Here is a 57,671-nt window from a genome sequence, read left to right as displayed (position 1 = left end):
CAAACAAGGTGCAGCAGACCTGGAAAAAAAAGTTACTGAATAAGCTGCTTACCCTTACCCCTGAAGGCCGCAAATGCGGCCTTTTTCATTTATCCCCTCCAGTCAGTCACAGAGAACCGAATAAATTCTCTCCTTCGGGCGTTTACGCACTGCCTGAATAACGGAGTGTTTTTTATGACCCGGTTTACTTCCCTGTTGCTTGCGCTGTTCCTTAGCTCACCCTTGTATGCGATACCCCACTCCAGCGATATCGATCGGGATAACACAGCCATCGTACTTTCATGGCACGCCTTCGGAGGACTCCTTTCCCGGGCGTGGCTGAACAATGTCACAGGGAACGTGACCCTCGATCCCGATAACGAGTTTAACGATCATGTTCGCGTGACGATCCCCGTTTCGACGCTGATCGCCTCCAACAGTCTGCTCACCTGGCAACTCAAGAGCGATATGTTCTTTGACGCTCAGCACTACCCAACTATCACCTTTATCAGTAGCAGAGTCGTCCCACTGGATAGCCACCGCTTTCGGATATTTGGTGTGCTGGATGTGAGGGATATCCGCCAGCCAGTGATTCTGGAAGCAGAACAGAGAGAACAGAACGGGTCATTAATCCTTCACGCAACCACCTCGATATCCCGCTCTGCCTTTAACATGACCCGTTTTGCGGTGGTGGTTGACGACCGTATTACGATCAATATTGATATTCAGGCCCATCAGCATTAAGCCCTATACCATCCCCTTTTGTAATCCTTGCGCCATTTCCTGCAACTGCTGCGCCGGGTTACGGCCTATAAGGACGAACTGATAGCCCCGATGATTCCACCAGGCAATGTTCATATTGTGCCGTTTCTCTTGTTGAACGGGTGTCGACTCGCCCTTCCCTCTGGCGGAAATACACAGCGCCATCGGGCCATAATCCGTGTGCAGCCAGGCAATCTGGGCGATAGAGGTACTCTCGTAGCGCAGAATGCGTACCATTTTTAACTCAGCCCCCTGTAGCATCAGTTGCTGTTCGTTCAACTGCAGGCCAACATCCTGCGCTGTTCGGGTTAATCCTTTCTGGATGACAGAAGGAGCACTGTCGGCATCCACCAGCGTTTCCGCACTGTAAAGCGACATGTACTGCGCCTCCAGATCGCGGATATGTTCACTTTCGTCAAACTCAGCAGCACCAGGATGGAGCAGATACCCAAGCCCCGAGCCTATCACCAGACAACTGAGTGAGGCGGCAATCAGTGACCGACGCGTGACACCCACACGTGGCACAGGGTGTTCAGCCAGATGCGCATTCAATGTCTCCTGCATACGTGCAAGCGGCGCATCCTCCAGTAAGGATGCAAAGGCCTGTTTATAATTCTGATGGCTTTCCATCAGTTCTGCAGTGCGTCCGGAAAGTTGCTCGTCATTGCGCAGAGCCTGCTCAAACTGACGCGCATCGGCATCCTCCATTTCACCATCAAGCCACGTCACAATGGCATCATCATGGTAAGGGGGCGTAAAACGTATGGATTTCAAGAGCGTCTCTCCTTTGTCTGAAGGGGGACATCAAACGCTTTTGCCAGCGTAGCGCGTGCAGTGGCTAATCGACTCATAATGGTTCCAACAGGAACCGATAAGGTCTCCGCCGCCTCCTGATAGGTGAACCCTTCGACATAAACTAAAAAAACCGTATTACGCTGCGCTTCCGGCAATACATTCACCCGTTGCATAATTTTCCGGTAACGCAGGCTGTCATCATCACTGTCTCGCGTATCCGGGGCGACCAGATCCTCGCTTTCGACAAAACCTTGCCCCAGACGCACACGTTGCGCCCGTAAGTCAGATATCCATATTGAGTGGAGAATCGAAAACAGCCATCTGTCGATACGCGTTCCAGGCGTAAACTGCGCGCTCTTTTCGAGCGCGCGAACACAGGTAGACTGAACCAACTCTTCGGCAATATCACGATTGCGCGACAGCACCAGACCGTAGCGCCAAAGGCGCGTCAGGTGGGCGGCAAGCTGCTGGCGAATGTCACTGGTGGTGATTTTCAGTTCCTCCGGGAATGGCTCAGGATTCAGGGTGTCCATTAATCGCGGCCTGTAAATCGCGATACTCTTCGCAACCCTGACCGCAAATACTGGCAATCACCTTCAACTGCTCTTTTGCAAGGTCAGGACGACCTTTTACCATCCATGCCTCTCCCAGGTATTCGCGAGCTTTGGCATACCGGGGCGCAATGGCAAGCGAACGTTGGTAGTAACCAATACCCTCATCCGTTCGTCCAAGTTTACGAGTGGCGTAACCCCGATAGTTCCAGGCTTCGGCCGTATTCCCGTTTTTTAGCGTATCCAGCAGATTCAGTGCAGCCTGGTACTCCCCCTTTTTCGCCAGGTGGTAAGCGTAGTGGGTTTTATCTTGATCGCTAAGACTGCTGGTTTTGTCAGGCACGCATTTCCTGGTCACACTGTCATACACCTGCCCGGATGGGCAGTCTGGCGTTTTACTCTCAGTACTATTATCGCCCATAGCCAGCGACGGTGGGATCTGCAGGCAAAATAGCAGTACCGGGATTGTCAGGTAGCGAGCGGTCGTTGGGGTGTTCATGTTCAGCTCCAGGGTAAGTGCACATTAGGTGTACCTGTGGTTAACGCACATCCCTCTCCTTTTATTCATTGCCCAGGCCATTTTTTTTGCTTTTCTACTGAAAATGGACTGCCGTAATATTTAAAAGCAATCTATCAGATCGAAATAATAATCAACTGGCAATTAGCCCATCTAGCAGATAATAATTATTGCGCCAGAAAAAATCTTTAAAATAAAAATAAAAACATAATATATCATGTTCCAGAGTTCATTTAACAAGGCTTAAACAATTATTAAGCGGCCATTAAATTAAACCCTATAAAAACTGAAGAAGCATCACAAAATTATCTCACCCACCCCATTCAATATCAATTCAACGACCTCCAACCCCTTGCAAACTCTGACCGCAGGCATTTCGACACGATTCAGCGTGAACCACTACTCAGACACCAATCTTTTATTAAGAACAACTTAATATTTATTCACCGCGACTAAATTTGCGCATTCCTTTATTTATAGCTATATCATTTTCAGAGGCAAAAAATAGTAACTCCATAATTTAAAGGGTCTTACATACAGCAAAAGAACCGGATAAATTCAACCTACAAGAAATAATGTATTTCAGACTGACGTAGCCACTCTTCGTACTGGCGGGCATCGCTCACGCCAAAGAAATCAACGGTAGACGACTATCAGGCATAGCGATTCAACCGGGGGGGCGGGTCACTTTATTACAACTCTGCTGGGAGTCATAACCATATGAGCCAAATCTCTGTCATCTCCAAATTGACTGGCGTGGAAACCACCACGGAAAGTACCCAGATAACCCTGGATCATTCCTCTATTGTTAAACTTCACCTGGAACGCTCAGATATCGAGCACTTCACCCGCAGCAATAACGATCTTGTGATCACCCTGCACTCCGGCGAAACCATTACCATCAAGAACTTCTATCTCGCCGACGGAGAGGGGCTTAGCCAGTTAGTACTTGAAGAGAGCAACGGCGCACTATGGTGGGTTGAAGAGCCCGCAACAGCCCTGCACTACGAATCCATTGAATCAACAGACATGCTACTGGCTGCAGCCGCAACCGGAGCTGACTCCACAACCGGTGGTGCGATTTGGCCATGGGTGCTTGGCGGAATTGCCGCCGCAGGTGGCGTCGCCCTTGCAGCTGGCGGAGGAGGAGGAGGTGGTGGTGGCGGTAGTGGTGGTGGAAGCGATCCCAGCAATCCTGGTCAGCCTTCAACGCCAGATACCACTGCGCCTGCGGCCCCTGTTATTTCCGGAGCGGCAGATAATATCGGTACGATTCAAGGCTCGCTCACCAGTGGGCAAAGCACAGATGATACTCGCCCGACCTTAACCGGCACGGCAGAAGCCAGCTCGACAGTGACGATCTATGATAACGGCGCGATTATCGGCACAGTAGTGGCAGGTAGCGACGGGAAATGGAGCTTCACACCGTCGACCGATTTAAGCGAAGGCACGCACAGTATTACGACCCGAGCCACCGATGCTGCGGGCAACACGGGAGCAACCTCTCCCCCGTTTACGCTGGTGGTGGATACCACACCACCCGCAACACCAACCGTGTTAAATGCTAACGACCACACAGGCTCTTCCGTCGCGCAAATCCTGACGGGGAACTACACGCATGCCAGTAAGCCCGAATTTAACGGGAAAGGCGATCCCGGTGACACCATCACCCTCTATGACAAAGGGGTAAAAATAGGTGAAACCATCGTCGATGCCAACGGTAACTGGAGTTTTACCCCCAAAACCCCCCTCTCTGAAGGGGCGCATTCCCTGACCGTCAGTGAAACAGATCCCGCCGGCAACAGTAGCGGCATGTCCAAACCGCTTAACTTTGTTATCGATACCCAGCCGCCAGCCCAGCCCGTTGCTCAGATCAACGGCACTGGGGATCAGATTACCGGTACAGCCGAAGCGGGAAGCACAATCACCATTAAAAATGCCACAGGAACCGTGATCGGAACCACCACTGTGGATAACACCGGGCACTTTACCGTCACGCTCTCACCTGCCCTTTCAAACGGCGAAAAACTCACTGTTACGGCGGTTGATGAGGCCGGAAACAGCAGCACGCCTGCCAGCCTCACCGCTCCGGATACCACCGCCCCGGCGATGCCGACTAACGTCGTGGTGAATCATGATGGCGACCACGTCACGGGTAAAGCCGAGCCAGGCAGTGATATCAAGATTACAGATGAGAAAGGAGTGCAGATCGGCACAGGCCAGGCGGACAGCAACGGTAATTTCGATGTTCAGATTTCACCGTCACAAAATAATGGCCAGGTCCTGAATGTCACGGCCACCGATGCCGCAACTAATACCAGCCAGCCTGCCCACGCCACAGCGCCCGACACCACCGCGCCGGATGCCCCAACCAATATGGTTGTCTCCGCTGATGGGTTAACCCTGACCGGCAAAGCAGAAGCAGGTAGCACTATTACGGTAAACAACGGGACAAAAAACGTGGGAACGGTGGTAACGGATGATAAGGGGAATTTCACCGTCACACTCAATCCGCCGCAGCGTAATGGCGAGACGCTTTCCGCCACCGCCACCGATCAGGCCGGTAATACCGGGCTACCGGGGACGGCGGCAGCACCTGACACAACCCCCGCGCAAACGCCTGAAATTCTTGGCGTTACCGATAATGTCGCTGACTTTACGGGAAGCGTCTCCAACGGCGGGCTGACTAACGACAACCACCCCACGATTTACGGTAAAGGTGAGGCAGGAACTACGCTCAACCTCTACAGCAATGGTGATTTTATGGGTTCTGCGACCATTCAAAATGACGGCTCGTGGACGTTCCCGGCCACGGTGACGCTCCATGAGGGCGGTAATGTCCTGACAGCACAGGCGGTCGATCCCCATGGGCTGCCCAGCGGGACATCCACCTCCTGGACGGTCAATGTTGATACCGGTAAACCCGATGCACCGACACTGAAGGATGTTATTGACGATACGCCTGCCAATACCGGAGTGATCATCAGCGGCCAGTTGACCAACGATAATACCCCAACCTTCAATGGTACTGGCGAACCAGGGGCCATCATCAACGTGACAGAAGCCGGTAAAGTCATCGGAACTGCACAAATTGATGAGAATGGCGTATGGACCTAGACACCAGGCGCTACGCTGCCAGATGGCGCACACAGCCTGACTTTTGTCGCCGTGGATGCCGCTGGCAACCACAGTGATCCTTCTGCAGTATTTGTACTCAACCTCTCAACCGTTGCGCCGGGCGTACCAACGATCGATGCCGTGACAGATGATGTTGGCAGCATCAAAGGCCCCGTAACCCGCGGCAAGCCAACGGATGACACCCAGCCACTGCTGGAAGGCACAACCACATCGGGCAACACCATTGCCATTTACGATAACGGTAAATTCCTGGGAAATGCCACGGTGAACAGCAGTGGGCACTGGAGTTTTACGCCAACGGTTCCCCTCAGCAACGGAACTCACAGCATCACAGCGGTTGCAATTAACGAAGCGGGCAACACGTCCACTTCCAGCCCATTTGTTGTGGAGGTGGATACTCTGGCCCCGAGTGCGCCCTCCACGCCGGTGGTCACCGTTAACCCGGATGGCATAGACGTTATCTTGCAACCGGGTCAGCCAACGCGCGACACCACGCCAACACTGAGTGGTTCGGGGTCAGTTGGCGATATTATCACCATCTATAACGGCAACAGCGTACTCGGAACCGCCAAAGTCGATGAGAACGGTCATTGGGCGTGGACACCCGATCCAGCGCTTCCCAACGGAACCTACAACATCAGTCTGACCGCAACAGACACAGACGGAGCAGGCAACGAAAGCCCCGCCTCCCATGCTGCGACGATTATTATTGATACCGATGCCCCGCTCGCACCCGCCGCGCCTGTGGTCACGGACAATGTGGATGCGTTCACAGGCCATATCAGTCATAACGGCACGACAAACGACGGGCGTCCTGTATTGGGTGGAACAGGGGAACCAAACTCCATTATCACTGTTTATGACACCTACAATGCGGTAAAAATCTCACTGGGAACGGCCACCGTCGACTCCACAGGACACTGGAGTTTCCAGCCTTCTACGTCACTGGGCCAGGGCAATCACACCTTTAGCACGACCGAAAAGGATGAGGCGGGCAACATCAGTAGCGAAGGGGCAACCATCACTGTCACGGTGGATACCATTGCTCCTAATTCGCCGTCGAACCTGCTCATCAACGCACAAGGCACAATACTTTCTGGTACAGCCGAAGCGGGCTCTACAGTGGAAGTACGGGATGCCACGAACAAAGTTATTGGGACAGGCACTGCTGACGTGAACAATCACTTCACGATCACGCTCTCCTCGCCACAGGGTTCAGGAAATGCGCTGACCATCACGGCTGAAGACAAGGCCGGGAATACCAGTGATGCCGCCAACTGGACGGTGATCGGGACCGTTAAGCCACCGGTTATTGACGCCATCATCGATGATGTCGGCACAATTCAGGGGAACATTAAAGGCGGGATCTCGGACGATACCCTGCCCACGATCAGCGGGACAGCCGAAGCCGGTAGTACGGTCAGGCTTTATCAGGATGGCTCTCTGGTGGCGACCATTGTCTTGAGTCCAGGACAAACCACCTGGAGCTACCAGCTCACGAACCCGCTGACTGAAACCGCACACAGTTTTACCGCCACCGCCACGATAGGAGCCAATACCAGTTCGTTCTCCGAGCTGGCAAATGTCATCATTAATCTCTCGACCGCAGGCACGCCCGTGATCAGCGCCGTGACCGATGACGTACCGCCGTATACTGGAGCGCTGACAAGCGGCCAAACCACCAACGATAAAACACCCACCCTGAGCGGAACGTCTGGTGCAAACGACACCATCTCGATCTACGATGGGCTGACGAAGATTGGCGAGACTACCGCCGGGCCGGATGGGAAATGGAGCTATACCACTGACCCGCTATCTGAGGGCAGCCATAGTCTGACCATCACCGTGAAAGATTCCGGTAACAACGTCAGTGTGCCTTCTGAAGCTTTCGTGGTAATTGTCGATACCACCCCACCGCTTCAGCCAACCATTGATACCGTTACCGATGATGTGCCGCTGATTTTGGGCAACGTCGCTAAAAATGATGCCACCAATGACACCACCCCGACCTTGTCCGGTACGGCCGAAGCGGGAAGTACGGTGTCGATCCGTGATAATGGCGTAGAAATTGGGACCGTTGTTGCGGGAGTTGGCGGAACATGGATCTTCACCCCGACAAAAGGCCTGGCTGACGGTACGCATACTTTCACCGTGGTCGCTACCGATGCCATTGGCAATCAGAGCGTCATCTCAGACGGGTATACCGTTACCATTGCCACAACCCCTCCCGCTCAGCCAACGCTGGACACTCTTCTGGATGATGCGCCATCCGGACTGGGGAATCTGACAAACGGTCAGTTGACCAACGACAACACGCCAACCCTCAACGGGACAGGGACCAGCGGCAATATTATCCACATTATGGATAACGGTACGGAAATTGGCACAGTAACGGTTCTCAATGGCAAATGGAGCTTTACGCCAACCCTGCCGCTGGGCGACGGTGTTCATAATCTGCGTGTTTTCGCCAGTGATGCTGCGGGCAACACCTCTACCACAACACCGGCTTTTGCGATTACGGTTGATGCAACACCGCCAACGAATCCCGTCGTCACAAGCGTAGTCGATGATATCGGGCCGGTGACCGGGCAAATTGCACCGGGAGGGACAACGAACGATAACCGACCGACACTCAGCGGTACGGGGGAAATCGGTTCTACCATCCACATTCAGGAAGGCGGGGTCGATATTGGCACTGCCGTGGTGGGCGCAAATGGGACCTGGACGTTCACGCCAGGTACAAACATGGGCGAAGGACTCCATACTCTGGTGATTGTCGCCACCGATCAGGCAGGAAACACCAGCCCTGGCAGTGCTAACGTCATCTTTACCGTTGATACCCTCGCACCATCGGCTCCTGTTGTGCTGACGGTGAGTGACGATGTAGGCAGTAAACAATTACCCCTCGTCAGTGGGCAATCCACAGATGACACCACGCCCACGTTTACCGGCTCAGCAGAACCAGGGGCGGTGATCACCATTTACGATAACGGTATCCTGCTGACCCAAATCACCGCCGATGGCGCAGGCGTCTGGATCTATACCCCTCCGGCCCTGAGCGAAGGCAGCCACGGATTTACCTTTACCGCCACAGATGCAGCGGGCAACGTTGGCCCGGCATCTGGCGCATTTACCGTTATCGTTGATACGACCAAACCCTCTGTGCCGTTTATTACTCAGGCCATTGACGATGTTGGAACGGTTCAGGGCGTACTCGGAAGTGGACAAGTCACCGACGATATCAATCCACTGCTGAAAGGCACGAGTGAACCCCTGGCTACCGTGAGCATTTATGATGGCTCAACGCTTCTGGGTACGACCCTCTCTGACGCCAATGGTAACTGGTCCTTCCAGGTGATCTCCAGCCTGAGCGAGTCAACCCACAACTTCACGGTTAGGGCGACCGATGCGGCCGGAAACCTCAGCGATTCATCCGCATCGTTTACGCTGACAGTTGATTTAACCCCGCCCGCACCGCCGGTCATCACCTCTGTGGTTGACGATGTTGCGCCGGGCATCGGCAGCCTGACAAATGGCCAGGCAACAAACGATAACCTGCCAACGTTATCTGGTACGGCGGCAATCGGTTCGCTGGTTCGCATCTATGACGGTACAACGCTTATCGGCAGCGTCGTCGCCACCAACGGAACCTGGAGTTTTACCCCCACAGTGGCACTGGCTGACGGCCCACACGCACTAAAAGCCACCGCCAGTGACGCGGCGGGCAATCCAAGTACCGACTCCAACGTGTTTAACATCATTGTGGATGCCACTGCCCCTAACGCCCCGATCATCACCCGTATTCTTGATGATGTGGGGTCCGTCACCGGGCCGATTTCCAGCTCAATTCCGACCAATGACAACACACCAGAGCTCCACGGCACAGCAGAAGCCAATGCCGTCGTGCGCATTTATGATGGCGCACTGCAAATTGGCCAGGTCACGGCAGATATCAACGGTAACTGGACATTCACCACCGCCACACTGCCTGACGGACAACACAACTTCAGCGTGACCGCCAGTGACGCGCTGGGCAATACCAGCACTTCCTCAGCAATTAGCTCTATTGTGGTCGATACACTTGGGCCGCTCGCACCGACGGGGCTTCTGGTGACTAACGTAGGGACACGCGTGACGGGCCTGGCGGAAGCGGGCAGCACGGTGACGATCACCTCCAGTGGTGGCACTGTACTTGGTACAGCAACCGCCGACGGTAATGGCAACTTTACCGTTACGCTCAATCCTCCGCAGACTAACGGTGAGATCCTGCTCGCGTTTGCTACCGACAAAGCCGGTAACCTGGGGATTTCAGCCAACGTCATCGCCCCCTATACCACGCTGCCGAACGCGCCAGTCATTGCCAGCGTGACCGATGATCAAGGTTCAGTGAAAGGGACGCTGACCAATGGACAGAGCACCGACGATACGACACCGACGCTGACAGGTACGGCTCAGCCAGGTTCAACCATCACGCTGTACAATAACGGTTTGCCAATGGGCACAGCCGTTGCCGACATCAACGGCAACTGGACCTTTACCACGCCAACGCTTGGTGAAGGGACACACGCCTTTACCGCGACGGCCACCAACGGTACGGGCACAGGCCCGATCTCAGGAGCAATCGCTGTTGTCGTGGATCTGACAGCACCGAATACGCCAACGGGGGTATTCAATGCAGATGGCAGTGTATTGACTGGCCAGGCTGAAGCAGGCAGCACCGTCAGCATTCGCATGCCTGATGGTACGATCTACACCACAACGGCTAACGGCAGTGGAACCTATACCTTCACTTTTGCGAATAAACAGACTGAAGGCGAAACACTGACCCTTACCGCGACCGATGCCGCCGGGAACACCTCACAACAGGGACAGGCACTTGCACCGACACTGCCGCTCTCAGCAGCGAACAATGTCGATGAACTGAATTTCACAACCACAGCAACCGTCACCAATGCGCAGTACAGCGATTACGGATTCTTGCTGGTCGGTGCGGTCGGAAACGTCCTGTCACTTCTGGGGAACAACAGTGCGCAGGTGACCTTCAATATAGATCCGGGCGCTTCCGCCAATATCACCATCAATGCCTACGGTACTGGTGCCGTTCTCAGCTTGCTTAATACCATGCAGATTGTGGTCCAGCACTGGGATGCGACCAACAACGTCTGGACGACCGTGGTGGATAGCGGGAATGGCAGTGCCCTCAATCTACTAACCCTCGGCGCAAGCGGTGTTTCTCTGAACATGAGTGGTCTGCAGGAAGGACAGTATCGGGTCCTGACATACAACACCAGCCTGCTGGCAACGGGGTCCTATAGCAGCCTGGATGTGGACGTCACGCAAACCAGTGCGGGCACTATAGTCGGAACCAACCATAGTGTTTCGGGTAACGTGATAAGCGATGTCGATGCGAATGCAGGCAGTGACAATGCGCCACTCGGCACGCTGGTGACTCAGGTCACCAACGCTCTGGGGCAAGTCACTGTGGTCAACGCGACCGGGACGACCATTATTCATGGGTTATACGGTGATTTAACCATCAATGCCAACGGGACTTACTCCTACGTACTCACTACCACCAACGCCCAGGCCTACGGACGCACCGAGAACTTCACCTACACCATCGGCCACAACGGCGTAACGGCCAGTGCGCAGTTGGTTATCTCCCTTGGCAGCAGCGCCCTCTCCACTGCCAATGCGACAGCCGTAGATGACACGGCGACATTTGCCTTCGATACCAGCGTCCATGCCATCGATAACGGAACCTCCTCACAGGGTGGATTTACCGTGGTCGGCGTCGGTCTGGGGAGTGTCCTGAGTCTCGATGTGTTGAGTAACCTCAGTAACCCGATTATTTATAACGTTGACCAGGGCACAACGCGCACCATGACCTTGCAGGCAAATGTGGGGGGCGTCGCCATTGGTTCGGTATTTGACCTGTACATCTACAAGTTCAACGCCACAACCCAGACCTATCAGCAGTATCGCTACGAAAAAAGCTGGCTGACCGCCCCGCTGTTGGGTGGTGTATCGTCAAAACTGACCGTGGATCTTCCTCCGGGCGAATACCTGTTCCTGCTGAACACCGCCTCAGGGATCACCGCCCTGACCGGATACACCCTGAACGTACTGGAAGACCACGTCTATACCGTATCCAGTACGACCGGTAGCACAACCGGTAACGTGATGGCCGATGACATCATCCCGACAGGCGTGACAGCAACGGTAACGGACGTTAACGGCGTGCATGTTAACGCGACGGGCGTCACCACTATCCAGGGGTTGTACGGTAGCCTGACGATCGATGCTCAGGGGAATTATACCTACACTCTGCGTAGCGGCGTCGGGGCGGATAAAATCAGTACGCCGGACACCTTTGTCTATACGATCACCGACTCGAACGGTCACAAAGACAGCGCATCGCTCAACATCACTCCGACACCCCACGCGCTGGATGCAATCAACGATGTCAGTAAACAGGTGGTGTTCGATACCACACAACATATTGCAGCCTGGAGTGATACCACGGTGGGCACAACGACCTGGACAACCGCGCTGTTTAAATCCACCAGCGGAACCGGTAGCGGAACCTTTGTCGTCGACCCGAACACCGCGCTGCACAACATCGTGTTGCATTTTGATATCTCATCCCTGCTGCCGCTTGGCGGGTTGGGGGTTAGCTGGTCTATCACGCTGCTGGGTGCATCAAGCCCGCTGCTGACCGGTTCATTTACCGGCGGCTCCACCTCAATAAACTTAACGGGCCTGGATCTGGATTCAGGAACCTACACCCTCTCCTTTACCGGTACAGCTGGTGCGCTAAGTGTCGGCGGCATAACCATCACGCCATCGGTCACAGGCACGTCAGTGTTCCTCTCGAACTACGAAACGACCGGGGGTCATTCCGTACTGGGGAATATCTACGACGGGAGTGATTCTCAGGGCGCCCTGGATCAACTGGCGTCGGTGAATACCCGCCTGAGTATCACGGGTTTTGACGGCCATGTGAGTACGCTTGATCCCTTTACCTCCAGCAACACCACAGCCACGGTGGTGGGTCATTACGGCATACTTACTATTGGAGTCGACGGCAGCTATACCTACACGCTGAACAGTGGCGTTTCACTTGCGAGCATGAACAGTAAGGAGATCTTTAATTACACCCTGACCGCGGCGAATGGTCAGTCTGACAGCGCCACATTAACCATCAATTTGTCGCCACAAATGACCAGCACCAATCACAATGACATCGTGACGGGGAGCGCCTATGGCGACACGCTGATATATCACGTTCTCGATACCACCGTTGGTGCAGGAACCGGAGGGAATGGTTCTGGCGATCACTGGACCAATTTCTCAGTCTCTCAGGGGGATAAGATCGATATCTCTGACCTGCTGGTGGGCTGGAACGGTCAAGCCTCTACGCTTGGCAACTACCTGCATGTCACCACCAGTGGCAATAACACCGTGATTTCCATCGACCGTGACGGCGCAGGAAGTGCCTATTCCAATACCACCCTTGTCACTCTGGATAACGTTCAGACCACCTACGACGAACTCGTCAACCAGCATCACAACATCATTACCTGATAGCACACACAAAATGACCCGGGCGCATGCCGCCCGGGCAAAAACACAAGAAAGCGGCACGTTTTATTAGGGATATGACATGAGAAAAAGAATGCCTCGCTGGTGGCTCTCGTGCTACCTGATCTCTGTACCCGCACTCGCCACCAATACGGCGGCCGTCATTAATGCCGAACAATTAAGCGCAGAACAGGAATTGCCTTCCCTCGAAGGGCGCGTTGCCTTGCCCGTCAGCAAAACAGCGCCGGGTGTGCTGATGCTGAATGATGCCGTGACGCGCGCAGTGAACTGGCATCCGGCAATCGGTGAAGCGGTAGGTAAACTTTATGAACAATCTGAACAGGTAGATGTCGCCAAATCCAAATATTATCCGCAAGTTAACGCAGGCATGGATAACGGCTATACCCATGACGGCAGTGATGCCGGTTTCACGCCTTCCGTCGTGTTATCTGTCTCACAAATGCTGTACGACTTCGGCAAAGTGGCAAGCCAGGTGCGCGCCGAAAACGCTGGCGTCGCGCAACAACAGGCGAATGTGCTGGTCAGCATTGATACCATTGCGCACGATACCGCTACCGCGATGGTGCAGGTTCAAACCTGGCAACAGATGGTTGATACAGCGCACGAGCAACTCGATGCCCTCTCCTCCATCGGCAAGCTGGCGCGCCAGCGTAACGATGAAGGGGCCAGCTCCCTCTCCGACGTCGTCCAAACCGATGCGCGTATCGAAGGTGCGCGCGCCCAACTGATGCAGTATCAGGCCAATCTTGATAGCACACGGGCCACACTGATGAGCAACCTCGGCTGGAAGACACTCAATACTGTCAGCAATGATTTTCCGGACAACATGAAACGTAGCTGTGACGTCGCCGAACCGGACGATCGGCTCGTACCGGCGGTCCTGTCCGCATGGGCACAGGCCAATGTGGCACAGGCCAATCTGGATTACGCCAACGCGCAGATGACACCGACCGTCTCACTCGAACCCGAAGTGCGCCATTATCTGAAGGACAACTACCCTGGACATGATTCGCTGGATCGCACCCAGTACTCAGCCTGGGTAAAGGTGCAAATGCCCATCTACCAGGGGGGCGGACTGACGGCGCGTCGTAACGCTGCCGGACATGCCGTTGAGGCCGCCCAGTCCACCATCCAGCGTACGCGGCTCGAGGTGCGGCAAAAACTGCTGGAATCCCGCAGCCAGGTGATGAGCTTACTGAGCACCTTGCAGATCCAGTCCCGGCAGGAAGCGCTCAGCATCCGTACCCGCGAACTCTATCAGCAACAATATCTGGATCTCGGCTCACGTCCACTTCTCGACGTCCTGAACGCCGAACAGGAAGTCTATCAGGCGCGATTCACGCAACAGCAAACCGTCGGGCAGATCCACCAGCTTCAGCTCAACTGTCTGTATAACACCGGCCGCATACGTCACGCATTCAGTCTTGATAATCGCACCATTCAATCGGTGGAGATCCAGCCATGAAGCAAACCGACATTCCACATGATGATCGCATTGCGGATCAGGCGCTGGAGCAGTGGGCACTGGCGTTTGGTTACGTTGCCGGGCGCTATCGCGTCGCCTGTTCTCCCGGAGCGCTGGCCGCAAGCGCCCCCTGGTTAAAAGGCAAGCCGATGATCCCGGCCCTCACCCAGTTAGCCCGTGAGGCAGGACTCTCTTTTCAGTTACTGAGCGCCACACAAGCGTCAATCAACAGCTGGCGCTTGCCCGTGGTGGTCGAGCTTAACGAAGGCAAAATTGGTGTTATCGAACATTTTGATGGTGAAGATACACTGGAGGTCTGTTTCGTTGACAGCACACCACAAACCAACCGTCTCTCCCTGACCGCGCTTTTGCCTGCCATTCGTCATGTTGCCGCCCTGCGTCCGCTCGCGGCGTTAAAAGACAGCCGTGTCGATGCCTACATTTCAAAATATCGTCCGGACTGGCTTTACCGGCTGGTCATGCGCGACCTGCGCCCCTACACCTGGGTCATGCTCGCCGCCCTTTTCATCAACGTGTTGTCGCTGGCGGGCATTGTCTTTTCCATGCAGGTTTATGACCGGGTGATCCCCGCGCAGTCCTATCCCACGCTCTATGTGCTGACAATCGGCGTACTGATCGCCACGCTGTTTGGTTTTGTCCTGCGACTGGCTCGCGGCCACATTATGGATTTACTGGGGAAGCGTGCCGATCTTCGTGTCTCGGATCGGGTGTTCGGCCACGCACTGCGGCTGCGAAACAGCGCTGTCCCACGTTCAACAGGCAGCTTTATTTCGCAATTGCGCGAACTGGAGCAGATCCGCGAAATGGTCACCTCATCAACCATTTCCACCATCGTCGACTTACCGTTTTTTTTGTTGTTTGTGCTGGTACTGGCGATCATTGCGCCGCAACTGGCATGGATTGCTCCGGTTGCAGCTGTGCTCATGGTCTTGCCCGGTTTGCTGTTGCAGAAAAAGCTGGCGGCGCTGGCTAAGCAATCGGCCCATGAATCCACCCTGCGTAATGCCGTGCTGGTAGAGAGCGTGCAGGGCCTGGAAGATATCAAGCTGATGCAAGCGGAAAACCGCTTTTTGCAACAGTGGAACAGCTACATTCAGATCACGGCGGAATCTGGCCTGCGTACCCGAGAGCTCAGCCAGGGGCTGATCAACTGGGGGATGACCGTTCAAAGTCTGGTATACGCCGGGGTGATCGTCGTCGGCGCACCAATGGTTATTGAAGGCACGCTAACCACCGGTTCGGTCGTCGCCGCCTCCATGCTGGCTTCGCGCATGATCGCCCCCATGGCCACGTTGTGTGGCGTGCTGGCCCGCTGGCAGCAGGTGAAAGCAGCGAAAGAGGGTCTGGACAGCATCATGCAGCTTCCGACAGAAAACCAGCGAGAAGAGACGCCCATACGCCAGGACGTACTGCGCGGGCACTACCTTTTTGACCAGGCGCAGTTCCGTTATCACCCGGAAGATCCGCGCATGGCGCTGCGTATTAACCGTCTGGAGATCCAGCCGGGAGAAAGCGTTGCGATCCTGGGGCGTAATGGCGCAGGTAAATCCACGCTTCTTCAGGCGATGGCGGGTGGCATGGAGCTGGCAAGCGGTGAACTGCGGCTCGATAACCTGAGTCTGCCGCATCTGGATGTCGCAGACCTGCGGCGCAACGTCGGTTTTATGACCCAGAACGCGCGGCTGTTCTACGGCACATTGCGCGAGAACATCACCCTGGGTTTGCCCCGGGCCACTGATGAAGAGATCTTCACCGTACTGGAGATGTGCGGTGCGGCAAGCTTTGTGCAGAAACTGCCGAAAGGGCTGGACTATCCCATTATGGAAAATGGCGTGGGGTTATCTGGTGGCCAGCGACAATCCATTTTGCTGGCGCGAATGCTTCTGCGCGATCCCAATATCGTCCTGCTTGACGAACCCACAGCGTCACTGGATGAACACACGGAACGCGAATTTATCCAACGGCTCAGCCAGTGGCTTGGCAAGCGCACGCTCGTTGTGGCAACCCATCGCGTACCAGTACTCGAACTGGTGGAGCGCGTGGTCGTGCTTAAAGAAGGCATGCTGGTGATGGATGCGCCAAAAGCGCAGGCGCTCAACAACAGCCGCATGCACCAGCAGGCAAACGGGCGGGAGTGGAAAAATGAAAACCAGTCAGCGTGACACTGCCATCATGGACGACCTGGATAATTCACTGGATTCAGAAAGCGGCTACACCGGTGCGCGCAGCATCGTCATCTGGACATTGCTGCTGTTTATTGTCACGGGCGTCTGGGCGTGGCATGGCATTCTGGATGAAGTCTCCACTGGAACAGGCAAAGTGATCCCAAGCTCGCGGGAGCAAGTTCTGCAATCGCTCGATGGCGGGATCCTTGCAGAACTTAGCGTACACGAAGGTGATCAGGTTCAGGCGGGACAGGTGCTGGCCCGGCTCGATCCGACACGTTCGGAATCTAATGTGGGTGAAAGCGCCGCGCGTTACCGCGCATCGCTGGCCTCCAGCGTCCGCCTGACGGCGGAAGTTAACGATCGTCCTCTGCTCTTCCCGGATACCCTGAAAGCCTGGCCGGACCTTCTCGCAACGGAAACGCATCTCTACAAATCCCGCCGCGCACAACTCGAAGACACTCAGCGAGAGCTGAATTCTGCCCTGGGGTTAGCCAACAAAGAGCTGGCCATCACCGAGCGACTGGTAAAAACGGGCGCAGCCAGTCACGTTGAAGTGCTCCGGCTGCAACGTCAAAAAAGCGATCTGGAGCTGAAGCTCACCGACGTGCGATCCCAGTACTATGTGCAGGCGCGCGAGGCGCTTTCGAAGGCCAACGCCGAAGTCGATATGCTCTCAGCCATTCTTAAAGGACGCGAAGATTCCGTCACCCGTCTGACCGTCCGTTCCCCCGTGCGCGGAATTGTGAAAAACATCAAAGTGACCACCATCGGCGGAGTGATCCCGCCCAATGGTGAACTGATGGAGATTGTACCGGTGGACGACCACCTGCTGATTGAAACCCGCCTGTCGCCACGCGATATCGCCTTTATTCATCCGGGGCAAAATGCGCTGGTGAAAATCACCGCCTACGACTATGCGATTTACGGTGGATTGCACGGCGTGGTCGAGACGATTTCGCCAGACACTATTCAGGACGAAGCGAAACCAGAAGTGTTCTATTACCGGGTCTTTATTCGCACCAGCCAGGATTACCTGATGAATAAAGCCGGGAGACACTTTTCGATAGTACCGGGGATGATTGCGACGGTGGATATCAAAACCGGCGAGAAAACCGTGCTCGACTATATGATTAAACCATTTAACCGAGCGAAAGAGGCGCTGAGGGAGCGATGATGCTCTGGGTAATGCTTATTCGTAAATTGACCGCCGACATAGCCGCTAAACTGGCGAACGTGTTTAATACCATGGGTGAGTGTTGGCTTACAAAACGTCAATATCCGGGGCTTGTGGGTACAGCATAAAGACCGTCACAAAGGTTCGGGCGACGCGAAAGCCTGGCAAAACCGGTGTGGCATAATCACAGTCCATGACTTTACGAAATGCGACCTTTTTTCAGGGAGAAACCATGCGTCAACGAACGATTGTCTGTCCAGTTATCCAGAATAACGGGGCTTATCTGCTGTGCAAAATGGCCGATGACCGTGGCGTATTTCCCGGCCAGTGGGCCCTGTCGGGTGGTGGAATGGAGCCAGGTGAAACGATGGAGCAGGCGCTACGTCGTGAAATCCGTGAAGAGTTGGGTGAGGCGCTGGTGATTACTGACGTGAAACCCTGGGCGTTTCGCGATGACATTCGGGTGAAAACCTATGCCGATGGCAGCACAGAAGAAATTTATATGATCTACCTGATCTTCGACTGCATCAGCGCCAACCGGGAGATAACCTTCAACGAAGAGTTTCAGGAGATCGCATGGGTTAAGCCAGAGGCACTGCAAACGCTGGATCTCAACGAGGCAACACGGATAACGCTCGCCCAGAAAGGGTTACTGTAATTCAGACTAAAAAGCCGGGGCAAACTCACTCCGGCTCTGTTTCCACGGCTTATTTCGGTTCAACAGACTGCCAAATCTCAATATCCCAGTTTCCGTCCCGACCATCGCACAGATATTTTTCAAAGCAGACACCGCGCGACAAGACATACTCACTCTCTTCAACCGCGGCGTAAAGATCGTTCCAGGCTTTGGCATAAGCTCCGTCGCTGACAACCGCATGCCAGACAGCGTATAAACCTGCGGGCACAGTCTCCTGGCGTAATGTCGTTCCGTCTGTGGATAACACCGTTTGCGGGTCCATCGTCAGGGCCACATCCGCGCGCAGGGCATCAGCGTCGGTTTCTGCTGGATCGTCCCAGTAAAAGACCAGCGCCTCGTCATAAGAGAGGTTTTGCCCTTTCGCCCATGACAGAATATCGCTGAACCCTTTCGGAACCGTTTCATTCCACGGTCCACCCACCCGCAGGCAAACAACCTGTCGGGGCTGTGCATCTTCAAACCGTAAGCTCATAAAGTCCCCTTCGCTACTCTTTTATTGTCCAGGCTCATCACATCCGGAGCCATTCCGCCGCCAGAGTCGGCATGACACAATAGAAGCAGCGCGGACTGACGAACTTTGTTCTTTATCATTATCGTCGCTTTTTCTTCCCTACCATTTTCAGCAGGAGAATCGTGTTACGTTACCCCTCCTGCTGAGGCAGGCCTGTAAGATACGCCCCCACGTAGCGAACAAATTTCCCCATAAATACGCCCGCAAATAGACCGCCGGAGACAATCGCAAATGCGCTCATAGCAGGTTGCAGCAACGTCTCCGGGGAGAGGGAATTCATCACGCCGAGGACATATTTCACCAGAAACGCCAGCATCATAAACGGCAGTGCCGAATAATCCGCCTGTCGGTAAATACTGCGGGGTTGCGGGGCGCGAACCACCCTTGCATGCTTAATCATCACATAGCCTAATACCGCGCCAGCCAGTATTCCCGCTATCCATAACGCGCTATTCGTGACGTTCAGTTGGCGATACATCAGCAGATCATAAATATCCCAGATAAGAAATATCGCCGGAATAATCGCGAGTTTCTCCAGCGCAACCGTGGCGGGCTTGCGGGCTTTTATGCCACGAGAAATCAGAAAGACGAATAATACCCACACCCAGACGGGCGTGTGAGTAAGGATGCCGATAATAAGCTCGAACATGACGTTCACCTTGGCGGTGTGAAGAGGAAAGTCGATTCGATAAGTATTACGCGCATTACGGCCCTATAGCCATAATGCGCAATACGGTTTAGAGCGAAATTTTCAGACGCCTTACCGCTTCTTTCAGTTCTTCATCCGTTGGTGTCACAAACGACATCCGTAGCGTCGTGTGATCCGGCTCATTACAGTAGAAGAACTCTCCAGGAACAAATACCACACCATTGCTCAGCGTTTTCTCCAGCCAGCGAGTGGTGTTAATGCCGTTGTTCATTTTAGCCCACAGGAACATCCCACCCTTAGGCTTATGGAACGACATCACCTCGCCCAGTTCCGCTTCCAGCTCATTAGCGAACGTCTGGTATTTCTGGCGATATGCTTCGCGAATCATCTTAATTTGCCCTGCCAGACGACCGGTTTTCAGGTACTCATATGTCATCAGCTGCGACAAGGTACTGGTGTGTAAATCGGTCGTTTGCTTCAGGTTGACCACTGCCCTTTTCAGCCATTCCGGCACAACCAGCCAGCCGACACGTGTGCCTGGCGCCAGTATTTTGGAAAAGGTTGAGGTATAAACCACATTATCTTCATTACCGATGGCTTTCGCATGGGCGAGTAAAGGGCGGAATACTTCATCGGTATAATTAATTTCGCTGTAGGGGTCGTCTTCAATAATAACGAAGTCATACCTTTTTGATAATTCCACCAGTTGTTTACGACGGATCTCTGAAAGCGTTACGCCACCTGGGTTACCAAATGTCGGGACAATATAAACAGCCTTGATGGTTTTATTCGCCACCAGTCTTTCAAGCTCGTCGACCTTCATCCCATCGCCATCAGTACCGACAGAGACAATATTCGCCTGCGCCAGCCCAAATACCTGCAATGCAGCAAGATACGTTGGCCGTTCGACAACAACGGTATCGCCCGGATTAATGAGTGCGCGAGCCAGCACATCCAGAGATTGTTGAGAACCGGACGTAACAACCACATCATCGGCATGGCAGGTTATTCCACGATCGGCACAAATCTGTTGAATGGCCTCCCGAAGTCCAGGATATCCCTCGGTCAGACCATACTGAAATGCCTCGCCAAAATGCTGAGATAAGACCGCATCTGCGGCTATTTTAAGGCCTTCATGATCGAAAAGCGCCGGGTTTGGTATTCCACCACCCAGCGAAATCACTCCCGCCATTTTACTGTGTTTTAATAATTCACGGATGGCGGATGATTGCAGGCCCTGCGCACTGCTGGCGAGTTTACTCACAGACATTCTCTTGTAACCTTATTTTTTATGGTGTGCCCATCTTTAGTAGCACATGTCTGCAAGTTTGATAATCACTTTTGTCGCCATGACAGGCGACGCCAGGGTTGGCTTTTCTGCGATGTTCAGCGCGTGTTGTTCTGAGATAGCGGACACATTCCCGTCAACGTAATACTTGTCCTATTTCACTCAGGGATATATCGCATTTATTCTTAACTAAACACAAACATTATTCCCGCCCATTCCTGACCTACCAGATTTAAGGATATTCAGGCTCAGAATCCTCTGAGCTTTAGGATTAATCCCCCTTTTATTCCCTCGCTAATATTTAAACAATCTTACACAACTTCACATTGTATCCATTTTCCTTACATCACACGGAAAGTCAGATGATAGCCAGACATAATTTAACGATAATAATATCCACTGCCACGGGTGCGCTTTTAATGTTTTCTGCCCATGCTGCTGAGCCGGATAAACCGGATAATCAATTTATTATTCAGCAGCAACGTCAGAAAGCACTTGAGCAACAGCTGACGCCGCCCGTGCCTGACGTTCGCCTCTCTGAACCGTCTTCCAGTTTTGGCAAAATCGACTTTCCTACGGAAACCCCCTGCTTTGTGATCCAACGTGTCGAACTGAGTGGTCAGGACGCCCTTCCTCACTGGCTGCCATTGCAACGTATTGCTAACCAGGCACAAGGTCGCTGTCTGGGTGGTAAAGGGATCAACCTGCTGATGAGTACAATGCAGAACCGCATTGTCGATCACGGCTGGATCACCACCCGCGTGCTCGCCCCCTCTCAGGATCTGAAAAGTGGCACGTTAAAACTTGCCATCATGCCGGGCAACATTCGCCACGTAAAGCTGACGGAAAAGAGCGACGATTACATTCAGCTTTATAGCGTATTCCCGGCTCATGAGGGAAACCTGCTGGATCTGCGGGACATCGAACAAGGGCTGGAAAACCTGCAACGTCTGCCTACCGTTGAAGCCAATATGGAGATCCTCCCCGGTGAAAAGCCGGGCGAGAGCGACGTGGTAATCACCCGTAAGCAGAAAAAAATGTGGCGTCTTGGTCTGTCGCTGGACGATGCCGGGACCCGAACAACAGGGCGCTATCAGGGTGGCGCGACACTGTCGCTGGATAACCCTTTCTCACTGAGCGATTTGCTCTACGTTTCTGCCAGCCACGACCTGGACGATAAAAAGGGCAAAGGCAGCAAAAACTACACCGCGCACTATTCCGTCCCCTTTGGCTACTGGATGTTTGGCATTACCGCCAGTGATTACGACTATCACCAGACGGTCGCGGGCCTCTACCAGGATTACCGCTACAGCGGCAAAAGTAAAAACCTCAACGCGCAGTTAAGCCGTGTCTTACATCGCAGCGGCACGCAGAAAACCACCTTCACTTACGACGTTATGGCGCGTGAAACCCGTAACTACATCGATGACACCGAAGTGGGCGTTCAGCGCCGTCAGACCGCAGGCTGGCGCGTGGGTCTGGATCACCGTCACTACATTGGCGCCGCCACGCTGGATGCCGGGATCAGCTATCAGCGTGGGACGCGCTGGTTTGGCGCTCAGCCCGCACCGGAAGAGTATACCGGCGACGCCACCGCACTCAGTAAAATCATCCAGCTCAACGCCCAGCTCGACCTGCCGTTTGCCCTGGGTTCGCAAAACTTCCGCTACAACGTGCAGTACCTGCGCCAGATGAGCAACACGCCGCTGACACCGCAGGATCAGTTCTCTATCGGCAACCGCTGGACAGTTCGTGGCTTTGACGGGGAGCGCACCCTTAGCGCCAGCCACGGCTGGTATGTGCGTAACGATCTGGCATGGCGCACGCCGCTGCCTAACCAGGAACTTTATCTCGGCGCGGATTACGGCGAAGTGGGCGGTTACAGCTCGGACTATCTGATTGGTAAACACCTGGCCGGTGGCGTGGCGGGGCTGCGCGGAAGTGCCTTTAACACCGGCTATGACCTGTTCGTCGGAACACCTTTCTCGAAACCGGATGGATTTAGCACCAGCCCGGTCACTCTCGGCTTTAACCTCAACTGGAGCTGGTAATGCGCGTCGGAAATCTGGATATCAAAGCCCCCCTGATCCTGGGCGGTGAAGAGAGTGAAGCAGAAGTGCTGGGGGCAAGCGTCTGGCTGTGGATGCACTCCCCCATGCACCGTGACGCCCCGCTTCATGCCTTGCCGACCCTGCTGCTCCCCATTATCAAGCGCCGCCAGTATGTGCTGGTTGCCGAAAACGACCAGCCGGTGTTTTTCCTCAGTTGGGCATGGCTCAACGAAGAGTCGGAAGCGCGTTACCTCACCCGCCCGTCGATCGAAATGAAAGAGGAAGACTGGGACAGCGGCGACCGGATCTGGTTCTGCGACTGGATTGCCCCGTTCGGCCACACCGCCGCCATGAGCACGCTGGTCCGCAACGATATCTTTCCCGACCACTGCTGGCGCGCCCTGTATCACCGGGGGGAGGAACGCGGCAAGCGTGTCGTCATGTTCCACGGTAAACACATCAGCCGTGATCAGGCCCAGGAATGGCAACAGAAACACCCGCTCACCGTCAACCTGCCGGAAGCACTGAAAGGAACGCACCATGAATAAGAACCTGTACCGAATTGTCTTCAACAAAGCGCGCGGCATGCCGATGGTCGTGGCGGATATCGCCCGCTCAGGCCGCGCCGGTTCTTCTCACTCTTCCGGGATCGGGCATACGCACAGCCACCTTATCAGCAAAGTGAGCGCCATCAGCTTCAGCCTGTGGCTGGCAATGGGCGCAATACAGACAGCGCAGGCCGCCATTGTCGCCGATGCTGGCGCGCCGAAAAACCAGCAGCCAACCGTCATGCAAAGCGCCAACGGCACGCCGCAGGTCAATATTCAGACGCCATCCGGCGCTGGGGTATCACGCAACAACTACACCCAGTTCGATGTGGACCAGAAAGGGGCGATCCTCAACAACTCGCACAAAAATGTGCAGACCAACATCGGCGGCATGGTTGCCGGAAACCCGTGGCTCGCCAGAGGTGAAGCCAAAATCATTCTGAACGAAGTCAGTTCGCGCGATCCGAGCAAGCTGAACGGCATGATCGAAGTGGCAGGCAAAAAAGCACAGGTGGTGATTGCCAACCCGGCAGGCATTACCTGTAGTGGCTGCGGCTTTATTAACGCCAACCGCGCAACGCTGACCACTGGTCAGGCGCAAATGAAAGACGGCAACCTCACCGGGTTTAAAGTCGAACGCGGGGAAGTGGCGATTGAGGGCGCCGGGATGGATACCTCAGGCGCGGACTACACCGACATTATCGCCCGTTCTGTGAAGGTGAATGCCGGGCTGTGGGCCAATGACCTGAAAGTGACCACCGGGCGAAACACCGTTGATGCCGCCCACGACGTTATCGAAAAGGGCAGTGATGATGCCACAACGCGCCCACAGCTGGCGGTGGACGTTTCCAGCCTGGGCGGTATGTACGCCGGTAAAATCCGCATGGTCGGTACGGAACGCGGGGTCGGGGTACGGAATGCCGGCGCAATGGGCGCTCAGGCAGGTAACGTTACCCTCACGGCAGATGGTCGCATCGAGAACAGCGGAACCCTTCGCGCCAGCGACAACGCCACTATCCAGACAACCGGCGAGTTCGTGAATAGCGGCATGCTGACCGCGGGCAACACTACGCAAGTCAACGCGGCCAGTCTTACCAGCAGCAAGCAGAGCGTGCTGGCAGCCGGGGTGAAAAGTGACGGTAAACTGGCCGATACAGGCGATTTGCAACTGAACACCAGCGGGCAGCTCAGTGCGCAAGGGCAGACACTGGCGGGGGGGAATCTTACCGCCAGCGCTCAGGGTATTGATATCAGCGGCGGCCAGACACAGGCTAAACGTGTTCTCCTTGATGGCGGCGCGGGAGATGTGAACGCGGCAAGCGCGAAAGTGAATGCCCGCGAGCTGAACATCCGTACTCTTAACGCGATTAACAACAACGACGGTTTGTTGAGTGCCGATCACATCAACCTGAATGCGCAAAAGCTGACAAACCAGAAAGGCAAGCTGATCCAGAGTGGTACGGGAACACTGACCGCCAGACTGGCCGGAACCCTTGATAACCAGCAGGGGCTGATTTCCGCCGCAGCGGGTGATAGCGATATTCAGAGCGAACAAGCCATCAATAACACCCAGGGGCGTATTGAAGCGGCAAAATCGCAGCGCCTCACCGCCGCAGGGCTTAACAACCAGCAAGGCGTCGTTGTGGCCAACAACGCCACAATTGCGCTTGGCAATGGCTTACTGGATAACCAGTCAGGCTCCCTGCTCTCTCAAGGTTCACTCCAGGTTGAAAGTGGCAGGCTGAATAACCAGGCAGGTTTCCTGGCAAGCGACGGCGATTTCAGCCTCAGAAGTGACAGCATTAAGAACAACCGTGGCCAGATTGGTGCGAATCATGCCTTAAGGGCGACCTTCTCTTCGCTGGACAATGCCGATGGCGCAGTAAAATCCGTTGGTGCAATGACGCTCAACGGCAGCGAATTTGATAACAGCAACGGGGTGACGTTCTCCGGGGCAAGCCTCGCGTTTAGCGGAGATTCGCTCAATAACACAACCGGACAACTGGCAGCCGTTGAAGGCGTCTCTCTGGAGGCAGTCCGTCAGACAGTTAACGCCTCCGGGGTGATCCAGGGGAACGGCGTTAACATGACCACGGGCACGCTTGATAACGCCTCCGGTACGCTCAACAGCCTGGGCGCACTGAATCTCTCAACAAATAACCTGAATAACCAGGCCGGCACGCTGGCGGCAACCAGCGCGGCAGACATCTCCGCGACGGAGATTGATAACCGCAGTGGTGGACGCGTGATTGGCGAGTCCGATGCCACATTGCATACCGATAATCTGCAAAACAGTGGCGGGCAGATCCAGACTGTCGGCAATCTCCTGCTCGACAGCGCCAAAGGCCTGGTGGACAACGTATCCGGGCTGATTCGCAGCGGTAAAAATTTGACCGTCAATGCGCTTGATGTCGTTAACCAGAACACGCTCGGTGACAATCAGGGGCTGGAAGGCCAAAGTATCGCCCTCAATACCGATGCCCTCGATAACCAGAGCGGCAGCATCCTCGCCAGTACATCCCTGGATATCCATAACGGCGGCACACTCAACAACCGTACGGGCGCATTAGCCTCTGCGGGCGCGCTGGATATTCACGGCGATAACCTGGAGGTTATCAACGCGGGCGGTACGGTGAAGGCCGGTGAAAAGCTTAACGTGCAGGCAGATACTCTCGACGGCAGCGGCCAGCTTCTCTCTTTGGGGGATATGACGCTGAACAGTCGCAACAGCGTGACCAACAGTGGAAGCACCATCGCCAACGGCAACCTGAGCCTCACAACGCAAGGCGATATCACCAACAGCGGCAAGCTGATGGCGGGCAGTAAACTGGACGTACAGAGCACCAATCTCACCAACCTTGCCAGCGGTGAAATCAATGCCGGAAGCAATACGCTGAACACAACGGACACGGTGCGAAACTCTGGCCTGATTGACGGGATCCAGACCCGGATCAATGCCAACACGCTAACCAACATCGGAACCGGACGTATTTATGGTGATGTGGTGGGCGTTAACGCCGTCACCTTTAATAACCTCGCGGAAAATGGCACAGCGGCGACCCTCGCCGGGCGCGAACGCGTCGATCTGGGCATCCAGACGCTCAACAATGTCGGCCATGGGCTGATTTACAGTGCGGGTGCGATGCAGATTGGCGGCTTACTGGATGAAAATGGCGCGGCAAGCGGACGCGCAACCGCCCTTAACAACCACAGCTCGACCATTGAATCTGCGGGGGACATGACCATTGCCGCCTCGCAAATCAACAATATCAACGATAACTTCTCCACCGAACTGGTGATGATTTCCCAGGATCCCCTGACCGAATATCAGCACTCCGGCTCGACCAGCCGCTGGAAAGCGGGCGACGATGGCGTATGGGTTGATGGCAATTCCGCCGATGGGTTGCGTAACCTCAATACCCCGGAGCGTACCGGTCACGGGAACGATAATTTTAACCAGTACGACTACACTCGCACTGTCGAAGAGACACGTATCAAAGAGACCGACCCGGCGAAGATCCTCTCTGGCGGCAGCATGACGCTGACGGGCGATCGGCTCTTTAACGATAAGAGCCAGGTCATTGCGGGCGGTACGCTTCAGATCGACAAATTAGGAACCGTGAAGAACGAAGACGTGCCTGGTGAACGCCATACCACCGACAGTGGCAGCGTGACGCACTATTACCGTATTCGTCACAAAGGCGACGACGAGCAAGGACGTAGCACCACGGCTTACACACCGCCAACGGCTATCCAGAGTATTGCCCTGAAGCCTGGCCAGGTGGTGAGCAACGGCAGCGTGTCAGGCAGTAACCTCAGTATTACCCCGCGGGTGTTACAGGGCACTAGCGTGACGATTGACCAGGCCGCTGGCGTGAACGCCAAAGCACAACAAACGGTGAATCCGAACGAGCCGGTCACGCCTCCTGCAGGCCAGCAATTTGAAGTAACCCCGGCAGAAGGTGTGATCCGTATTTTTGGCCCCAACACGGCCTTGCCGGACAGCAGCCTGTTTAAGGTTAACCCGTCATCAGATGTCCCTTATCTGGTAGAGACAGACCCGCGCTTTACTAACGAGCGGCAGTGGCTCGGCAGTGATTACATGCAAAATGCCTTTACGACGGACGGCGACGGGACGCTCAAACGTCTTGGCGATGGTTACTATGAGCAGCGACTGGTCCGTGAGCAGGTAATTGGCATTACCGGCCAGCGTTATCTTGATGGCTTCAGTAACGATGAAGATCAGTTTAAATCGCTGATGGATACCGGGATCACCTTTGGCAAGCAGTACAACCTCAAGCTTGGCGTGGCGCTCACACCGGAGCAAATGGCGCTACTGACCGGTGACATTGTCTGGCTTGTGAACACGCAGGTCAAAATGCCGGATGGCTCCATGCAGACCGTCCTCGTTCCACAGGTTTATGCCAAAGTGAAACCTGGTGATATCGACGGTTCCGGCGCGCTGATTGCCGGGAACAACGTATCGATGAAGCTCAGCGGCGATCTGTTCAACAGCGGGACCATTGCCGGACGTAAAGTGCTTCAGCTTGATGCGGACAACATCACCAACCAGTCCGGCACTATTCAGGCGGCAGACGTAAACCTCAATGCCCGAACCGATATTAATAACATTGGGGGCGCAATTGTTGGCGCCAACAGCGTTCTGGCAAACGCCGGTCGCGACATAAACGTCACCACCACCACCACCAGCGCCCGGAGCCAGAACGGTGAAAACAGCTTCGCCCGTACCACCATCGACAGCGTTTCCGGTATTTACGTGCAAGGCGACGATGGCAAGCTGGCTCTGCAGTCCGGCCGTGACATTACGCTCACCGGTGCGCAGGTCATTGCCAGCGGCGAGAACGGCAAAGCGCAGCTTGTCGCCGGGCGTGATGTGAATCTGGAAACAGTCACGACCGCGCGCAGCGATAACCTGGTCTGGGATGCCGATAACACGCTGAAACAGAGCAGTGTGGATCATACCGGCAGTACCGTCAGCGGAACCGGCGGCGTAACGGTGTTGGCGGGTAATGATATCAACGCCCATAGCGCCTCGATGACATCTGACGGCGCGCTGGCACTGGGGGCGAAGCACGATGTGAACATTGAAGGCGTACTCAACGACAGCCAACTGGACGAGCGACATAAAGTCGTGGGCGGTAACGGCTGGTTGTCGAAAACCACCACGAAAACCCGCGATACCGTGGATAGACAAACCGTTCAGGGCAGTGAACTGAGCGCCGATTCGGTGAATATCGCCGCCGGAAATAATCTTACCGTCGCAGGCAGTAGCGTGGTGGGAACCGGTAACGTGGCGCTGCGTGCCGGTAATGACCTCACGCTCACCAGCATGGGCGGTCGCAACAATGAAACCCATCTGAAGGAGGAGAAAAAATCTGGTCTTCTCAGCTCAGGCGGCATTGGCTTCACCATCGGTTCACACAAAGAGACGACAGAACAGGCAAGCCAGGCACTGGCAGGCCAAGGCACAATGGTGGGAAGCCTGCAAGGTGACACGGTCCTGATGGCAGGCAATGATTACCGCCAGACGGGCAGTACCGTCGCCTCACCAAATGGTAGCGTCGGTATTCAGGGGAAAAACGTCACCATTGAGGCGGCGGAAAATACTTACGCTTCCCAGTACAAACGCACCGTTGAGCAGAAAGGCTTTACCCTCGCGGTAAATATTCCGGTGGTTCAGGCGTTGCAGAGCGTGATGAATTCAACGCAGAAAGTCGGGCAAAGTAACGATGATCGAATCAACATGCTGGCGGCTGCAAACGCCGCATGGGACAGTGCCCGCGCGGCCAGCACAATGATGAATGCCGCCCAGGGCGTGATGGCGAACGGGGCGCAATCCGTGGCCCAGAACGTCAGCGTGTCGTTAACCTATGGCGAAAGTAAGCAAACACACACCCAGACCAATGACAGTACGACGGCCCTGGCGAGTAAAGTCAATGCAGGGAAACAGGCTGTGGTGGTCGCGACGGGTAGCGACCAATCAGATATCAACATCATCGGTTCAGACGTCAGCGGTAAACAGGGAACCACGCTGTTTGCCGATAACGACATCAACATTGTTGCCGCGCAACAGGAGAGCCACGACCGCAGTACAGATAACTCCAGCGGCTGGAACGCCGGTGTGGCAGTCAGTTACGGTCAGGGCGGGGCATCGTTTGGGATCACGGCTGGCGCCAATAAAGGAAAAGGTTACGGCAATGGCGATGAAGTCTCCTGGCGCAACAGCCACGTTGGGGATATGGAAAGCCAGACCCGCATCATCAGTGGCGGCGATACCACCCTGCGCGGCGGCCAGCTACTGGGCAAAGGTGTCGATATCACGGCCGAAAACCTCAACATCGAAAGTCTGCAAGACACCATGACCTATAAAGGCGAGCAGAAAAGCATGGGCGGCCAGGTCACCGTGGGCTATGGGTTTGCGGCTTCCGGCAACTATAGCCAGTCGAAGGTCAACGCCAATTATGCCTCGGTGCAGGAGCAGTCCGGCGTCTTTGCGGGAAGTGATGGCTACAACATCAATGTAAAAGACAATACTGACCTGATCGGCGGGCTTATCACCTCCAGCGAGAGCGCGGAGTTGGCGGGTAAAAACCAGTTCAGCACCGGCACGCTAAGCTGGCGCGATCTGCACAACAGCGCTGAATTTGAAGGCAACGGCTTCGGGATTGGTGGCTCCATGAGCATGAACACTAATATGGGGCTGGGAAAAAATGCCGCACCACAGAGTAGCAAAACCGTGACCGACGAAAATGGCAAAACACAGTTGGCTGACGGCTATGCGTCGCTGGATAAAAATATCACCTTCGGGATTGGCCACGACAGCGGCAGCGACAGCTCCACTACCCGCAGTGGGATCAACACAGGCAATATCACGATCACCCGGCCGGACGGTCAGCAGCAAGCCGTCGAGGGTGTGAAGACCGATATCACCACCGAAACCGCCGCCGCGAACTCCGGCAAGCTTGCGAATAACTTTGACCGGGGAGATGTGTTCAAAGAGCTGAACCTGCAAGTAAGCGTGACGCGCGATTTCAAAGAGAATGCGAATCGCCAGATTGGCGAACTGATCGATGACAAACAGGCTTTAGCACGAAAAGCACTCCAGGAGGCCATTGTCTCAGGCGATACCGTAAAACGTGATGCCGCCCTTGAAGAGATCTATAAGCTACAGTACCAGCGCCGCTTACTGCAGACGCTGGTCGGCATCGTTGCCGGATCACCGGAAGCCGCGATCACACAAGGCACGCTGGTCATGGCGGCCACAAAACTGCGTGAAGAGACAGCGAAGAACTCATTCCTCTTCCCCGGAATCAAAGCCGTTGGAACGGATGAAACGTTGCTGAGCAATGTTTCGGCTGTCAGTGGTGCTTACGATGGCCTGAAACTGGGCGGTGTCAGGGTTGGACTGGATATCATCTGCGGAAAATCTAACACGCGCTGCGTAACGCAAGTCGATGCCAACGGCAAAGATATTACAGATGCTCATGGCGTGCCGCTGCTGGCATATGATGCCCAGGGAAGGGTGAGCTATAAAGGCGATAAAGAAAACCCTACCCTGAAGGATATTTTGGGCAGCAAAGATGCCAAAGGTCTGTACGGTTATACCGGTGGGTTGCAGGGGGCTGGGGGACTGTTCGGGGATATCAGCTATAAACCGGGCACGCTGAAAGGTGATTTCTTCGATACAACGGTCGAAAGTTTTGCCGGAACGCATGATTTCATTGGCGGCCAGTTACCGGGCTTTTATGATGATGCAGGCAATACCTCCCGCAGACGTAGCGACTTTACGAACACAGCGGCAGAAGTCTGGACCTATGCTGCGATTCCGCAAGCTGCGCCTTTTGCATTAAGCGAAGTTGTCTCTCCGGAATTGCTGCAATTTATTTTTGCCACTCACTAAAAAGGACATGACACAATGAAAACGCTGAGCGTAATAGCCTGTACCTTTATATTATCGGGCTGTGTGGTCGCCGATATGGATTCATCCAATTACGATTACGTTCCATGGATCCAGGTATTCCAGAAACCTCAGGCCTCGGGCCTGACAAACGTGTCACAGCGTAAAGCTGATCTGTACGCCTGCGGCGTTAACCCGCACGCGGATCTTGATAACGGCTCCTGGAGCCTGAATGGAAAAATGGCACAAGAAACCGAGGAACAATTCAACACCAGACGAGACAATATACTCAGTTGCATGGAAGAGAAAGGCTATAAAGTGTATGGTTTTTCTGAGTGTGGTCCGCGAAAAGCACCAACCGGATTATGTCCTAACTGAGATGCTAAATAAGAGCTTGCTGTTTTTATGTTGCCTGCTGACAGGGTGCGTTGTCGCCGATATGGATTCGTCGAACTACAAATACGTTCCCTGGATTCAGCTTTTCCAAAAAGTGGATGCCACCGGCTGGACCAATATCCGCCAACGTAAGGAAGATCTGTATGATTGTGGCGTGAGTCGCAGTGAAAACCTCGATGATAAAAATTGGGGATTAAATAACCAGCGTGATGATCAAACGCTACAGCAACAATCGCAATGGATGCAGCACATTTTCACCTGTATGAAAAATAAGGGTTACAACGTTTACGGTTTTGATGCATGTGGTCCCCTCAAAAAACCGACTGGACTTTGCCCTAATTAAAACCGCCTCCTCCCCTACCAATATAGGGGAGGAAAATACCAGGAACAATCTGACCTTTAGGATTATTCCCCATTTCATCATCTATCAAAAAAAACAACAATTTAACCGCTTCATTTGCCATGGAATATCCATGACATCTTTGCTGGATATATTCAGCATGATCACTATAAAAATGGCTATAAGGATGACGGAAATGAATAAAATATCTCTGGCGGTATTGATCGCAGCGAGTCTGGCAAGCGGCGCTGCTCTGGCGGATAACCAGACTGTTTCAGTTGGCTATGCGCAGAGCAAAGTTGAAGACTTTAAAAATATTCGCGGCGTTAACGTTCAGTACCGCTACGAGTGGGATTCGCCCTGGAGCGCGGTCGGTTCATTCACCTATATGAGCGGCGATCACGATGAGAATTATTATGTGGATTCCGACTCGGTGAAAAACCATGTCGAAGCAAAATACTATTCTTTGCTGGTTGGCCCGGCATACCGTATTAACGAATATGTTTCTCTGTATGCATTAGGCGGTGTTGCTCGCACCAAAGCGGACGGCGATACCAAATGGGTGAACTCAGGCGATGGCTATACTCAGAAAGACAGTATTTCTGAGAAAGCGACCTCGTTCGCATATGGTGCTGGCGTGCAATTCAACCCAATTCCAGACCTGGCGATTAATGTCGGCTACGAAGGAACGCATGCCGATCTGGATGGCGGTCGCGCAATTAATGGCTTTAACGTCGGCGTGGGCTACCGTTTCTGATGGTATTCCTCTCCCTGCCAGGGAGAGGAATTTATGACGTATGTTTTAAGAGATGGGCAATAAATTGCGTCAACTTCGGCAACGGGCGTAGATCTTGTCGCCACAGCAGATGTACCGGCCTTGGCGCCGGAGTGTAACGCTCCAGCACGCGCACCAGACGACCGTTCTTCAGCTCTTCCGCCACCAGCACTTCAGGTTGTAGCAGCAAACCCGCTCCGGCAATGGCTGCCGTTCTTAAACCATAACCATCGTTACACCGTAAAATAGCGTCACGTTTCCAGCGCACCTCCCCTTCTGTTCCGGGCAATCGCCATTCGTTGCGTGCCGTCCAGACCGTATGCGACAGGCACAGGTGATCCACCAGCTCGGCTGGCGTTTGTGGTGTGCCGTGACGCATTAAATAATCAGGCGAGGCGCAAATCACCATCCGATACGGGCAAAGGTATTTCGCCACCAGATCGCCCTGATGAATATCACCAATACGGATCGCCAGGTCGACACCTTCATCCACCAGATCCACCCGCCGGTTGGTCAGATCCAGCTCAACCCTTACATCAGGAAAAGACTGCAAAAAGGTGGCGGTGAGCGGGGCAACAACACAGCCGCCAAAAGAGGTTGGCGCACTCACACGAAGCGTGCCCGCAGGTGTCGCGCGGGGCCGTTCCACGGCGCTTTCTGCAACGGCAACCTGCTCCAGTACACGCTTTGCCTCTTCAAAATAGACCCGTCCTGCATCCGTCAGGCTTTGGCGACGGGTATTGCGTTCGAGCAAACGTGTACCAAGCTGCGATTCCAGCAGAGCGATATATTTCCCCACCATCACCGCAGAGATTTCAAGCCGTGACGCTGCACCAGTGAAACTGCCGCTTTCGACGACGGCAATAAACGTCTCCATGCCGCGTAACTTATCCATATTACAAACTCCTGGTTAGCAATCTTCTAACTTTAGGCCAGTTTATCTGACTTTTTATTTATTAAAGAATGAAGGCTCACAACATAAGGAGTCTGCTATGAAAATCGTCATTATTGGGGCCAGTGGTACAGTCGGTCGGGCGGTAACGGAAACGTTGAGCCGTCATCATGAAGTGATCCGCGTGGGTCGTACACAGGGCGATCATCGGGTCGATATTACATCTCAGGAAAGCGTGCTGGCCCTGTTCGACAAAATTGGCAAGGTGGATGCAATTGTTTCGGCAAGTGGTGGTCTGTTCTTCGGCCCGCTCGCCACCATGAAAGACAGCGATTTCAACCTGGGCTTGCAGGATAAACTGCTGGGGCAGGTGCGCCTGGCACTGACCGGACAGCACTACCTGAACGAAGGCGGCTCCATCACCCTGATAAGCGGTATCGTGGCCCATGAACCTATTGCCCAGGGCGTGAATGCCACAACGGTGAATGCTGCGCTCGAAGGGTTTGTACGGGCTGCCGCCTGTGAATTGCCCGGAGGGATCCGTATCAACCTGATAAGCCCAACGGTACTCACCGAATCCGCCAAAGCGTATGACGGCTTCTTCCCCGGTTTTGAAAGTGTACCCGCCGCAGCAGTGGCCCAGGCCTATCGCCGGAGCGTGGAAGGCGTGCAAACCGGGCGGGTGTATAAGGTCGGTTACTGAGCTAACTTAGTCGCGGGTTTGCACCCAGAAGGCGTGGATAAGGCCGGGGATATAGCCCAGTAATGTCAGAAGGATGTTCAGGATAAATGCCCAGCCAAATCCTTTACCGAGCAACACGCCAAGCGGCGGCAAAATAATGGTAAAAACGATACGCCAAAAACCCATAAATACTCCGTGCAAGCTAACCAATTGATTGTAAAAAAGAGAACCATCTCTAAGCGTAGTCAGTTTAGCTGGCTGCGCCATTTCCCCTTCGCCTTTTTACCCTCTTTTACGCTTTTGACACTGGCTTAATACACCCCCTTAGTTTAGCATCACCTTAATTAAGTAAATGCTAAAATAAAATGAACGAACTTGATCAGCTCCAGGCCAGTGCAGAACAGGCCGCAACCCTTCTGAAAGCGATGAGCAACCCGAAACGGTTGCTGATCCTGTGCATGCTGTGCGGTACGCCGGGAACCTCAGCTGGCGATCTGGCACGCGCCACAGGCTTAAGCGCCTCCGCCACGTCCCAGCATCTGGCGAAGATGCGAGATGAAGGGCTTATTGACAGCAGACGTGATGCACAACGCATCCTTTATTTCATCAAAAGCGATGCGGTGAACCAGATAATCAGCACCCTCAAAACCCTTTATTGTCCCTAAGGAGATGTCATGTCACTTCCCGTCATCAGTCCGCAGCAGGCAAAAGTGCTCATCTCTGAAGGTGCAGCGCTTATTGATATCCGTGATACCGATGAATATGCGCGAGAACATATACCCGCTGCGCATTCCGTTCCTCTGGGAACACTGCCTGCCGGGCTGTCGGCTCAGTCAGGCGAAACAGTGATCTTTCACTGCCAGTCTGGCGCTCGCACGTCAGGAAATGCCGCGCTACTGTCCCAGGCAGCCTCCCCGGCGCAGGGATATATCCTGGAAGGCGGTATTCAGGGCTGGAAGCAGGCTGGATTGTTGACCGCAGAAGACCGATCCCAGCCATTGCCGATCATGCGCCAGGTGCAAATTGCCGCCGGGTTGTTAATTTTGTGCGGCGTGGTGCTGGGCTACAGTATTTCAGAGGCTTTTTTCTTACTGAGCGCATTTGTCGGGGCCGGCCTACTCTTTGCCGGTGTAACCGGTTTTTGCGGGATGGCACGCTTGCTTAATGTCATGCCGTGGAACCGGCGTACCCCTTAAGCAGCACGTGGGTTTACGCTTTAGCAGTAATCGGTGGAATGCACTGTACCCCGCAACAAGCGTGGGCTAAGGTGATGAACACAACAATGATCAGGAGGTAATGATGTTTTCTGTCGGCGATTATGTGCAACCGCGTATGGGCGGCCCAAAACTGAAAGTGCTCGAAGTGAATGGCGATAGCGTGGTGGCGGTACAGGCCAGCAATGAACAAGGTGAGAAATTCACACTGAAAGCAGCAGATGTGGCGCTTTATACCGAAGATGGTGACTTTGGCGTCTGCTAAAAGACAAGCAACCGGGCGGATTTCTCCGCCCGGTATCTTCTGATTAAATCAGAAAATCATCCAGTGATTTACCGTTTGCCAGTGCAGCGGCAATCGGTTTAGGCGTACGGCCCTGACCCGTCCAGGTCTTCTCTTCACCGTTAGTGTCAGTAAAACGGTACTTCGCTTCACGGATTTTGCGTTTTTTCACTTGCTGACCCACGAGGTTCACTTCAGAACCCAGCAGATCGGAAGGTGAAATACCATCGGCTTTCATGCGTTCCAGCAGAGCATTAATTTTATCCTGCTGCTCAGCACGCTGCTGCTCAAATTCCGCCTGTTCATTACGTTTCTCTTCAGTAACGATCCTGACTTTTTCCAGCATTTCTTCAAGAACATCAATAGGGAATTCACGCGCCAGCGCGCGAAGCGTGCGGATATTATTAAGATTCTGTAACGTCAAAGACATATTAATTGAAAACCTTTTCTTTGTGGGAAAGTCGAAAAATCAACGGACAGAATAATTCATTTCCCTTTAAATATCCACCCATCGTTCCTTTTACACATTATTACGTATTCTTAAAAAGATATTTAATTTAAATACCCTTCTCATTTTCTGATAGTGCATCACATTATTACACCTGATGCTATCGTCCCCTCTGAAGCACTGCCAGTGATACGTGTTTCACTCCTGCTAATGGCGTGAATATGCATGCAATATAAATGAATAAAACAAAACACACCGCTGCAGCATTTTTCACTACTTAATCGAACAAAAAAGAACAATCATCACTAAGAGGATATTTTTAAATCAACACAAAGAATCACGTGCTGAGTAAGAGCACGCCCCTTCTGAACAGACTATGCAAAATAATGTAATATATTGATTTAAAAGAATATAAGTATCAATAAAACAGAAAATAACGACCTGAGCCGCAAATCATCAATTTTAGAGAATTTTGTGGACAAAACGCCATTAAATAAAAATTAATCACTAATTGTTAGTTTCAATGTAGATAGATACGCTATACACGTCAAATAATCCAACCTAAAGCACTAAATCACCACGGGCAGAGTAACGATATTATGTTTTTCTCAAGGAGTTCAGACATGTTCTCACCGCAGTCTCGCCTGCGCCATGCAGTAGCGGATACATTCGCGATGGTTGTCTACTGTTCCGTTGTGAACATGCTGATCGAAATATTCCTCTCCGGAATGTCCTTCGAGCAATCACTTTCCTCTCGGCTTGTTGCCATCCCGGTGAACATCCTTATTGCATGGCCTTACGGATTTTACCGCGACGCCATCATGCGCGTTGCCCGTCGTATCAGCCCATCCGGCTGGATGAAGAACCTGGCCGACGTTCTGGCGTACGTCACTTTCCAGTCTCCCGTTTATGTAGCGATTTTACTGACTGTAGGTGCTGACTGGCATCAAATCGCGGCTGCGGTAAGTTCAAATATCGTTGTTTCAATGTTGATGGGGGTGGTTTACGGTTATTTTCTCGACTATTGTCGCCGCCTGTTCAAGGTCAGCCAGTACAACCACGTCAAAGCATGATGCAGTGCGACTGGCTAATGCCAGTCGCAGATTTACTGCGGTTCGCCAAACAATCCCTTCAGAAAACGCTCCAGCGCCATGCGAGAGCTGAAACCGTGCGGAATACCATAATGTTCATGCCTTTCTCCGCCTAAATAGAGCGGGAATTGCTGATAATGATCGCAGGTTTTAATATCCGAGGCAGGTTCAGCAAATGAGAGACTTCTGTCTTTCAGCGTAGGATGAATAATGAGAGCCGTACGCCCCATTCGCGCTTCACGGTTAACGTAAACATAATTCTCACCGCGGCGATAGCCATAGGCTTTTTGTGTCACAGCATCCACGGTAAATCCCGCTTTTTCAAGAACGCGCGCCACCTCATCAGGTCGTAAATACATATTTAATCCTCGTTATCTTTTCCTGCCCGGCAACCTTACAGTATTCAGCATTAGCAGTGCTTTCAGAATATTCCATAAACGCCCGGATAAGTCGTGACTCGCTTCAGATATTAAAATCCTGGGCTAAACTGAATGGGAACGCAAAATTATGGAGGATCGTATGTTTAACAGACCGAACCGAAACGATATTAACGACGACGCCCAGGATATTCGTAATGATGTCAGTCAACTAGCGGATACACTTGAGGATGTACTGAAGTCTCTGGGTTCAGATGCGAAGGACGAAGCAGATGCCGCAAAACGTAAGGCTCAGTCTCTGCTGCGTGAAACCCGGGCACGAATGAATGGACGTTCACGCCCCACTCAGGCCGCTTGCGATGCGATCGGCTGCGCAAATACCTTCGTCCGGGAGAGGCCGCTCTGTGCACTCGGGACGGTCGCGGCTGTAGGTATTGTGGTAGGCGCTCTGCTCAGCCTGAGAAAGTAAGACGTAATAAGACGTAAACAGCAACACGCAAAAAACAACTCCCCGATGCTCACCCGACATCGGGTTTTTTCCGTCTGAATACCTGAAAAACCCGTACAGCCCGCCACGCCCCCCTGTGGATATCACCGTGGCTCAATCACCCTAAATTTCCCATATCTTGTATGGTTGAAACTTATCTCAACTACATCTAGTATTCTCTTTAGCAAGACACACGCTATCTGACGCGAACATTCGCGCCGCTCTCTCATTTTAAATGGAAATACGAATCATGCGCATTACTATTTACACTCGTAACGATTGTGTCCAGTGCCACGCCACCAAACGCGCGATGGAAAGCCGTGGCGTCGAGTTTGAGATGGTGAACGTGGATTTAGCGCCAGATGCCGCAGACACTCTGCGAGCACAAGGGTTTCGTCAGCTCCCGGTGGTTATCGCAGGCGAAACCAGTTGGTCAGGTTTCCGCCCGGATATGATTAACCGCCTCTCCAGCCAGGTCACAAGTGCATGAGTTGCCTGGTCTACTTCTCCAGCAGCTCGGAAAACACGCTTCGGTTTATTGAACGTGTCGGGCTGCCTGCAGTACGGATCCCGCTAAATGAGCGCGAACGTATTCAGGTAGACGAACCTTACATTCTGGTTGTTCCCAGCTATGGCGGTGGTGGAACGGCGGGAGCAGTACCTCGCCAGGTGATCCGCTTTCTTAATAATCCACATAACCGGGCGTTGATCCGCGGCGTTATCGCGGCAGGCAATCGCAACTTTGGCGATGCATTTTGCCGCGCCGGGGATGTGATCTCTCAAAAATGCGGCGTGCCGTATCTCTATCGTTTTGAACTGATGGGGGCACAGCAGGACGTAGAGAACGTGCGTAAAGGAGTGAACGAATTTTGGCAACGACAACCGCAGAACGTGTAATTCAGGGAACCGGGGATTACCACGCCCTGAACGCCATGCTTAACCTCTACGATCGTGAGGGGCGTATTCAGTTCGGGAAAGATCATGACGCGGTGGACGCCTTTTTTGCCGCCCATGTTTTGCCTAACAGCATGACATTTGCCAGTCAGGAGCAACGCCTCGACTATCTGGTCGCTGAAGGTTACTACGAAGAACGCGTGCTGACGCGCTATGACCGCGCCTTCGTGGTGAAGCTGTTCGCGCACGCGCATGCCAGTGGTTTTCGTTTCCAGACCTTCCTTGGTGCGTGGAAATATTACACCAGCTACACGCTGAAAACGTTCGACGGGAAACGCTATCTGGAACACTTTGAGGATCGTACCGTGATGGTCGCGCTGACGCTGGCGCAGGGTGACGAACACCTGGCACAACAACTGACGAACGAGATCCTCAGTGGGCGTTTTCAGCCTGCGACACCCACCTTCCTCAACTGCGGTAAAGCCCAGCGCGGCGAGCTGGTATCATGTTTCCTGCTTCGTATTGAAGACAATATGGAATCAATTGGTCGCGCGGTGAACTCGGCGTTGCAGCTTTCTAAACGTGGCGGTGGCGTGGCATTTTTGCTCTCGAATCTGCGTGAAGCGGGTGCGCCGATTAAGCGCATCGAAAACCAGTCCTCTGGGGTGATCCCGGTGATGAAGATGCTGGAAGATGCTTTTTCATATGCCAATCAGCTTGGTGCACGTCAGGGTGCAGGCGCGGTCTATCTGCATGCACATCACCCGGATATCCTTCGTTTTCTGGACACCAAACGCGAAAATGCCGACGAAAAAATCCGCATCAAAACGCTGTCGCTTGGTGTGGTGATCCCGGATATTACGTTTGCGTTGGCGAAAGAAAATGCCGGGATGGCGCTGTTCTCACCTTACGATATTGAGCGCATTTACGGTAAACCGTTCGGCGATGTGGCGATTAGCGAGCTGTATGACGAGCTGGTTGCTGATGATCGTATCCGCAAAAAATATATCAACGCCCGTGATTTCTTCCAGACGCTTGCCGAGATCCAGTTTGAATCTGGCTACCCGTACATCATGTATGAAGATACGGTAAATCGCGCCAACCCGATTGCCGGGCGTATCAATATGAGCAACCTGTGCTCGGAGATTTTGCAGGTCAACAGCGCGTCGACCTTTGACGAGAACCTCGATTACGCGGACATCGGCAAAGATATCTCCTGTAACCTCGGTTCGCTGAACATCGCCCATACAATGGATTCACCCGATTTTGGCCGCACGGTAGAAACCGCCATTCGTGGGCTGACAGCAGTCTCTGACATGAGCCATATCCGCAGCGTGCCGTCGATTGAAGCGGGCAATGCCACCTCACACGCCATCGGACTGGGACAGATGAACCTGCATGGCTATCTGGCCCGCGAAGGTATTGCCTATGGCAGCCCGGAAGGGCTGGATTTCACCAACCTCTATTTTTACACCATTACCTGGCATGCCCTGAATACCTCAATGAAGCTGGCGCGAGAGCGCAACCAGCGTTTTGTCGGTTTTGAGCAGTCACGCTATGCCAGTGGTGAATATTTCAGCCAGTACCTGGAAAATGACTGGCAGCCGAAAACAGAGAAGGTCCGGGCGCTGTTTGCCCATGCAGGAATAACCCTCCCGACCCGCGATATGTGGCAACAACTGCGCGATGACGTGATGCGTTATGGCATTTATAACCAGAACCTGCAAGCCGTACCGCCGACGGGGTCGATCTCGTATATCAACCACGCCACATCAAGCATTCACCCGATAGTGTCGAAAATTGAGATCCGCAAGGAGGGTAAAACCGGCCGCGTTTACTACCCTGCCCCATTTATGACTAACGAGAACCTGGCGCTGTATCAGGATGCCTACGAAATCGGCCCGGAAAAAATCATTGATACCTATGCACAAGCCACAAGACATGTGGATCAGGGGCTGTCGTTGACGCTCTTCTTCCCGGATACCGCCACCACGCGCGATATCAACAAGGCGCAAATCTATGCCTGGAAAAAAGGTATCAAAACGCTGTACTACATTCGCCTGCGCCAGCTTGCGCTGGAAGGTACTGAAATCGAAGGCTGCGTGTCCTGCGCGCTGTAAGGAGAAAGGATGAAACTGTCACGCGTATCTGCCGTTAACTGGAATAAGATCCAGGACGATAAAGACCTGGAGGTCTGGAATCGTCTGACCAGTAATTTCTGGCTGCCGGAAAAAGTCCCGCTGTCCAACGATATTCCGGCCTGGCAAACGTTAAGCGACGCCGAGCAACAGCTAACAATCCGTGTTTTCACCGGGCTGACATTGCTGGACACCATTCAGAATACCGTCGGCGCTCCCGCGCTGATGGCGGATTCGCTCACGCCGCACGAAGAAGCCGTGATGTCGAACATCAGTTTTATGGAAGCGGTGCACGCCCGCTCTTACAGCTCGATTTTCTCCACATTGTGCCAGACCAAAGATGTTGATGCGGCATATAGCTGGAGTGAAGAGTGCGAATCGTTGCAGCGTAAAGCGCAGCTGGTACTGGAGTATTATCAGGCTGACGAGCCGCTGAAAAAGAAAATTGCCAGCGTGTTTCTGGAATCCTTCCTTTTCTATTCTGGCTTCTGGTTGCCAATGTACTGGTCGAGCCGTGGCAAACTGACCAACACGGCCGATTTGATTCGCCTGATCATTCGTGATGAAGCGGTTCACGGCTATTATATTGGCTACAAATATCAGAAAGAGCTGGAGAAAATAAGCGAAGAAAAACGTGAAACGCTAAAAGGTTTTGCACTGGATTTGCTGATGGATCTCTATGATAACGAACTGCGTTATACCGAATCGCTTTATGCCGGAACCAGCTGGGAAGAGGATGTTAAAGCCTTCCTCTGCTACAACGCCAACAAAGCCCTGATGAACCTGGGTTACGAGGCGCTATTCCCGCCGGAAATGGCCGAAGTGAACCCGGCAATACTGGCCGCCCTGTCCCCCAACGCTGACGAAAATCACGATTTCTTCTCCGGTTCAGGTTCATCTTATGTGATGGGAAAAGCGGTGGAGACTGAGGATGAGGATTGGGATTTTTAACCCCCTAGCCCTGTCCTCTCCTCTGCGGGGAGAAGGTTGGGGTGAGAGGTAAAAATATCATCCGTTAATTAAATATATCTCACATAATCCCCGGTCAAATATTTCCACATCAACTACACTGTCATTCTACTATCATATTCACCTGAATCATTGCGATTCAGGTGAAATTTCCTGACCGCGCAACAAAAATCTCAGAAAAATTCAACACCCGCTCAGCCCTTTGCTCATGGGAAATTCAGCAACATGACCTTCGGCAAAATTCATGCCATAAGAGGATTGAGGGTTGTCTCAGATTCTCAGTATGTTAGGGTATTGTCAGGTAATTATTCCGAATGGAAATCATATCGACACAATAAATAACAGGACAGACTCTATTGCATGGCAATTAAATTAGAAGTTAAAAATCTCTATAAAGTATTTGGCGAGCATCCACAGCGAGCGTTCAAATATATTGAAAAAGGACTTTCAAAAGAGCAAATTCTGGAAAAAACAGGGCTATCGCTTGGCGTTAAAGACGCCAGTCTGGCCATTGAAGAAGGCGAGATTTTCGTCATCATGGGGTTATCCGGTTCGGGTAAATCCACTATGGTTCGCCTTCTCAATCGCCTGATTGAACCCACCCGCGGGCAAGTACTGATTGACGGTATTGATATTGCAAAAATATCTGATGCCGAGCTCCGTGAGGTGCGCAGAAAAAAGATTGCGATGGTGTTTCAGTCATTCGCGCTAATGCCACATATGACGGTACTGGAAAATACCGCCTTTGGCATGGAATTAGCGGGCGTTGCGGCACAAGAACGCCATGAAAAAGCCCTGGATGCATTACGTCAGGTTGGGCTGGAGAATTATGCCCACGGATATCCGGATGAACTTTCCGGAGGGATGCGACAGCGCGTCGGTCTGGCTCGTGCATTGGCAATTAATCCCGACATATTATTAATGGATGAGGCGTTCTCGGCGCTCGATCCATTAATTCGTACAGAGATGCAGGATGAACTGGTAAAACTGCAAGCCAAACATCAACGTACTATTGTATTTATTTCCCACGATCTCGATGAAGCGATGCGTATTGGCGACAGAATTGCCATTATGCAAAATGGCGAAGTCGTACAGGTTGGTACACCGGATGAAATTCTGAATAACCCGGCGAATGATTATGTTCGAACCTTCTTCCGTGGCGTGGATATTAGTCAGGTATTTAGTGCCAAAGATATTGCCCGCCGCAGCCCGAACGGCATTATCCGCAAAACCCCTGGCTTTGGCCCGCGATCTGCACTGAAAGTATTGCAGGACGAAGATCGTGAGTTTGGCTATGTCATCGAACGCGGCAACAAATTTGTCGGCATTGTCTCCATCGAGTCCCTGAAAAATGCGCTTAGCGAAAGCCAGGGAATTGATGCGGCGCTTATCGACTCTCCGCTTGCCGTAGACGCCGAAACGCCGCTCAGCGAACTGCTCTCCCATGTAGGCCAGGCGCCTTGTGCCGTTCCGGTTATTGGGGAAGAGCAACAGTACGTTGGCATCATCTCAAAAGGGATGCTGCTGAAAGCTTTAGATCGCGAGGGGGCAAACAATGGCTGATCAATCTAATCCGTGGGGAACCACAGAGGCAGCGGACAGCGCTGCACAATCTGCTGATGCATGGGGAAGTTCTGCCCCAGCACCAACCGATGGCGGAGCGGCCGACTGGCTCAATAGCGCACCCGCGCCAGCGCCTGAACATTTCAACATTATGGACCCGTTCCATAAAACGCTGATCCCACTGGATAGCTGGGTCACAGAAGGGATTGACTGGGTAGTGACACACTTCCGCCCGGTGTTCCAGGGTATTCGCGTACCCGTGGATTACATCCTGAACGGTTTCCAGCAGTTGATGCTGGGTATGCCAGCTCCCGTTGCCATCATCCTGTTTGCCCTGATTGCCTGGCAGTTTGGTAGCGCTGGAATGGGTATCGCCACGCTGGTGTCCCTGATTGCGATCGGTGCAATCGGTGCATGGTCGCAGGCGATGATCACGCTGGCGCTGGTACTCACCGCCCTGCTGTTCTGCGTGGTGATCGGCTTGCCGCTGGGTATCTGGCTGGCGAGAAGTCCACGAGCGGCGAAGATCATTCGACCGCTGCTGGACGCCATGCAGACCACCCCGGCGTTTGTCTACCTGGTTCCGATTGTCATGCTATTCGGTATCGGTAACGTACCGGGCGTGGTCGTGACCATTATCTTTGCCCTGCCACCGATTGTTCGTCTGACCATTCTGGGGATCAACCAGGTTCCGGCAGATCTCATTGAAGCTTCACGCTCATTCGGCGCAAGCCCGCGTCAGATGTTGTTTAAAGTTCAGTTACCACTGGCCATGCCCACCATTATGGCGGGCGTTAATCAGACGCTGATGCTTGCCCTCTCCATGGTAGTGATCGCCTCGATGATCGCCGTTGGCGGGCTTGGCCAGATGGTACTGCGCGGTATTGGTCGTCTCGATATGGGGCTGGCCACCGTAGGTGGCGTAGGGATCGTGATCCTCGCCATTATTCTTGACCGCCTGACGCAGGCTGTCGGTCGTGACTCACGCAGTCGCGGCAACCGTCGCTGGTACACCACCGGCCCCGTCGGGTTGATTACCCGCCTCTGCTCTAAATAATTCGGGTTGCAGGAAGGCGGCAAGCGAGCGAATCCCCACAAGCATCGAAAACGGTGTGACTGGGGTGAGCGATTGTCGCCAACACATCTGCAACGTGAACTATGACGGGTACATTCATAAAATAAGGAACAACGATGCGACATAGCGTACTTTTTGCCACAGCGTTTGCCACCCTTGTCTCTACCAGCACATTTGCTGCCGACTTGCCTGGCAAAGGCGTGACCGTTCAACCGGTCCAGAGCACCATTTCCGAAGAGACCTTCCAGACGCTGATCGTCAGCCGCGCACTGGAAAAACTGGGCTATACGGTCAACACGCCAAGTGAAGTGGATTACAACGTGGGCTACACCTCGATTGCTTCCGGTGATGCCACCTTTACCGCCGTGAACTGGCAGCCGCTGCATGATGATATGTATGCAGCAGCCGGTGGCGACAAGAAGTTTTATCGCGAAGGCACTTTCGTGAGCGGCGCTGCACAGGGTTATCTGATCGACAAGAAAACCGCTGACCAGTACCACATCACTAATATTGAGCAGTTGAAAGATCCCAGAATCGCCAAACTGTTCGATACCAATGGTGACGGTAAAGCCGACATGATGGGTTGTTCACCGGGATGGGGCTGTGAAGCGGTGATTAACCACCAGAATAAAGCCTACGACCTGGCAAAAACGGTGGACGTGAGCCACGGTAACTACTCCGCGATGATGGCGGACACTATCGCCCGCTTTAAAGAAGGCAAACCGGTTATCTATTACACCTGGACACCGTACTGGGTGAGTGACGTGCTGAAGCCAGGGAAAGATGTGGTGTGGCTGCAAGTTCCGTTCTCTTCGCTGCCTGGTGAACAGAAAGATATCGACACCAAACTGGCCAATGGCATGAACTATGGTTTCCCGGTCAATACGATGCATATCGTGGCGAACAAAGCCTGGGCAGAGAAAAACCCGGCGGCGGCGAAACTGTTCTCGGTGATGAAACTGCCACTGGCGGATATCAACGCCCAGAACGCCATGATGCATGAAGGTAAATCCTCAGAAGCCGACATCAATGGCCATGTTGACGGCTGGATCAAAGCCCACCAGCAGCAATTTGATGGTTGGGTGAAAGCCGCACTGGACGCACAGAAGTAATCGCCCTTATTCCCTCTCCCACCGGGAGAGGGAATTTAAACCGCACAATCCACCACGTAACAATCCCCCAACATTCACAATCATTCGTTATTATTGATTTCCGGAAAAATAATCACTCAACTAATGATTCCTGAATCTAATGACAAACACTTCTCACGAACTTAGCCCGCCGCTGATCCTGTTAATGTCCGTGGCAACGGGCCTTGCAGTTGCCAGTAACTATTACGCGCAGCCTCTTCTGGACACCATTGCGAACGCCTTTTCGCTGTCAGCCAGTTCAGCCGGTTTTATCGTCACCGCCGCTCAACTGGGGTACGCCGCTGGCCTGCTTTTCCTCGTCCCACTGGGCGATATGTTTGAGCGTCGAATGTTGATTGTCTCTATGACGCTACTGGCTGCTGGCGGCATGCTGATTACCGCCAGCAGTCAGTCCCTGACAATGATGATTATCGGGACTGCGCTGACAGGGCTGTTCTCCGTCGTGGCCCAGATCCTGGTTCCCCTGGCGGCAACGCTCGCCGCACCAGAAAAGCGCGGAAAAGTTGTAGGCACAATCATGAGCGGCCTGCTTCTGGGGATCTTACTGGCTCGTACCGTCGCTGGGTTACTTGCCAGCCTGGGCGGCTGGCGCACCGTCTATTGGGTGGCAAGCGTACTGATGGTCATCATGGCGCTGGCGCTTTGGCGCGGCTTGCCGAAAGTGAAGCAGGAGAACCATCTCAACTACCCTCAGCTTCTCGGCTCCGTGTTCAGCTTATTTACACAAGATAAACTGCTGCGTACACGCGCATTGCTGGGGTGTTTCACCTTCGCCAACTTCAGTATTTTGTGGACATCGATGGCCTTCCTGCTAGCCTCTCCGCCCTTCAACTACTCCGAAGGCGTTATTGGTCTGTTTGGCCTCGCCGGTGCTGCCGGTGCACTGGGTGCGCGCCCGGCGGGCGGGTTCGCCGATAAAGGGAAATCGCACCTGACGACGACCTCGGGTCTGGTTTTACTCCTGCTTTCGTGGGGGGCTATCTGGTATGGGCATACCTCGGTACTGGCACTGATTGTCGGGATCCTGGTACTCGACCTCACCGTGCAGGGCGTGCATATCACCAATCAGACCGTGATTTACCGCGTGAAACCTGAGGCGAGAAACCGTCTAACGGCCGGGTATATGACCAGCTATTTTATCGGTGGTGCGGCTGGTTCATTGATTTCAGCATCGGCATGGCAACATTCAGGCTGGAGTGGCGTTTGTGCCGCCGGGACGATTGTTGCTGCGTTGAATCTGCTGGTCTGGTGGCGCGGGTATCATCGCCAGGAGGCGATTCAGTAAGCTTTACATCGCTTTGGGGCTTCTTAGGGTGTTAAGGAGCCCCCCAGTCTGTTAAGGTTAGCGTAATCATTTATCCCAGAAATTTTAATGTGGGTGACATATTCACAAACATCATGAATAGCTCAGACCCGTTGGCTGATCCCAGTCCTCGCACCCCGTCTTCTCAGGGCGTCTGCCCTCCCCTTTTTGTGCTCACCGGGTCACGGATTCGCCCGGCGCTTTCTGATCGTGACATACGTTTGGCGGATATAACCGCACAAATAATTCATTTACATTATTTGTCACTATCGTTACTATATCGGCTGTAATTAATGAGGTTATGCCCAAATGGATAGTTCGTTTACGCCCATTGAACAAATGCTTAAATTCCGCGCCAGTCGTCATGAGGAGTTCCCGTATCAGGAAATCCTGTTGACCCGCCTGTGCATGCACATGCAAGGTAAACTGCTGGAAAATCGCAATAAAATGCTGAAAGCTCAAGGGATTAACGAGACGTTGTTTATGGCGTTGATTACGCTGGAGTCTCAGGAAGATCACAGTATTCAGCCTTCTGAACTGAGTTGCGCGCTGGGTTCATCCCGCACCAATGCAACCCGTATCGCTGATGAACTGGAAAAACGCGGCTGGATCGAGCGCCGTGAAAGCGACAACGACCGCCGTTGCTTGCATTTGCAACTGACCGACAAAGGTCACGAATTCCTGCGTGAGGTGCTGCCACCTCAGCACAACTGTCTGCATCAACTCTGGTCCGCGCTTAGCACCACCGAACGCGACCAACTTGAGCACATCACTCGCAAGCTTCTCACCCGTCTGGACCAGATGGATGAAGACGGTGCTATTCTCGAGGCACTGCGCTAACGCGACGACACGCTCGAATATCCAGATTTATAAGAAAACTGACAGGCCAGCACGTCACACTGCTGGCCTTTCTGACAACAGGTCGGCTCAGCCGATGTGAAAATAAGAAGATCGTGGAGAACAACAATGAGCGCAAATGCGGAGAACACAACCCCGCAGCAACCGGCCACCAGGAAGGGTAAACGCAAGAGCATCCTTCTTCTGCTGACCTTGCTCTTTATTATTATTGCTGTGGCATATGGGATCTATTGGTTTTTAGTCTTGCGTCATGCTGAAGAAACAGATGATGCATACGTGGCAGGGAACCAGGTGCAGATTATGGCGCAGGTGTCGGGCAGCGTGACGAAAGTCTGGGCTGACAATACCGACTTTGTGCAAAAAGGGGATGTTCTGGTCACGCTCGATCCGACCGATGCCCAACAGGCGTTTGAAAAAGCGCAGACGGAACTGGCGTCCAGCGTTCGTCAGACCCGTCAGTTAATGATTAACAGCAAACAGCTTCAGGCCAGCATCGATGTGCAGAAAACCGCACTGGCGCAGGCACAAAGCGACCTGAATCGTCGTGTCCCACTCGGAACCGCCAACCTGATTGGTCGTGAAGAGCTGCAACACGCCCGCGATGCTGTCGCCAGCGCACAGGCACAGCTTGATGTGGCGATCCAACAATACAACGCTAACCAGGCGATGGTGTTGGGGACTAATCTGGAAAGCCAGCCTGCCGTAAAACAGGCGGCAACCGAAGTACGTAACGCCTGGCTGGCGCTACAACGTACGAAGATTGTGAGCCCGATGACGGGTTACGTCTCGCGCCGCTCCGTCCAGCCAGGTGCGCAAATTAGCCCAACGACACCACTGATGGCGGTTGTTCCGGCCAACAATTTGTGGGTGGATGCTAACTTCAAAGAGACCCAGCTTGCCCACATGCGTATTGGCCAGAGCGCGACTGTGATCAGCGACATCTATGGTGACGATGTGAAGTACACGGGTAAAGTGGTCGGTCTTGATATGGGCACAGGCAGCGCGTTTTCTCTGTTGCCAGCACAAAACGCCACGGGTAACTGGATCAAAGTGGTTCAGCGTTTACCCGTACGTATTGAGCTGGATCCGAAACAGCTTGCCGACCACCCATTGCGCATCGGCTTATCTACACTGGTCACGGTGGATACCGCCAACCGCGATGGCCAGATCCTGGCAAGCCAGGTACGCAGTAGCCCGGCTTATGAGAGCAACGCCCGTGAAATTAGCCTCGATCCGGTCAATAAACTGATCGATGACATCGTGAAGGCAAACGCCGGTTAATCCGAAGGTGAGCGTTATGCAACCGCAAAAACCGCAAAAAGCGCTGGAGGGCGCGCAACTGGTCATTATGACCATCGCGCTTTCACTGGCGACATTTATGCAGGTGCTGGACTCCACCATCGCAAACGTGGCGATCCCAACCATCGCCGGGAACCTTGGCTCATCACTGAGCCAGGGGACATGGGTGATCACCTCATTCGGCGTGGCGAATGCGATCTCCATTCCGATCACAGGCTGGCTGGCAAAGCGCGTCGGGGAAGTGAAGCTGTTCCTCTGGTCAACCGTGGCGTTTGTGATTGCCTCCTGGGCGTGTGGGATGTCCACCAGCCTGACAATGCTGATTTTCTTCCGCGTCATTCAGGGTATTGTTGCCGGACCGTTGATTCCACTGTCACAGAGTTTGCTGCTGAACAACTATCCACCCGCTAAACGCTCTATCGCGCTGGCGCTGTGGTCAATGACCGTGATTGTCGCGCCGATTTGTGGACCTATCTTAGGCGGCTATATTAGCGATAACTATCACTGGGGCTGGATCTTCTTCATCAACGTACCGATTGGTGCGCTCGTGGTCATGCTGACGTTGCAGTCACTGCGTGGCAGAGAAACGCGAACGGAGCAACGGCGCATTGATGGCGTTGGATTGGCGTTATTGATCCTCGGTATCGGTAGCCTCCAGGTGATGCTCGATCAGGGTAAAGAGCTGGACTGGTTTGCCTCGAAAGAGATCATCGTCCTGACAATAGTCGCGGTGGTATCGCTCAGCTTCCTGATTGTCTGGGAACTGACTGACGATAATCCGATAGTCGACCTGTCGCTCTTTAAGTCGCGAAACTTCACCATAGGCTGCTTGTGTATCAGCCTTGCCTATATGCTCTACTTCGGTGCGATAGTTCTGTTGCCGCAGCTGTTGCAGGAGGTATACGGCTACACCGCAACCTGGGCAGGTTTGGCCTCTGCGCCAGTTGGCTTGATTCCAGTCCTGCTGTCGCCGATTATCGGTCGTTTCGCCCATAAACTCGATATGCGTCGGCTGGTGACGTTCAGCTTCATTATGTATGCGGTGTGCTTTTACTGGCGTGCGTATACGTTCGAGCCGGGGATGGACTTTGGTGCTTCAGCGTGGCCACAGTTTATCCAGGGCTTTGCCGTGGCGTGCTTCTTTATGCCTCTGACCACCATCACGCTCTCTGGATTACCGCCAGAGAGAATGGCGGCTGCATCGAGCCTGTCGAACTTCACCCGTACCCTGGCAGGCTCCATCGGGACGTCGATCACCACCACCATGTGGACTAACCGTGAATCGATGCACCATGCGCAGCTCACTGAGGCGGTGAACCCCTTTAACCCGAATGCTCAGCAGATGTATAGCCAGCTTGAAGGGATGGGGATGACAGAACAGCAAGCATCCGGCTGGATTGCCCAGCAGATCACGAACCAGGGACTGATTATCTCCGCTAACGAGATTTTCTGGATGTCGGCAGGGATCTTTATCATCCTGCTGGGCCTGGTATGGTTTGCCAAACCACCGTTTGGTGCTGGCGGTGGCGGCGGTGGTGCGCACTAACCGATAGCATGGACAAGGTTGTCCGTTTTGCGACAGCCTCTGTCAGTTTTGATAAAGCAGCGCTCCTGAAATCGCTTCACGATAGTGAAAAGACAACAGGAGCGCATCATGCTGAACAATCCCGCACAAAAATATCAGCCCTACCCCCCCATTTCTCTGCCCGACCGTCGCTGGCCCGAACAACGGATCGCTCATGCGCCTCGCTGGCTGTCCACCGATTTACGCGATGGCAATCAGGCACTGGCCGAACCGATGGACAGTACCCGCAAGCTGCAATTCTGGGATCTGTTGCTGCGCTGTCAGTTCAAAGAGATCGAGGTGGCTTTCCCTTCCGCCTCACAGACTGATTTTAACTTTGTCCGTCAGTTGATTGACGAAAACCGCATTCCTGACGACGTTACTCTCCAGGTATTAACCCAGGCGCGGGAAGACCTGATACTGCGTACCTTTGAATCACTGCAAGGGGCCAAACACGCCACCATCCACCTGTATAACGCGACGGCTCCCCTGTTCCGCCGCCTGGTGTTTGGGATGGAGAAGACAGAAATTATTGCGCTGGCGACAAACGCCACACGTCTTATCCGCAAGTTCTGCGAAGAGAACCCACTGACTCACTGGCAATACGAATACTCCCCGGAAACCTTCTGCTTCACCGAGCCGGAGTTTGCACTGGAGATTTGTGAAGCGGTGGCTGAAATCTGGCAACCCTGTGCCGAACGTCCGATGGTTATCAACTTACCGGCCACGGTGGAAGTGAGTACCCCCAACGTGTATGCCGATCAGATCGAGTATTTTTGCCGCCATTTTAGCCGCCGCAAAGATGTCTGCATCAGCGTGCATCCGCATAACGATCGGGGTACAGGCGTTGCCAGTGCGGAGCTGGCTGTTATGGCAGGAGCCGATCGGGTGGAAGGGTGTCTGTTTGGTAACGGCGAGCGCACGGGTAATGTCTGTCTGATCACGCTGGCAATGAACCTCTACAGCCAGGGCATCAGCCCGGGTCTTGATTTCAGCGATATGAATGCGATTGTCGAAGTGGTAGAGAGCTGTAACCAGCTGCCCGTGCATCCGCGCCATCCGTGGGCAGGCCGTCTGGCTTATACCGCATTTTCCGGTTCGCATCAGGATGCCATCAAAAAAGGTTTTGATGCCCGTAAGCCTGGCGAGCGCTGGGAGATGCCTTATCTGCCCGTGGATCCGCAGGATATCGGCTGCTCCTACGAAGCGGTGATCCGCGTTAATAGCCAGTCAGGGAAAAGCGGTAGCGCGTGGCTCATTGAACAAAATCATGGTCTGAAATTACCCCGCGCCCTGCAACAGGATTTTAGCCAGCATGTTCAGCAGGAAACGGATCGACACGGTAAAGAGATGACCCAAAATGCACTGTGGCAGTTGTTCCGCAGCCGCTATGGCCTGGTTGCCGAACCGCGCTTTGGGTTACAGACCTACCGCAGCGAAAGCCAGCATGACGGCCAGTTACGACTGACGGCAAGCGTTGCCACCCGCGGAGGTACTCGCCACCTTGAAGGTCAGGGGAATGGGCTGTTATCCGCAGCGGCAAATGGCCTGAGCCGATGGCTTGATGCACCGTTTGTGATTAAGGATTACCACGAACATTCGTTAGGCGAACGTAGCGACAGCCGATCGGTCGCATATATCCGTTGTTTGTTTCAGGATGGGAGCAGCCGCTGGGGGGTCGGAATCGACAGTGACGTGGCGCGCGCCTCCCTTCAGGCACTGTTCAACGCGCTGAGTTAAGTATCTTTAAAATAGTCGCTGGGTGATATTCCCATCACCCGGCGGAACATCGCCGTAAACGCACTATGGCTACCGTAGCCTAAATCCAGCGCGACGCGTAACACAGGCTGGCCCTGTGCCAGCCGGAGTAGCGATTCCATCAACCGCGCGCGTCGCACCCACTCGCCATAGCTCAACCCGGTTTGCTGCTGAAAACGGCGGTTAAGAGTGCGTTCACTCATGCTGGTGAGGCTCGCAGCTTGCGCGCTGTTCCAGCCTTCCCCCGGCGTCTGACGGATCTGCTGGCAAAGAGAGCGCAGTGGCCCACTTTCCGGCTCCGGCAGGTGAAACGGCAACACTGGCATCGTACGAATTTCATCGAGGATCAACTCATACACGCGCTCATCACGACTGCCTGGCTGATAGGATTCAGGAAGCGTCAGCGAGGCGAGGATCAGTTCACGCAGCAATGGGGAGATCTGAACGATCTGACAGGATGCGGGGAGATCCGCTCGTGCAAGTGAATCAATAAATAACGTACGGGCGGCAACCTGCCCAGTGATACGAAGGGAGTGCTGTGTTCCCGCCGGCAACCAAACACCACGACCAGGCGGAACCACCCAACATCCCTTGACGGTATCGACCCGAACCACACCGCTAAGGCTGTGCAGCAATTGCGCGCAATCGTGCTGATGCCAGGGTTCACTATCGCCATGGAGATAATCATGGGCAAAAGGGATCAGGGGACGGTGGGTAAAGGAGAACGTTGAGGTCGTGGTCATGGGCGTTAAATTACCCTCTCCCTCACGGGAAAGGGTAAGGTTGCACTAGATGTGCAGTTCTTGCAGTTTTTCTTTCGGCAGAGCCAGCTCTTCGTTGCTGTTCACACGAACATCATGCTCAATGATATGACGCGCGATATCCTGCGCTTCTTGCAGAGAGTGCATCTGGTAAGTCCCGCACTGATATACGTTCAGCTCAGGGATCTGATTCTGCTCTTTGACTTTCAGCACGTCGGCCATCGCCGCTTTCCAGGCATCCGCGACGCGCGTCTCATCAGGCTGACCAATCAGGCTCATGTAGAAACCAGTACGGCAGCCCATCGGGGAGATGTCAATAATCTCGACGCCTTTGCCATTCAGGTGGTCGCGCATAAAACCAGCAAACAGGTGTTCCAGAGTGTGGATACCTTTTTCTGGCATCACTTCTTTGTTTGGCACACAGAAGCGCAGGTCAAAAACGGTGATAGTGTCGCCGTGCGGGGTATGCATGGTCTTCGCAACGCGTACAGCAGGTGCTTCCATACGGGTATGGTCGACGGTAAAGCTATCTAATAACGGCATACGTCACCTCCGATAGTGATTTTTTTTAAAATAAACTGAACTCTTCTTCACAATGCGCGTCTGAGTATATGAAAGACGCGCATTTGTTATCATCATCCCTGTTCTTCAGAGATGTATATTTTGGCCACAGCGATGTGGCCTTTTTCTTTTCTGTCAGGCGTGCTTCGCCAGATAGACATCAAACGGCTCGGTATCTGCCGCTTCCACCTCTTTCTGACGCGCCACTGAAGCCTCTCGTTCAGCAATGAAATCCGCTTCACTGAGGATCTCTAATGGCTCTTCACGCAACATGTCACGGTACTCCGCCGCAAGCGAACGCCCTGTGCCGCCAATGCCTTCATCAATCATAGAGCGCAGGATACGTGCTGAAAACGTCAGTTCAGGATTATCAAAGCATGCCACCAGTTGGTCGCACACATTCTGATATTCCTCTCCACCGTACACGCTATCCATTGTCTGAGCGACACGTTTCAGGTCACGGAACAGGTCTTTACCCACTTTTGGCAATGGGAACTGCGCTGTTTCACAGCCAATGCCCAGCGTCAGGCCCGGTTTGCGCCCTTCCAGAATCACGCGATTCCAGTTAGTACGGGTACAAAGCAATTCATCCGCACTCATTTCAGGCGCATCAGCCAGCACGCACCAGACCATAAACAGATCGAGGAAGCGAACTTGCTGCTCATCAACGCCAATCGGTGAGAACGGGTTGATGTCCAGTGAGCGCACTTCAATATACTCAATACCGCCACGCTGCAACGCATCCGACGGTGTTTCACCGCTGCGCGTAACGCGTTTCGGGCGGATTGGCGCATACAGTTCGTTTTCAATCTGCAGCACATTACTGTTGATTTGCAGGCGCTTACCGTCTTTTTCGAGGCCGATTTTTTCGTACTCTTCCGACGGCGTTTTGATCGCGCGCTTCAATCCTGCCACATATTCATGCAATTCGTTAAACGTAATACCGAGATTGCTTTGCGACTTATTGGTATAACCAAGATCGCTCAGACGCAAAGACGTCGCATACGGCAGGTAATACATCCCACCATCGGTTTTCTCAAACGGCAATGTGGTGGGTTTTCCCTGCAAGAACGAGGAACAGATTGCGGGGGAAGCACCAAACAAATAAGGAATAACCCAGCCGAAACGGTAATAGTTGCGGATCAGGCGGAAGTAACCCGCTGAAATCGCCTCTTTATCAGTTTCACCGCATTTCGCTTGCCAGAACGCCATCGGCAACGAGAAGTTGTAATGCACACCTGAAATAGTCTGCATTAACGCCCCATAGCGGTTTTTCAGACCTTCGCGATAGAGCGTTTTCAGACGGCCAACGTTAGATGTACCGTACTGTGCCAGCTCAATATCCTGACCTTGTTCGATATAGCATGGCATGCTGAGCGGCCACATACGCTCATCACCCAAATTACGGGCGGTAAAGCGATGAACATCACGCAACAGCGTCAGCATATGATCGATATCACCATCAACAGGAGTAATGAACTCCAGTAGTGCTTCTGCAAAATCGGTGGTGATCCATTTATGTGTCAACGCCGAGCCTAACGCCTGAGGATGGCCCGTAGTTGCTAAACTGCCATCCGCATTAACACGCAGCGTTTCTCGCTCAAGACCACGCTGAATACCCTTCAGAGCCTGAGGGTGGTTTTCCAGCCAGGCCAGCGCCTGTGATACGTCCGGGATCAAGTTGACCTCCCGCCTGTCAAATTAATGTTACTCAGCATAATTGTAATGGTTGACGATTGAAGGTCGTGAATTCATTCCACCAATTAGTGCCACCACGTCATACCCTGTAGTGTTACCCATGCTACGATCACATAGCGTAACGCCTTGCCAAGGCACAAAAAAAAGAGCACCGGTCCCCACGAGATGCGCATCCATCCCGCCAGCAGACACAGCAAATCACCTATTACAGGTACCCAGCTTAATAACAGCGTGGCAGCGCCATAACGTTTTAGCCAGCCCACCGCTTTTTCCTGCCAGCGCGATTTCTCGCGCAGCGGAAAGAAACGCCCAAGAATAACGTTAGTCAGCCCTCCAAGGCTATTACCCATTGTTGCTATTAATACAAGCAACCACGGCTGACTCACACTGGACAACAGCATCGCCACCAATACGACTTCCGAGTTACCCGGTAAGAGCGTGGCACTTAAGAAACTGCTGGCAAATAATGAAGCAAGTGACAGTGCGTCACTCACAGTAAGCGAACATCCACAGCATCCATCCCGGCATGACGAGCGGCCTGAATACCGAAGTCAGCATCCTCAAACACAACGCATTTTGCCGCAGGTACACCCATTAATTCTGCGCAAAGCAGGAAGGTATCGGGTGCGGGCTTGTGGTTTTTAACATGATCGGCAGCAACGACAGCGGAAAAATAGTGCCGCAGGCCAAGATGGTTGAGCAGCGCTTCTGCGATAGCACTTTCACTGCCCGTTCCGACTGCCATCGGGCGACGCCCATGCCACGCTTTAACGACATCAATTAATGGCAAAGGACGCACAGTGTCCAACAGCATCGCTTTTACTGCATCGGTTTTTTCACGCGCGAGCTGGTGTGGATCGAGATCGGCATGGTTCAGTTCAATTACCGCCTGTGCGATACGCCAGGTTGGCGAACCATTCAGTGCGACCATTGCCTGCAAATCGAAGCGCATCCCATAGCGGCCAAGAACGTCATTCCAGGCTTTACGATGAGTGGGTTCGGTATCCAGGATCGTGCCATCCATATCAAAGATCAGACCGTCATACTGTGCGTACATCGTGCTCTCGCCAAACGATTAACAGAGCGTTACTTTATCGTAAATGGTGGTTTTTGTCGCTGATTGCGAAGTGATAACAATGAGAGTGATTAAGAACTGAACATTGGGAGGAAAAACAAGAAGAGATGGTGCATCCGGGAGGATTCGAACCTCCGACCGCTCGGTTCGTAGCCGAGTACTCTATCCAGCTGAGCTACGGA

Annotated in this window: 48 protein-coding genes (1 of these 48 running past the window's edge); 32 read left to right on the top strand and 16 right to left on the bottom strand. The window is 53.5% G+C overall.

The features are described from left to right. Positions 1-43, top strand: the 3' portion of a protein-coding gene (locus GF617_RS19315; protein ID WP_181620458.1) for a hypothetical protein. The gene continues 314 nt to the left of window position 1, outside the view; only the last 43 of its 357 coding nucleotides appear in the window; its start codon lies off the left edge, out of view; it ends in the stop codon at positions 41-43. A 131-nt stretch (positions 44-174) separates the two neighbouring features. Continuing rightward, on the top strand, positions 175-723 hold the full coding sequence (locus tag GF617_RS19310) for a YceI family protein (RefSeq protein ID WP_203452287.1): 549 nt from the start codon (positions 175-177) through the stop codon (positions 721-723). 3 nt (positions 724-726) lie between these two features. Here GF617_RS19310 and GF617_RS19305 read toward each other — a convergent pair whose 3' ends face one another. From GF617_RS19305 to GF617_RS19295, 3 genes are read right to left on the bottom strand one after another with little or no spacing between them, the layout of a single operon-like run. Next, on the bottom strand, positions 727-1,515 hold the full coding sequence (locus tag GF617_RS19305; protein WP_181620460.1) for an anti-sigma factor: 789 nt from the start codon (positions 1,513-1,515) through the stop codon (positions 727-729). Continuing rightward, positions 1,512-2,069 (bottom strand): sigma-70 family RNA polymerase sigma factor, encoded by a 558-nt coding sequence (locus GF617_RS19300; protein ID WP_181620461.1) that lies wholly within the window; start codon positions 2,067-2,069, stop codon positions 1,512-1,514. The genes GF617_RS19305 and GF617_RS19300 overlap by 4 nt, the downstream gene beginning before the upstream one ends. Continuing rightward, positions 2,050-2,586 (bottom strand): tetratricopeptide repeat protein, encoded by a 537-nt coding sequence (locus GF617_RS19295; RefSeq protein ID WP_181620462.1) that lies wholly within the window; start codon positions 2,584-2,586, stop codon positions 2,050-2,052. The genes GF617_RS19300 and GF617_RS19295 overlap by 20 nt, the downstream gene beginning before the upstream one ends. Positions 2,587-3,324: 738 nt before the next feature. Between GF617_RS19295 and GF617_RS27455 the strand changes: the two genes are divergently transcribed. The 6 genes from GF617_RS27455 (at position 3,325) to nudI (ending at position 18,833) form a co-directional block, all read left to right on the top strand. Next, on the top strand, positions 3,325-5,721 hold the full coding sequence (locus tag GF617_RS27455; protein WP_309228297.1) for an Ig-like domain-containing protein: 2,397 nt from the start codon (positions 3,325-3,327) through the stop codon (positions 5,719-5,721). A 51-nt stretch (positions 5,722-5,772) separates the two neighbouring features. Continuing rightward, positions 5,773-13,329 (top strand): BapA/Bap/LapF family large adhesin, encoded by a 7,557-nt coding sequence (locus GF617_RS19290; protein WP_309228296.1) that lies wholly within the window; start codon positions 5,773-5,775, stop codon positions 13,327-13,329. Positions 13,330-13,408: 79 nt separating this feature from the next. Continuing rightward, positions 13,409-14,812, top strand: coding sequence for a TolC family outer membrane protein (locus GF617_RS19285; RefSeq protein WP_203452286.1), 1,404 nt, complete (start codon positions 13,409-13,411; stop codon positions 14,810-14,812). After that, a complete protein-coding gene (locus GF617_RS19280) occupies positions 14,809-16,995 on the top strand; it encodes a type I secretion system permease/ATPase (protein ID WP_181620465.1) in 2,187 nt (728 codons plus the stop codon). Before GF617_RS19285 ends, GF617_RS19280 begins: the two co-directional genes overlap by 4 nt. A 10-nt stretch (positions 16,996-17,005) precedes the next feature. Further along, positions 17,006-18,175 (top strand): HlyD family type I secretion periplasmic adaptor subunit, encoded by a 1,170-nt coding sequence (locus GF617_RS19275; protein WP_181623820.1) that lies wholly within the window; start codon positions 17,006-17,008, stop codon positions 18,173-18,175. A gap of 232 nt (positions 18,176-18,407) precedes the next feature. After that, the gene (gene nudI / locus GF617_RS19270) at positions 18,408-18,833 is read left to right on the top strand and encodes a nucleoside triphosphatase NudI (RefSeq protein ID WP_181620466.1); all 426 of its coding nucleotides are present in this window, start codon (positions 18,408-18,410) and stop codon (positions 18,831-18,833) included. Positions 18,834-18,882: 49 nt separating this feature from the next. Here the strand turns inward: nudI and GF617_RS19265 are convergent, their stop codons facing one another. The 3 genes from GF617_RS19265 to GF617_RS19255 form a co-directional block, all read right to left on the bottom strand. Then, positions 18,883-19,344 (bottom strand): GyrI-like domain-containing protein, encoded by a 462-nt coding sequence (locus tag GF617_RS19265; protein ID WP_181620467.1) that lies wholly within the window; start codon positions 19,342-19,344, stop codon positions 18,883-18,885. Between the two features lie 169 nt (positions 19,345-19,513). Continuing rightward, positions 19,514-20,032, bottom strand: a complete 519-nt coding sequence (locus tag GF617_RS19260) for a hypothetical protein (RefSeq protein ID WP_203452285.1) — start codon at positions 20,030-20,032, stop codon at positions 19,514-19,516. A gap of 88 nt (positions 20,033-20,120) precedes the next feature. Then, positions 20,121-21,302, bottom strand: coding sequence for a PLP-dependent aminotransferase family protein (locus GF617_RS19255; RefSeq protein WP_181620469.1), 1,182 nt, complete (start codon positions 21,300-21,302; stop codon positions 20,121-20,123). Positions 21,303-21,739: 437 nt separating this feature from the next. Here GF617_RS19255 and GF617_RS19250 point away from each other — a divergent pair, with 437 nt between their 5' ends. The 5 genes from GF617_RS19250 to GF617_RS19230 are packed head-to-tail and all read left to right on the top strand — an operon-like array spanning position 21,740 to position 32,576. Further along, positions 21,740-23,371, top strand: a complete 1,632-nt coding sequence (locus GF617_RS19250; RefSeq protein WP_181620470.1) for a ShlB/FhaC/HecB family hemolysin secretion/activation protein — start codon at positions 21,740-21,742, stop codon at positions 23,369-23,371. Continuing rightward, the gene (locus GF617_RS19245; protein WP_203452284.1) at positions 23,371-23,919 is read left to right on the top strand and encodes a toxin-activating lysine-acyltransferase; all 549 of its coding nucleotides are present in this window, start codon (positions 23,371-23,373) and stop codon (positions 23,917-23,919) included. Before GF617_RS19250 ends, GF617_RS19245 begins: the two co-directional genes overlap by 1 nt. Continuing rightward, entirely contained in the window at positions 23,912-31,840 is a 7,929-nt protein-coding gene (locus GF617_RS19240; protein WP_203452283.1) for a hemagglutinin repeat-containing protein, read from the top strand. The genes GF617_RS19245 and GF617_RS19240 overlap by 8 nt, the downstream gene beginning before the upstream one ends. Positions 31,841-31,855: 15 nt before the next feature. Beyond that, a complete protein-coding gene (locus GF617_RS19235) occupies positions 31,856-32,215 on the top strand; it encodes a hypothetical protein (protein ID WP_181620473.1) in 360 nt (119 codons plus the stop codon). Further along, entirely contained in the window at positions 32,175-32,576 is a 402-nt protein-coding gene (locus GF617_RS19230; protein ID WP_249415107.1) for a hypothetical protein, read from the top strand. The genes GF617_RS19235 and GF617_RS19230 overlap by 41 nt, the downstream gene beginning before the upstream one ends. Here GF617_RS19230 and GF617_RS27375 read toward each other — a convergent pair. Continuing rightward, positions 32,569-32,697 carry a hypothetical protein gene (locus GF617_RS27375; protein ID WP_255547693.1) on the bottom strand — a complete coding sequence of 43 codons (129 nt, stop codon included), beginning with the start codon at positions 32,695-32,697 and terminating at the stop codon, positions 32,569-32,571. The genes GF617_RS19230 and GF617_RS27375 overlap by 8 nt on opposite strands. 72 nt (positions 32,698-32,769) lie before the next feature. On the opposite strand from GF617_RS27375, the gene GF617_RS19225 reads away from it, so the two are divergent. Then, positions 32,770-33,330 carry an Ail/Lom family outer membrane beta-barrel protein gene (locus GF617_RS19225; protein WP_181620474.1) on the top strand — a complete coding sequence of 187 codons (561 nt, stop codon included), beginning with the start codon at positions 32,770-32,772 and terminating at the stop codon, positions 33,328-33,330. A 31-nt stretch (positions 33,331-33,361) separates the two neighbouring features. Here GF617_RS19225 and GF617_RS19220 read toward each other — a convergent pair whose 3' ends face one another. Further along, a complete protein-coding gene (locus GF617_RS19220; protein WP_203452282.1) occupies positions 33,362-34,243 on the bottom strand; it encodes a LysR family transcriptional regulator in 882 nt (293 codons plus the stop codon). Between the two features lie 97 nt (positions 34,244-34,340). Here GF617_RS19220 and GF617_RS19215 point away from each other — a divergent pair, with 97 nt between their 5' ends. Continuing rightward, entirely contained in the window at positions 34,341-34,943 is a 603-nt protein-coding gene (locus GF617_RS19215; RefSeq protein ID WP_203452281.1) for a short chain dehydrogenase, read from the top strand. A 6-nt stretch (positions 34,944-34,949) separates the two neighbouring features. Here GF617_RS19215 and GF617_RS19210 read toward each other — a convergent pair whose 3' ends face one another. After that, positions 34,950-35,108, bottom strand: a complete 159-nt coding sequence (locus GF617_RS19210; RefSeq protein WP_181620477.1) for a YqaE/Pmp3 family membrane protein — start codon at positions 35,106-35,108, stop codon at positions 34,950-34,952. Positions 35,109-35,287: 179 nt separating this feature from the next. Between GF617_RS19210 and GF617_RS19205 the strand changes: the two genes are divergently transcribed. The 3 genes from GF617_RS19205 (at position 35,288) to GF617_RS19195 (ending at position 36,401) form a co-directional block, all read left to right on the top strand. Beyond that, on the top strand, positions 35,288-35,587 hold the full coding sequence (locus GF617_RS19205; RefSeq protein WP_181620478.1) for a helix-turn-helix transcriptional regulator: 300 nt from the start codon (positions 35,288-35,290) through the stop codon (positions 35,585-35,587). A 9-nt stretch (positions 35,588-35,596) separates the two neighbouring features. Next, the gene (locus GF617_RS19200; RefSeq protein ID WP_181620479.1) at positions 35,597-36,118 is read left to right on the top strand and encodes a rhodanese family protein; all 522 of its coding nucleotides are present in this window, start codon (positions 35,597-35,599) and stop codon (positions 36,116-36,118) included. A 103-nt stretch (positions 36,119-36,221) separates the two neighbouring features. Further along, positions 36,222-36,401 carry a hypothetical protein gene (locus GF617_RS19195; protein WP_181623822.1) on the top strand — a complete coding sequence of 60 codons (180 nt, stop codon included), beginning with the start codon at positions 36,222-36,224 and terminating at the stop codon, positions 36,399-36,401. A 43-nt stretch (positions 36,402-36,444) separates the two neighbouring features. On the opposite strand, the gene stpA is transcribed toward GF617_RS19195, so the two are convergent. Further along, a complete protein-coding gene (stpA, locus tag GF617_RS19190; protein ID WP_181620480.1) occupies positions 36,445-36,849 on the bottom strand; it encodes a DNA-binding protein StpA in 405 nt (134 codons plus the stop codon). A gap of 641 nt (positions 36,850-37,490) precedes the next feature. Here stpA and alaE point away from each other — a divergent pair. Continuing rightward, positions 37,491-37,940, top strand: coding sequence for an L-alanine exporter AlaE (alaE, locus tag GF617_RS19185; RefSeq protein WP_181620481.1), 450 nt, complete (start codon positions 37,491-37,493; stop codon positions 37,938-37,940). A 32-nt stretch (positions 37,941-37,972) separates the two neighbouring features. Here the strand turns inward: alaE and GF617_RS19180 are convergent, their stop codons facing one another. Beyond that, positions 37,973-38,317, bottom strand: a complete 345-nt coding sequence (locus GF617_RS19180; protein ID WP_181620482.1) for a DUF2002 family protein — start codon at positions 38,315-38,317, stop codon at positions 37,973-37,975. A gap of 160 nt (positions 38,318-38,477) precedes the next feature. On the opposite strand from GF617_RS19180, the gene GF617_RS19175 reads away from it, so the two are divergent. The 13 genes from GF617_RS19175 to leuA all read left to right on the top strand — a co-directional run bounded on the left by GF617_RS19175 (position 38,478) and on the right by leuA (position 53,376). After that, positions 38,478-38,804: a DUF883 domain-containing protein gene (locus GF617_RS19175; protein ID WP_181620483.1), complete on the top strand. Its 327-nt coding sequence runs from the start codon at positions 38,478-38,480 to the stop codon at positions 38,802-38,804. A 253-nt stretch (positions 38,805-39,057) separates the two neighbouring features. Next, positions 39,058-39,312, top strand: coding sequence for a glutaredoxin-like protein NrdH (nrdH, locus tag GF617_RS19170; RefSeq protein ID WP_203452280.1), 255 nt, complete (start codon positions 39,058-39,060; stop codon positions 39,310-39,312). After that, positions 39,309-39,719, top strand: a complete 411-nt coding sequence (nrdI, locus tag GF617_RS19165) for a class Ib ribonucleoside-diphosphate reductase assembly flavoprotein NrdI (protein WP_203452279.1) — start codon at positions 39,309-39,311, stop codon at positions 39,717-39,719. The genes nrdH and nrdI overlap by 4 nt, the downstream gene beginning before the upstream one ends. Continuing rightward, a complete protein-coding gene (gene nrdE, locus GF617_RS19160; protein WP_181620486.1) occupies positions 39,692-41,836 on the top strand; it encodes a class 1b ribonucleoside-diphosphate reductase subunit alpha in 2,145 nt (714 codons plus the stop codon). Before nrdI ends, nrdE begins: the two co-directional genes overlap by 28 nt. Positions 41,837-41,845: 9 nt before the next feature. Then, positions 41,846-42,805, top strand: a complete 960-nt coding sequence (nrdF, locus tag GF617_RS19155) for a class 1b ribonucleoside-diphosphate reductase subunit beta (protein WP_203452278.1) — start codon at positions 41,846-41,848, stop codon at positions 42,803-42,805. A 378-nt stretch (positions 42,806-43,183) separates the two neighbouring features. Further along, positions 43,184-44,386 carry a glycine betaine/L-proline ABC transporter ATP-binding protein ProV gene (gene proV / locus GF617_RS19150; protein ID WP_181620488.1) on the top strand — a complete coding sequence of 401 codons (1,203 nt, stop codon included), beginning with the start codon at positions 43,184-43,186 and terminating at the stop codon, positions 44,384-44,386. Then, positions 44,379-45,443 (top strand): glycine betaine/L-proline ABC transporter permease ProW, encoded by a 1,065-nt coding sequence (proW, locus tag GF617_RS19145; RefSeq protein WP_203452277.1) that lies wholly within the window; start codon positions 44,379-44,381, stop codon positions 45,441-45,443. The genes proV and proW overlap by 8 nt, the downstream gene beginning before the upstream one ends. Before the next feature lie 134 nt (positions 45,444-45,577). Then, positions 45,578-46,573 (top strand): glycine betaine/L-proline ABC transporter substrate-binding protein ProX, encoded by a 996-nt coding sequence (gene proX, locus GF617_RS19140; RefSeq protein ID WP_203452276.1) that lies wholly within the window; start codon positions 45,578-45,580, stop codon positions 46,571-46,573. A gap of 139 nt (positions 46,574-46,712) precedes the next feature. Continuing rightward, positions 46,713-47,897: an MFS transporter gene (locus tag GF617_RS19135; protein WP_181620491.1), complete on the top strand. Its 1,185-nt coding sequence runs from the start codon at positions 46,713-46,715 to the stop codon at positions 47,895-47,897. Between the two features lie 327 nt (positions 47,898-48,224). Then, positions 48,225-48,755 carry a transcriptional repressor MprA gene (mprA, locus tag GF617_RS19130; RefSeq protein WP_181620492.1) on the top strand — a complete coding sequence of 177 codons (531 nt, stop codon included), beginning with the start codon at positions 48,225-48,227 and terminating at the stop codon, positions 48,753-48,755. Positions 48,756-48,881: 126 nt separating this feature from the next. Next, positions 48,882-50,054, top strand: coding sequence for a multidrug efflux MFS transporter periplasmic adaptor subunit EmrA (gene emrA, locus GF617_RS19125; RefSeq protein ID WP_181620493.1), 1,173 nt, complete (start codon positions 48,882-48,884; stop codon positions 50,052-50,054). Positions 50,055-50,070: 16 nt separating this feature from the next. Continuing rightward, positions 50,071-51,618, top strand: a complete 1,548-nt coding sequence (gene emrB / locus GF617_RS19120; RefSeq protein WP_181620494.1) for a multidrug efflux MFS transporter permease subunit EmrB — start codon at positions 50,071-50,073, stop codon at positions 51,616-51,618. Positions 51,619-51,726: 108 nt separating this feature from the next. Next, positions 51,727-53,376: a 2-isopropylmalate synthase gene (gene leuA / locus GF617_RS19115; protein ID WP_203452275.1), complete on the top strand. Its 1,650-nt coding sequence runs from the start codon at positions 51,727-51,729 to the stop codon at positions 53,374-53,376. On the opposite strand, the gene GF617_RS19110 is transcribed toward leuA, so the two are convergent. The 5 genes from GF617_RS19110 to yqaB form a co-directional block, all read right to left on the bottom strand. Continuing rightward, positions 53,373-54,137 (bottom strand): helix-turn-helix transcriptional regulator, encoded by a 765-nt coding sequence (locus GF617_RS19110; protein WP_203452274.1) that lies wholly within the window; start codon positions 54,135-54,137, stop codon positions 53,373-53,375. The genes leuA and GF617_RS19110 overlap by 4 nt on opposite strands. A 45-nt stretch (positions 54,138-54,182) precedes the next feature. Further along, a complete protein-coding gene (luxS, locus tag GF617_RS19105; protein WP_203452273.1) occupies positions 54,183-54,698 on the bottom strand; it encodes an S-ribosylhomocysteine lyase in 516 nt (171 codons plus the stop codon). Between the two features lie 153 nt (positions 54,699-54,851). Continuing rightward, the gene (gene gshA / locus GF617_RS19100) at positions 54,852-56,396 is read right to left on the bottom strand and encodes a glutamate--cysteine ligase (RefSeq protein WP_181620498.1); all 1,545 of its coding nucleotides are present in this window, start codon (positions 56,394-56,396) and stop codon (positions 54,852-54,854) included. An 83-nt stretch (positions 56,397-56,479) separates the two neighbouring features. Continuing rightward, positions 56,480-56,908 carry a YqaA family protein gene (locus GF617_RS19095; RefSeq protein ID WP_181620499.1) on the bottom strand — a complete coding sequence of 143 codons (429 nt, stop codon included), beginning with the start codon at positions 56,906-56,908 and terminating at the stop codon, positions 56,480-56,482. Then, positions 56,905-57,471, bottom strand: a complete 567-nt coding sequence (yqaB, locus tag GF617_RS19090) for a fructose-1-phosphate/6-phosphogluconate phosphatase (RefSeq protein ID WP_181620500.1) — start codon at positions 57,469-57,471, stop codon at positions 56,905-56,907. Before yqaB ends, GF617_RS19095 begins: the two co-directional genes overlap by 4 nt. Positions 57,472-57,671 lie beyond the last annotated feature (200 nt).

The sequence above is a fragment of the Lelliottia sp. RWM.1 genome, assembly GCF_016859735.1.
In the GTDB taxonomy this organism is placed as follows: Bacteria; Pseudomonadota; Gammaproteobacteria; order Enterobacterales; family Enterobacteriaceae; genus Enterobacter.
The sequence above is the reverse complement of the archived record's forward strand: the minus strand, read 5'-3'. Positions and strand labels throughout refer to the sequence as shown.

Bases quoted from the DNA above. Each gene is read 5' to 3' on its own strand.
- GF617_RS19310 (WP_203452287.1), top strand. From the start codon at position 175: ATGACCCGGTTTACTTCCCTGTTGCTTGCGCTGTTCCTTAGCTCACCC.
- GF617_RS19300 (WP_181620461.1), bottom strand. From the start codon at position 2,069: ATGGACACCCTGAATCCTGAGCCATTCCCGGAGGAACTGAAAATCACC.
- GF617_RS19295 (WP_181620462.1), bottom strand. From the start codon at position 2,586: ATGAACACCCCAACGACCGCTCGCTACCTGACAATCCCGGTACTGCTA.
- GF617_RS27455 (WP_309228297.1), top strand. From the start codon at position 3,325: ATGAGCCAAATCTCTGTCATCTCCAAATTGACTGGCGTGGAAACCACC.
- GF617_RS19285 (WP_203452286.1), top strand. From the start codon at position 13,409: ATGAGAAAAAGAATGCCTCGCTGGTGGCTCTCGTGCTACCTGATCTCT.
- GF617_RS19280 (WP_181620465.1), top strand. From the start codon at position 14,809: ATGAAGCAAACCGACATTCCACATGATGATCGCATTGCGGATCAGGCG.
- GF617_RS19275 (WP_181623820.1), top strand. From the start codon at position 17,006: ATGGACGACCTGGATAATTCACTGGATTCAGAAAGCGGCTACACCGGT.
- nudI (WP_181620466.1), top strand. From the start codon at position 18,408: ATGCGTCAACGAACGATTGTCTGTCCAGTTATCCAGAATAACGGGGCT.
- GF617_RS19265 (WP_181620467.1), bottom strand. From the start codon at position 19,344: ATGAGCTTACGGTTTGAAGATGCACAGCCCCGACAGGTTGTTTGCCTG.
- GF617_RS19260 (WP_203452285.1), bottom strand. From the start codon at position 20,032: ATGTTCGAGCTTATTATCGGCATCCTTACTCACACGCCCGTCTGGGTG.
- GF617_RS19255 (WP_181620469.1), bottom strand. From the start codon at position 21,302: ATGTCTGTGAGTAAACTCGCCAGCAGTGCGCAGGGCCTGCAATCATCC.
- GF617_RS19250 (WP_181620470.1), top strand. From the start codon at position 21,740: ATGTTTTCTGCCCATGCTGCTGAGCCGGATAAACCGGATAATCAATTT.
- GF617_RS19245 (WP_203452284.1), top strand. From the start codon at position 23,371: ATGCGCGTCGGAAATCTGGATATCAAAGCCCCCCTGATCCTGGGCGGT.
- GF617_RS19240 (WP_203452283.1), top strand. From the start codon at position 23,912: ATGAATAAGAACCTGTACCGAATTGTCTTCAACAAAGCGCGCGGCATG.
- GF617_RS19235 (WP_181620473.1), top strand. From the start codon at position 31,856: ATGAAAACGCTGAGCGTAATAGCCTGTACCTTTATATTATCGGGCTGT.
- GF617_RS27375 (WP_255547693.1), bottom strand. From the start codon at position 32,697: ATGGCAAATGAAGCGGTTAAATTGTTGTTTTTTTTGATAGATGATGAA.
- GF617_RS19225 (WP_181620474.1), top strand. From the start codon at position 32,770: ATGAATAAAATATCTCTGGCGGTATTGATCGCAGCGAGTCTGGCAAGC.
- GF617_RS19220 (WP_203452282.1), bottom strand. From the start codon at position 34,243: ATGGATAAGTTACGCGGCATGGAGACGTTTATTGCCGTCGTCGAAAGC.
- GF617_RS19215 (WP_203452281.1), top strand. From the start codon at position 34,341: ATGAAAATCGTCATTATTGGGGCCAGTGGTACAGTCGGTCGGGCGGTA.
- GF617_RS19210 (WP_181620477.1), bottom strand. From the start codon at position 35,108: ATGGGTTTTTGGCGTATCGTTTTTACCATTATTTTGCCGCCGCTTGGC.
- GF617_RS19205 (WP_181620478.1), top strand. From the start codon at position 35,288: ATGAACGAACTTGATCAGCTCCAGGCCAGTGCAGAACAGGCCGCAACC.
- GF617_RS19200 (WP_181620479.1), top strand. From the start codon at position 35,597: ATGTCACTTCCCGTCATCAGTCCGCAGCAGGCAAAAGTGCTCATCTCT.
- GF617_RS19195 (WP_181623822.1), top strand. From the start codon at position 36,222: ATGTTTTCTGTCGGCGATTATGTGCAACCGCGTATGGGCGGCCCAAAA.
- stpA (WP_181620480.1), bottom strand. From the start codon at position 36,849: ATGTCTTTGACGTTACAGAATCTTAATAATATCCGCACGCTTCGCGCG.
- alaE (WP_181620481.1), top strand. From the start codon at position 37,491: ATGTTCTCACCGCAGTCTCGCCTGCGCCATGCAGTAGCGGATACATTC.
- GF617_RS19180 (WP_181620482.1), bottom strand. From the start codon at position 38,317: ATGTATTTACGACCTGATGAGGTGGCGCGCGTTCTTGAAAAAGCGGGA.
- GF617_RS19175 (WP_181620483.1), top strand. From the start codon at position 38,478: ATGTTTAACAGACCGAACCGAAACGATATTAACGACGACGCCCAGGAT.
- nrdH (WP_203452280.1), top strand. From the start codon at position 39,058: ATGGAAATACGAATCATGCGCATTACTATTTACACTCGTAACGATTGT.
- nrdI (WP_203452279.1), top strand. From the start codon at position 39,309: ATGAGTTGCCTGGTCTACTTCTCCAGCAGCTCGGAAAACACGCTTCGG.
- nrdF (WP_203452278.1), top strand. From the start codon at position 41,846: ATGAAACTGTCACGCGTATCTGCCGTTAACTGGAATAAGATCCAGGAC.
- proV (WP_181620488.1), top strand. From the start codon at position 43,184: ATGGCAATTAAATTAGAAGTTAAAAATCTCTATAAAGTATTTGGCGAG.
- proW (WP_203452277.1), top strand. From the start codon at position 44,379: ATGGCTGATCAATCTAATCCGTGGGGAACCACAGAGGCAGCGGACAGC.
- proX (WP_203452276.1), top strand. From the start codon at position 45,578: ATGCGACATAGCGTACTTTTTGCCACAGCGTTTGCCACCCTTGTCTCT.
- GF617_RS19135 (WP_181620491.1), top strand. From the start codon at position 46,713: ATGACAAACACTTCTCACGAACTTAGCCCGCCGCTGATCCTGTTAATG.
- mprA (WP_181620492.1), top strand. From the start codon at position 48,225: ATGGATAGTTCGTTTACGCCCATTGAACAAATGCTTAAATTCCGCGCC.
- emrA (WP_181620493.1), top strand. From the start codon at position 48,882: ATGAGCGCAAATGCGGAGAACACAACCCCGCAGCAACCGGCCACCAGG.
- emrB (WP_181620494.1), top strand. From the start codon at position 50,071: ATGCAACCGCAAAAACCGCAAAAAGCGCTGGAGGGCGCGCAACTGGTC.
- leuA (WP_203452275.1), top strand. From the start codon at position 51,727: ATGCTGAACAATCCCGCACAAAAATATCAGCCCTACCCCCCCATTTCT.
- GF617_RS19110 (WP_203452274.1), bottom strand. From the start codon at position 54,137: ATGACCACGACCTCAACGTTCTCCTTTACCCACCGTCCCCTGATCCCT.
- luxS (WP_203452273.1), bottom strand. From the start codon at position 54,698: ATGCCGTTATTAGATAGCTTTACCGTCGACCATACCCGTATGGAAGCA.
- yqaB (WP_181620500.1), bottom strand. From the start codon at position 57,471: ATGTACGCACAGTATGACGGTCTGATCTTTGATATGGATGGCACGATC.